Origin of the sequence: Microcoleus harperi Pol14_C6, assembly GCF_036701295.1 — a bacterium.
Classification (GTDB): domain Bacteria; phylum Cyanobacteriota; class Cyanobacteriia; order Cyanobacteriales; family Microcoleaceae; genus Microcoleus.
On record NZ_JAUBQN010000005.1, the window covers coordinates 115,344 to 173,014 of the forward strand.

A 57,671-nucleotide genomic window follows, 5' to 3' on the forward strand; every position below is an offset into this window, starting at 1 on the left:
TCAACAACACCCGCGTGCTGCCAGCGAGGCTCTACGGCCACAAACCCAACGGCCCGGCTGTGGAGATATTGTTGATGGAAGAACGGCAGCACAACTGCTGGCTGGCTTTGGTTAAACCGGGGAAACGCTTAAAGTTGGGAGCAAAAATTGAGTTTGATCCCATCGCCCCTGGCTGTGACAACTCGACCACAGCTCCTTGCTGTTGCCTTCCCGATGCCACTAAGCCCGATCGTCGTCGATTGACTGCAACAGTTATAGAGAGGGACGACGCAACAGGGGGACGGCTGTTGGAGTTTGACATCCCCACAGATGAGAATCTGGCGAAGTTTTTGGACGAATACGGCCATGTACCTCTGCCACCCTACATCGAAAATTCCCAAGCTTCAGCGGAACAGTACCAGACTGTTTATGCCGAGAGGCTTGGGGCCGTGGCTGCCCCCACAGCAGGCCTGCACTTCACCGAAGAATTGTTCAGCCGCTTGGAACAGCGGGGAATAGAAAAAACTTTTGTCACCTTACACGTCGGAGTAGGGACGTTTCGCCCGGTGGAGGTGGCAGACGTGACGGCTCACAAAATGCACGGCGAATGGGTGGAAGTACCCCCCGCCACTGTTGAGAAAATCCGGGAAACTCAAGCCCGAGGCGGGCGGATCATTGCCGTGGGTACCACAGCAGTGCGAGCTCTAGAGGGAGCCGCCGCCGCGAGTGGCGATTTTTCCTTGCAACCTTTTTGTGGCGCGACCAATTTGTTTATCTACCCGGGCTACAAGTGGCGGGTTGTAGAGGGGATGATTACCAATTTTCACTTGCCCCGCTCTACTTTGATGATGATGATAAGTGCGATGATTGGAAGGCCTCGGCTGTTGGATTTGTACCGAGAAGCGATCGAGCAACAGTACCGCTTTTATTCCTTTGGCGATGCCATGCTGATTTTACCAACAGCAAAAAAGGATTGATCGATCGGGCATCGGGTTCGCCCCATGCCCGGTATTCCGTTTCTATTCTTCCTCCTCTTCTTCATTGCCGGGATACACGAAGCTGTTGGAACGCCCAGTCAGAACAGATTTGCCCAGAGAAAGAGCTTTCTGAGCTGCCACTACAGCTTTGCGCTTCCATGTGGCCTTACGCATATTCTTCTTGGATTTGGAGGTTTTCTTCTTAGGGACTGCCATGACGCTAAATACTTTCTGCTTGCTTATATAGACAAACAAACATTCTAGCCGATTTTGCCGGCAATGCTTACTCGAAAAACCGCAACAACTGCTCGGTCAGTAATATCAACTAGTAGGGTGCGTCAGCGATTAGCTTCTGGAAAAATAGACAAAATCCCCTAGGTAACGCACCCGCAGCAGCTAAAGTTCGTGAAAGTGGTAGATCACGACGCCAGTTACGGCATCGTTCTCGATACTCACATAACCTGTTTTGAGCATTGCCGTGAAAGCCTCTTCCACTTCGGCAAAAGTAGCGCCGGTTGCCATCACCCCTTGGGTGACAGATAATCTTCCGTTCTTGGTATAAGCTGCCTTCAGGAGTTTAACCCCTAACTGGTCTGGAGTTTGCTTGGGATATGTCGCGGCGATCGCCCCGCTGCTGGGATATAGCGGTATACCTTCGCGAGATACGCCGAGTTTGCCCCTGAGACTGGCATTGTGTTCGTCCACCATGTTCGGCAGCAGCAGCAAGTCAAACAATTGCCCAAACCCAAACAAACCAAAGGTAAACAGCCACAGCAAACCCGTACCAATCTTGCCGTTGTAGAGGCGGTGGAGTCCGAATGGGCCGAAAAAACAAGCTGCCCATAAAAGGTAACTAACACCTAAATTGCTCATTTTCTGACCGTCCTGCCTGATTATTCTAAGAATTGGAGTCCCTTTATACATTTTGTACTGTCTATCTGGTGTTTGAACAGTTTGACACCACCAGATACTTGTGCATTGTCCGAAGTTATTCGTTATTTACTACCAATTCCCCAATTTCCCATGCCCCACGCCCAATTCTCCATGCCCCATGCCCCATGCCCCATACCCACTGAGTAATTCTGCGTAGCAATTCTTAACGCCAGCAACATATTTCCGGGGGCGAGAGCTTGGTAAACTGGAGGGCGTGGAAATTACAGCAGCTTAGACCTAGATTCCACACGGAGCGCCAAAGCAAGCGCGCCGCCAGCGCTGGCCGGACATACACGAGCGCGATCGCCCGCAGTACCCGACAATTGAAACAAGCGAGTAGTTATAAGCAGAAATCCAATAAACATATGGTAGATTCCCTCAAAAAACCCACTTTTGAAGAACTGCGGCCGGGAGTGAAAACCCCAGCCAAAGAAACTATTCTCACGCCGAGATTTTACACAACAGATTTTGACGAGATGGCCAAAATGGACATCTCGGTAAATGAAGCCGAACTAGAAGCAATTATCCAAGAGTTCCGCGTTGACTACAACAAAAACCACTTCGTGCGGGATGAGGAGTTCGCTCAATCTTGGGATCACATTGACGGCGAAAAACGCCAGTTGTTCATTGAGTTTCTGGAACGCTCTTGCACCGCTGAGTTTTCTGGGTTCTTGCTTTACAAAGAATTGGGACGCAGGCTCAAAGACAAAAATCCAGTGCTGGCGGAGGGTTTCAACCTGATGTCGCGGGACGAAGCGCGGCACGCCGGATTCCTCAACAAAGCGCTGTCCGACTTTAATTTGTCCCTGGATTTGGGTTTCTTGACAAAGAGCCGCAGTTACACATTCTTTAAGCCGAAGTTTATTTTCTACGCTACTTACTTGTCCGAAAAGATCGGTTATTGGCGCTACATCACGATTTACCAGCACTTAAAAGCGCATCCTGAAGACCAGATTTATCCGATTTTCCGATTCTTTGAAAATTGGTGCCAGGATGAAAACCGCCACGGAGATTTCTTTGATGCGGTAATGAGAGCTCAGCCTCAGATGTTGAACGATTGGCGCGCTAAGCTGTGGTGCCGTTTCTTCTTGCTGTCAGTGTTTGCGACAATGTATCTCAATGATATCCAGCGCGCCGGTTTTTATCGATCGCTCGGACTCGATGCTCGCGAATACGACATCGAAGTGATTAAAAAGACCAACGAAACAGCAGGCCGCGTATTCCCCGTCATGCTCGACGTGAACAATCCCGAGTTTTATGAACGGCTGGATGTTTGCCTCAAGAACAATCAGAAGTTGACCGCAATTGTTGCTTCTAATACTCCGAAATTCTTGCAATTATTCCAAAAATTGCCTTTGTATTTGTCGAACGGCTGGCAGTTGTTGAAGCTGTACTTCATGAAGACAATTGAATCACCTTCAGTACAGGGCGCTGTGCGTTAAGTTTTGATTTTTCATCCTCTGTGACGGCGGTTCTGCGACAAGCGGAGCCGCTTTTTTTTGGTATAATTAGTCCTTTCTCGCCCGAATAATTAGTTTTATTGAACCGCGAAGACGCGAAGGGCACGAAGGAAGAAGGAAGAAGGAAGACAGTTGACTGTTGGCTGTTGTTCCTGGCAAGCCCGATGCCCGATGTCCGTATAGGTTTTATCAGCAATTAATTGCACTTGATATCATAACTGTTTTCCCTAAAATTTATCGCCATTCCCCCTGAAGGTTAAAAGCCGCCCAATAATAAGGAGAACGCCACTCTTCCTGCTTCAACATTTCCAGTTGCGCCGCCCTCAATGCTGCCGCTGGTGTTAACCCTTTTTGCAGCATTCCCTGATAGAAACTTGACATTAACGTAGCTGTTCCTTCATCATCCACATTCCATAAACTCACCACCACTCGCTGAGCCCCAGCATACATAAATCCCCGTGTCAATCCTACCATCCCCTCGCCTTGAATGTTCTGCCCTAATCCGGTTTGACAGGCACTTAACACTACTAAATCTGCTGCTAACTTCAGATTGAAAATATCAGTAAGTCGCAGGAATCCGTTTAAGGGATTGCCCTTTTCATCTACCAGTGACAAGATAATTCCCGATAGTTCCGGGTTAGTGCTATTCGCTAAACCGTGAGTGGCAAAATGAATGATTTTATATTGGCTTAAATTCTGACTGGTTGCGACGGCGCGGCTGGCTTCAAAATCCAAAGATTCGGTGCGAGAATTGGCAGGAACTAACGCTTGAATGATTTGAGCTTCTTGGCGAGTGAACTTTAAACGGCTCAACTGTATGTTATTGTCGCGGCTAGAGCGGCTTAAACCGAGATTTACTGATTCTATTTCTTGGGGATTGGCGCTATTAGACTGGGTTTTGACTCGTCGATCGTCAGCGCTAAAAACTGGATCGGCGAGAATTGCTAAAGTCCGAGTTGGGGGTTGTCTGTCATTGTAGTTTTGTCTTAAGATTCCCAAGGTGGAAGCGGAAGGCAGCAGCACAATTTCATTGTCTACAATTAAAGGCTGATTCCGATTTTTACCGGGTGTTTCGGGGAGCGAGAGCGCGGCAAAGGGGAGGTAATTGAGAATGCCATCGCCAACTATCAGGAGGCGTTTTTGAGCGAGTTGTGCTGCTATAGGCTGTAAAAGAATTTGACTGAGCGCGTTGTTAGCTTCAGCAACTCGATCGGGAATGTTTCGGTAGCGCGGGTTAGTCACAGCATCCCGGAAATTGCGGGCGGCTTTTTCGATGTCAACCTGTTTGGGCAATTCATAACTGGTGATACTGGTTTTAGTCACAGCCCACAGATAGCTGCGCTCTTTCCCTAGAGAATACTGGAGTAAAATTGTATTCTCATCGAGGATTTGTTGTTGAATCTGGGTCAGGGTTAAAGGTTGCGGTTGGGTGAGGGAGGCGTACCGGGGACTGGTGGAGCGGATTTGTGTTTGAATGTCCTGATATTGTCCTAGTAAAGTTTGCCGTTTTTGGTCTAATTCTGCTTTTTCTGCGGGGGTATGATTGGGGCTGCTTATAGTTTCGATTCGCCGTGTTTCTAAGGCATCGAGTTGCTGTTGTAAATTGCGTTCTTGCTGCAATAATTCCGGGGCGACACCTTGGCGAATATCGGCGTTTGCTTCTTGAAGAAGTTCCAATAAAGTGCGGGCGCGGGAGCGTTCGCTAGCTTGAAAGGCTTTAGTATCATAACCAGATTTGGGTTGCGTTTTGTGCAGTTGCATTAACAGGTCAAGGTAGAACTGGTAATAGTCCTGCACGGTGGCAAAGTATGATATGCGGAGCTCGTGGTTGGTAATTTTGGTGCGGAGGTTTTCGATGATTTTGATGGAGGTTTCAATGTCAGTGAGGGCTGCGATTAAATTGCCTCGATCGCCTTTGATATTAGCCATATTGTAGAGGGTGAGAGCTTCCCCAGGACGATCGCCCACAGCGCGAAACAGCGGCAGGGCTTGGTTGAAATATTCTTCTGCTTCCTGCTGTTTTCCCAATTCTGAGTAAGTAGTACCTGTATTGTTGAGGGTGAGGGCTTGTCCACGCCGATCGCCCACTTTTTGTCTCAAATCGAGGGCTTGTTTGTAGTAGTCGAGGGCTGTTTGTTTTTCTCCCAAATCTGAATAGACTAAGCCAATATTGGTGAGGGTAGTTGCTTCCTTAGCCCGATCGCCCATAGCGCGGAATAAGGGAAGGGCTTGGTTGAAATACTCTTTTGCTTTCTGTTTCTCTCCCAAATCGTTGTAGGCTAAGCCGATGTTGTTGAGTGTGGTGGCTTCCGCAGTGCGATCGCCCAAAGATGTGTCGCTGTTTGCGGGTATGTTCGAGATGTTGCTGAGGTTGATACTTGCTTCAGGGCGATCGCCCATTTCCCGAATAAGGGAAAGGACTTGCTTATAGTAGTCGATGGCTTGCTGTTTCTCTCCCAAAGCATAGTAGACGGCGCCGATATTGTTGAGGATGACGGCTTGTTTAGGGCGATCGGCTACAGTCTGATTCCAAGAAAGGGCTTGCTTGTAGTAGTTCAGGGCTTGCTGTCTGTCTCCTAATCTATTAGTAATGAAGCCCATTTGATGCAGCGTGTAAGCTTCCTTCTCCCGATTTCTAAGCATTTGATAAAGGGAACGCGCTGCATCAAACTTTTGCAATGCCTCCTGATAAGATGGTGCTGTTTCGCGAGCGAATAGTCGCCTAGCTTCCTGAACCAATCGCTCGGCTTCATCTGTTTTTTGATTTAATAGTTGTTTATTTTTCTGAATTAATCGATCGGCTTCCCCATCCGGGATTTGATTTCTACTGAGATCCAGGGTTGTCAGATTTACCAATCCCGCTAAAGGTTTGGCATCTACGATTTGATTTCTACTGAGGTCTAGGGCTGTCAGATTTGTCAATCCCGCTAAAGGTTTGACATCTGCGATTTGATTTGATGCTAGAAAAAGCAGTATCAGATTGGTCAATCCCGATAATGGTTTCACATCTGCGATTTTATTGCCACTCAAATAAAGAAAATTTAACTCAGTCATTCTAGATAAAGGTGTCACATCTACAATTTGATTTGATGCGAGGGACAGCCCTGTTATATTAGTCAATCCAGCTAAAGGTTTTACATCTACGATTTGATTGGCTTCGAGGAAAAGCTCTGTCAAATTAGTCAGTCCTGATAATGGTTTCACGTCTGAGATTTGATTGAAATTGAGGACGAGAAATCTCAGATTAGTCAGTTCAGATAAGGGTTGCACATCTGTTATTTGATTTAAACTGAGGTTGAGCTTTCTCAGATTGGTGAATTTTGATAATGGTTTGATATCGACTATTTGATTGCGAATCAGGGAAAGTTCTGTGAGATTAGTCAGGGTTTTTTGAGCGCGATCGCACTCTTGTGTTTTTGCTTTTGATAGCAACACCTCCACCGTATGTCTGGCTTCAGGGGTCAAATTCTCTTTGTTGGTACAGAAATCAGCAAAACTTTCAAATGTCTGGGGATTTGGCGCGGCGGCAGATCCCATCAGGATAGTCGCACCTACAGCTAAGCTCCAACGCCCCCAAATCGAAAGTATGGGATTCATAAGCACTCGCTCAAAAAAGACATGATTAGCTGCTATCATAATCTATCGCACCTTGTGGTGCGCGCTTTTCCTTCCTGCTTGCCAATTAGATCGGGAGCATTTGGTGAAACAATAGTCGCTACTGCCTCTCGCTGCACTCTCCAAGCATTATTAGAAACCGGGTTTAAGAAACTGGGTTTTTCCAAAAAACCCGGTTTCTCCTCAAAAATTTGGTTTCTGCACAAGTCATATTTTACGTTACTCTCAACTCAGGAATTTGAAATTAGCGATCGCCCTCAAATCTAGCATTTATTATTTGCTGCTGTTTTATGAAGAAAATAAACAAAAAACTTTTTAACCAATCGAATGTTATTTTTTCACTAGGAATGATCGGCGTTTTCCTCCTATCCTTAACTCTCCGCTTTTGGCAACTAGAGCGATTTAACACTTTAGTATTTGACGAAGTTTATTACGCTAAATTTGCCAACGATTATCTCACAAAAACTCCTTTTTTTAACGCTCATCCGCCTCTGAGCCAGTACATAATTGCGATCGGCATTTGGATCGGCACTCACCTTCCCTTCGGCAAAACAGCCGTCAACAGTATGGCAGGTTCCCTGCTTTCCCCTTGGGATTACCGCTGGCTGAATGCTCTGACGGGTTCCTTTATTCCGCTAGTTGTGGGAGTTTTGGCTTATCAGTTAGTTTCGCGCCGCACCTTTGCTTTTATTGCTGCTTTATTTATCGCCTGCGACGGTCTGTTTTTAGTTGAGTCTCGCTACGCGCTGAACAACATTTATCTGGTTTTATTTGGAATTTTAGGTCAGTTATTTATTTTAAAAGCCGTAGAAACAGAAGGCAAAAAACGCTGGCTTTGGCTGGTACTCGCCGGAATAGATTTCGGCGCATCTGCTGCTATCAAATGGAACGGATTATGGTTCCTTTTCGGTACTTATCTAATTTTAATCTGTGCTTGGGCAGTACGTTTTATCCAGGGTAACAGAGGCAATGAAGAACAAAGCCGCGAGGTAGATTCACCTCTAATTCCTGCCGAAAGTCCCGTACAAAAACTGACTCAACTCAATTTTATAGAACTCTGCTTGAGTCTAGCTATTATTCCTATTCTAGTTTACAGCATCTCTTGGATTCCTCACCTGCACTTTAATCCAACTCCCAATTTCTGGCAGATGCAAACAGAAATTTTGACTTATCACCAGCGGATTAAAAGCGGCCCAGATGTACATCCTTACTGTTCCACGTGGTACAGTTGGCCTTTGATGCTGCGCCCCATAGTTTATTTCTACAAAACTGCTAGCAGCAATGCCCAACCAGATCCGGTTTTGCCGCCTTTACCTGAAGGTGCAACTCAGGCAATTTTTGACGTTCACGCAATGGGAAATCCATTGCTTTGGTGGCTGTCAACCTTAGCTTTACTGCTAGTAATAGGAGTTTTAGTTCACCGGATTTTGGTGTGGCTGCAAACGCGCAGCGAGGCTTCTGTGGACACGATAGAACAGCAGCGGCCGATTTTGTTTCCGCCGACTGCTGAAATGTGGCTGGGGTTATATTTAATAGTTAATTGGGCCGCTAATTTGCTGCCTTGGATGAAGGTGACTCGCTGCATATTTTTGTACCATTATATGGGCTGTTCTGTGTTTGCAGCTTTAGCACTTGCTTGGTGGGTTGACAGGTGGCTGCACAGCCCTCAAACTCGACTCCGAGGGATGGGGGTAACAATTATTTTTCTGGTTTTGGGTGCTTTTCTTTTCTGGATGCCTATCTATTTGGGACTGCCTTTGTCGCAGTGGGAATGGAAAATTCGGATGTGGCTGGCGTCTTGGGTGTAAGTTAGAAATAATTCCTTTATTAACGGGCAAGATGCCCGTGAAGCGAGAAAATTAAGTTTTGTGGAACAGGCATCTTGCCTGTTCCTAACAAAGGTGCAAAATGGAAGTTATAACATTTATTATCAAGGCGAGTTTGCAAAAGCGAGCATTATTTTTGATAGAGTGCTCGATAAACTGGTTCACCGCGTTTCAGAGTAGCAATTTCTCTTTCTGTAGCCACAGGCAGGGGATTTTCTGCTAGCCAGTTGTCGCCGTTTTGACGTTTAAAACTAGGGTGAGATGAAAAGCGATCGCACATTTCGCTTTCTACTTCCTCAATATCTGACTGAATAAAAACTTCGCCGCCAATTGCCAGATAAGTTGCCAATTCGTTGACTAATTCCTGCTGTACCACTCGCCGTTTGTGGTGCTTTTTCTTGAACCACGGATCTGGAAATTGAATGCTAACTCGCTGCAAAGTACCAGGGGGAAAAGTTTCTAAAATTGGCTTTAGCGAACTATTCGCATTGCAAAACAAATAGTGCAAATTTGTCAAGCCTTTTTCGTCCCGCCAAAGATTCGCTTCTTCTACCAGCGGTTCCCGAATTTCTAATCCGAGAAAATTCCAGTCAGTTTGTACTTGCGCCATGTGCCATAAAAACCTTCCTCTGCCGCAGCCGATATCTAAATGCAGCGGTAAATTTAAGTCGGCATAGATTTTAGTCCAATCCGGGGGATTTGCAGATGCTTGATATCTAATTGATAGGGGATTGACGTGTTCCCGCACTCTTACTCTTGCCAATTTTGCTGTCTCCTGAATGTAATTTTTAACCGCTGATGAAGGCAGATTAACGTGGATTAACGCAGATAAATATTGATTTTTGCGAGGTTATTCAATACTTTTTAATTAATGAGCAATCTTAAATTTCAGAGGGACAATTTTAAACTGCTCATTATTGCATTAGGCCTCTGGTTCCATGCCTGCTGCTCTTAATTGTGCAGCTAGTCGATCGGCCCGCTGCCGTTCCCTTTCTACCATCTCTGCTCCCCACAATAACATCTCTCCGCTCTCATCCCACCACCGCAACCAATATCCGGTTCTTTCAGCTTTTGTTCCCTGCCAAACCCCCAGAAATAACCCAACCCCTTCAATCCAATAACGGCCGTTTAAATCTGGTGGTTGTACTTCATACTTTCCTGATGAACCCAACTGGTAGACTTCTAACACTCCAGCCGGAGGCTCAAAAAGTGCATAGATTGGAACTCGCAGTACTTGTTCGTAAAAAAACCATTTTCCAGGCGGGTAAGTTTGTTTACTAGAATATTCATCGTTGGGATTAGCTGACAAAAATTCCATCACAATCGCCGGAACTTCCCCTTCTAAGTTGGGAGTGTAACTGCGGCGAATTTCTTGACTGGAAAGCGGCTGGACGTTGCGGGCATAAAACCAATCTGGAGCTTTGATAACTAGCTTGCCGTTTAATGTAGCGCAAATTGCCATGTTTGGGGCAACTAATATTCCTGTTACAATTAGCCCTGCGATTTCTAGGATTTCGCGGAAGGCAGCAGCGAGCAAGGGCTGGTCGATATTTTCCACAGGTTCCTCGTCTAAAATGAAGTCGTCTGGCAATTTTTCCCAGGTAATTTTTAAGTCTGCTGTAGGGGCTGTCACGGTATTTTACCTCTTACTAAGACTGCTGGAGTGCGGTTTGCAATACTTCGCGATGAAAGAGCGATCGCCCTACTATAAATTTTATCCTGTCTGGCGATAATGCGTCGCCGTTGGCATAGTGTTCGATCCAGGTTTTGCTGATTAAATAAGGATCTTCTGGCAATTCTGATAATAAGTATCCCGGCATTTCTAACTCGTCCATCAATTGACTGACTTTCGGGTCGTAGCTGAGGGCAAAACAGCGGCATTCTTCGGATGCTGCCATAATTAAACTGTGGTAGCGCATCCCGATCGCCATTTCGACTCCCCGGAACACTCCTTTCAATTTTCTGGGGTCTTCTAAACTGAGGATGCGACTCCTTTTGGGCAGCGCTTCGTGCAAATGTTGGGCAATCTCTAAGTCGTGAGACGCTTGAAAAGGCAGCAGCAAAATTAAGGTGCGAGTTGCTTTTTGAAAGTCAACTAAAGCTTGAGTTAAAATTGACAAACGCGCGGGAGTTAGTGTAGAATGAGAACGCAAACAAACAGCAACTCTGGGTGCTGGCAAATCCCATAAACCAGATACGGGAGAATTCTCCAAAGCCCACACCGGATCGGGCGCTAAAGTAAAGGGAATTTGCCAATCTGCAAGTAAAGTAGCTGAACCTTTATCCCGCACGCTGACGGCGGTGCATCCAGCAAAACACCGCTGAGATAACTTGCGAGTGATTTCGCGCTTCAAAGGCCCAATTCCCTGAGCCCAGGCAACAGTTTTTAAGCCCATCCGCTGCGCTATTCCCATCAAACCGCCATAATAGAAAGGGCTTGCTATGCTAGTAGCGTCTTGGATTAAACTACCGCCGCCCCAGATTAGCGCGTCGGAGGTGCGAAGTGCTTCGAGAACTTGGAACGCATTCATGCGATCGCGCGCAGCTACCCCGTACCGCTGATTTGTCTCGACAGGATTGCCAGACAGGACGATCGGCGTCACGCCATCTGGTAACATTTGCAGTAGCGATGCCAACAGCGCCTCGTCGCCGCCGTTGCCTTTACCGTAATAGCCGCACAAAATTGCTCGCATTTCTACTCTTTTGTTTGTTTGTGATGGGGAATCTAACTATTTTAGATTTTAGATTTTTTTGATATTTGAGATTTGATCCTACTACCAAAAAAATGCTACTGTCAGCAAGCTTCAAGGCTTTACGTCATCAGTCAGCTAAAAGCGCAAATCTAATAAAATCTCAAATCGCTAATCTAAAATTGTATGACCAGCCCAAAACAGGTACAAGCCCCGACTTAAGTCGTGGATGCTCCTAAAATTTTAGACCAAAGCTCAAGCTCCAAGATTCATCTGTGGAGTAAATCTAAAATCTAAAATCTAAAATCTAAAATCGACTGACTCATCATACTTTATATGACAGTTGCGTAAGTCCCGATCGATAAATCTTTCATCTTCGTTCACGATACAAAAAATGCACGCTTTGTCAATTCCCACCTGGATTATTCACGTCTCTAGCGTCGTCGAGTGGATTGCCGCCATCTGGTTAATTTGGACTTATGGCGAAGTCACTCAAAACCGAGCTTGGTGGGCCCTTTCCGCCGGAATGCTGCCCGCTCTCGTCAGCGCTATGTGTGCCTGTACATGGCACTATTTTGACAACTCTCCCGCCCTAGAATGGATCGTTACCCTGCAAGCGGCGATGACTCTCATCGGCAATTTTACTCTGTGGGCGGCGGCTTGGTGGATTTGGCGATCGGCTCAACCAGAAAAAATTAAAGATTGAAAAAGAGGTAAATATTTTGAAAAAAATCACTACTTGGGTCAAATTAGCCGCGAGTTCGCTGTTGTTAACAGCCGGATTTTTGCTTCCCAGCAAAGCCAGCAACACTTCCTTGCAACTCGCCCAACAGCCTAACTGCAAAAGTCCTCAAACTACACAGGAGCAGAATGCGTGTTCCAGTCAAGAGTTTCAGGCAGCAGACAGAAAACTCAATCAACTATATCAGCAACTTCAGCCGAAACTCAACAGCCAACAAAAGCAAAGATTGATAGTATCACAGCGTAGTTGGCTCAAGTTTAGAGATGAATCTTGCAATTATGAAATGGGGCAGTTTGAAGGTGGAACTTTGGCTGCTTCTACCTACGGTTATTGCAGAGCGAGGGTGACACAAGAACGGGTTAAAGACTTGGAGCGTTATTTGCAACAAGCAAGTTTGTAAAAGTTCGATCGCTATTTAGGGAGGTGCACACTGCTAACCCTAGGATATGGAACTAGGTTTTTTTTGCACTTACCTACTTAGCGATCGAATTAGTAGCAATTAAACCTGCCTCAATCAACAAGCGATCGAGACTGTCAACCAGTCGATCAAGACAATGTAAAATTTGTCGCTCGCCCGCAGGTAACGAAATAGAATTAGTTAGACTGTGAATTTGGCTGTCCAAATTTTCAGGCAATTTTGAGCACAAAGCTGTTGCCCTTTCTACCAGGCGCTTTTCGCCCGGATGAGGGATAAAATTCACAGCAAAAACAATATCAAAATAACTGCCTAAAAACGCGGCTGTTCGATGGATAATGCTTACTAAATCGCGGCGCAAAACAGCGGATTCTAGCTGGTGGCGAAATGAAAAAATCTGGTGGCGCAAAATCGGATAATTTTTGGCAATTATAGTTGACGGAGTTGTTCGGGATAAGGTCGATCGACATTGGCTTGAAATTGCGGAAACCAACCGTCTCTGTCATACAATGATACTGAGGTGAGAACGTTCCACCAAAAACAGGTTGAATCACCTACTGATGCTTGATGTTTGACCAGGACGCGATCGAGTTCTTCTTCGATCCATTCGGGCCTGCGGTACATAATATCTATACCGCATCCAGTGTTAATATCTATCCACTCGTCCCCGGGTTCCCAAAATTGATTGTTGATTGCGATGGGAGCGGAAAATTGTCTCGCTATCGCCTCCCGTATGTCAACAGGAATATCCTCTTTAACATACACGTAAAAATCAAAATCCGACGACTCATCCGTAACTATAGTTGTTCGAGAACCTGCTAAAACTACGGCTACAACTTGAGGCAAACTGCTAAAATGCTCGCCAATAGTTTGACCCACTGGGGGAATTTCTTCGAGAGCTAGTTGATAATTGTGCAGCATTTAATTACCTTGTTTGGCACTTAAAAAATAACAGCAAATGCTTAACTATAGCACTCAATATTTTAATCCCTAAGCTTGAAATCGTAACTCAACAATTGATAGTTGTTAACAAATATGGCGGAGGCGAACTGATGCGCTGCTACAACATCAGACCCCCAACCCAAACCAGCTCAAAAGTGATATAAAATTTTGTTTTTTATTTTACCCTTTGACACGCCGATCGTGTAGAATCTAAAATCTAAAATCTAAAATCTAAAATCCCTATGTCCTTCGTTGGTTTGCACATTCACAGCGATTATAGCTTACTAGATGGGGCGTCTCAGCTACAGCAGCTCGCAGAACGGGCGGTGGAATTGGGGATGCCGGCGATCGCCCTTACAGACCACGGGGTGATGTACGGCGCGATCGAACTAATCAAAGTTTGCCGAAATAAAAATATTAAGCCTATTATTGGCAACGAAATGTATGTCGTCAACGGCGACATTGAAGTAAAAGTTCGAGGTAGAAGAAAATACCATCAAGTTGTTTTAGCTAAAAATACCCAAGGTTATAAAAACCTCGTCAAACTAACCACAATTTCCCACTTAAAGGGAATGCCTGAAAGAGGTATTTTTGCCAGACCTTGCATCAACAAGGAACTGCTCAAACAATACTCCGAAGGTTTAATTGTCACCAGTGCTTGTTTGGGCGGCGAAGTTCCCCAAATGATTCTGCAAAACAAGCTGGATACTGCCCGCGAAGTGGCCACATGGTATAAAGAAGTATTTGGGGAAGATTACTATATAGAAATTCAAGACCACGGTTCCCCGGAAGACCGGATTGTTAATGTTGAAATAGTCAAAATTGCCCGCGAACTCAAGATTAAAATAATTGCCACCAATGATTCTCACTATATTTCCTGCAACGATGTAGAAGCACACGATGCTTTACTGTGCATTAACACCAATAAACTGATTGAAGAAGACAAGCGGATGCGCTACAGCGGCACTGAGTATTTGAAGTCTGCAGACGAGATGGCGCAACTGTTTCGAGACCATTTGGATGATGAAACAATCAAAGAGGCGATCGAAAATACCCTAGAGGTCGCAAATAAAGTATCGAGATACGAGCTCACAGGAGAAGCTCGAATTCCCACAATTCCAATTCCCCCAGAACATACAGCAGATACTTATGTAGAAGAAATATCCTGGCTGGGACTCTTAGAACGCCTCAAAGCCCGCACCAGAAATGAAATCCCCCCCGTCTACAAACAAAGGCTAGAATACGAACTGAAAATGCTTCAGCAAATGGGCTTTTCGGAATACTTTTTAGTAGTTTGGGACTACATAAAATATGCTAGAGACAATGATATTCCAGTAGGGCCAGGACGCGGTTCTGCCGCAGGTTCTCTAGTTGCCTACGTCCTCAAAATCACCAATATAGACCCCGTACACCACGGACTACTATTCGAGCGATTTCTCAATCCCGAACGCAAATCCATGCCAGATATTGATAGCGATTTCTGCATAGAAAGGCGGGACGACATGATTAAATACGTTACGGAAAAATATGGTAGCGAGCGCGTAGCGCAAATTATTACTTTCAACAGAATGACATCAAAAGCTGTCTTGAAAGATGTTGCCAGAGTGTTAGGTATTCCCTACAAAAAAGCCGACGAAATGGCAAAATTAATTCCCGTGTCCAGGGGAAAACCGGAAAAACTTAAAGTGATGATTTCCGATGACACACCTGCACAGGAATTTAAAGACAACTATGAAAATACAATTTGCATCAATGAAGAAACAGGGACAAAAGTCCCAGTTCGTCAGTGGATTGACATGGCAATTCGCATTGAAGGAACCAACAAAACCTATGGCGTTCACGCGGCCGGTGTGGTAATCTCTTCAGAGCCGTTGGATGAAATTGTACCGCTGCAAAAAAATAATGAAGGTGCTGTAATTACCCAATATTTCATGGAAGATTTGGAATTTTTGGGGCTGCTGAAAATGGACTTTTTGGGATTGAAAAATTTAACAACGCTCCAGAAAACCGTTGATTATATTAAGCACACCCAAAATCTAATTGTAGATCCAGAAATGCTACCTTCTGATATAGAGCGCAGAGCTCAAGAGACTTTTGCCAGAATCAAAAAGTTACCAAATGATGTAGATAAAACTTATAGACTTTTAGAAAGAGGAGATTTAGAAGGTATTTTTCAGTTAGAATCCTCTGGAATGCTGGATGTAGTGAAAAAACTCAAACCTTCCTGTCTGGATGATATTTCTTCTATTTTGGCACTTTACCGACCTGGGCCGCTGGATGCAGGTTTGATTCCTCAGTTTATTGACTGCAAGCACGGTAAAACAGTTGAGTACGATCATCCGCTATTAGAACCGATTTTAAAAGAGACTTACGGAACGCTTTGCTTTCAAGAGCAAATTATGCGCATGGCTCAAGATTTGGCCGGCTATTCTTTGGGGCAAGCTGACTTGCTGCGCCGTGCAATGGGAAAGAAGAAAGCTGATGAAATGCAGAAGCAAAAAGAAACGTTTATCGACGGCGCAACTAAGAATGGAGTCAGTCAAAGAATTGCTGATAAACTATTCGCGCAGATGCTGCAATTCGCTGAATACTGTTTTAATAAATCCCATTCAATGGCTTATGCGTATATCACGTATCAGACTGCCTATTTAAAGGCGAATTATCCTCTAGAATACATGGCTGCACTGCTGACGGCTAACAGGGGCGATCAGGATAAAGTACAGAAATATATTGCCAATTGTCTCAAGCTGGGTATTGAGGTGGAGCCGCCCGATGTTAATAGCTCGGAACTTACTTTTACACCGCTTCCCAAACAGATGACTGGCTCGGCAAAAGATAAAATCTTGTTTGGAATTTCTGCTGTTAAAAATGTGGGAGAAGCGGCGATTGAAAATATTTTGGCAGCGAGGCACGAAGGGGGTAAGTTTAAATCGCTGGCTGATTTGTGCGATCGCGTAAATCTCCATTCTGTCAACCGCCGCGCTTTAGAAGCATTAATTCAATGCGGTGCTTTTGATAAAATTGAAAACAACCGCAAGCAATTAGTAAACGACCTCGAAGGAGTGATGAAATGGGCGCAAGAGCGCAAAAGAGATAGAGAAAGCGGGCAAGGTAATCTCTTTGATTTGTTAGGTACGAATAGCTTTGGTAAGTCGGTAAATACCTATGAGTCTGCACCTAAATCTAAATTGGTACAAGATTATGACAAACAGGAGAAATTGCGTTTAGAGAAAGAATTGCTGGGCTTTTATGTATCAGAACATCCCCTAAAATTTCTCATGCAAGTAAACCCAGACCCCGATGTTGTGACTCTCGAACAGTTAGCAGATAAAAAGGGGAAAGTATCAGTTATTGTCATGCTCAGCGCTATCAAAATGGTAGTGACAAAAAAAGGCGATGCGATGGCAATTTTGCAATTAGAAGATTTGACACATCAAATAAAAGCTGTTGTTTTCCCCAAGGCTTACGAACAAGTGAAGCCTTACATTGTAGAGAATGCTATCTTACAGATTAGTGGAAAAATTGAGAAAGATGGGGAGGAAATTCAGATAATTGTAGACACTGCAAAGCCGGTGGAAACAGTACAGGTTACAGAGGAAATCGAGAGGGCGGAATCGGAAATAAGCAACTCTTGGCCGGGGGAAACAGTCAACATTGTACGATCGACAAAACCTGTCGAAGTTTTAGAAATGGTGATTGTCAAGCTGACACCGCAGCAAGTACAAGACGGGAAAAAACTCAATTCCCTCAAAGCTATTTTGCAAGAACTATCCAATCGTGGAGAAGGTGCTAGCGTTTCTGTGGGCGGAATTGTTGTCGGTGAATATTCCTGTCAACCCGTTCGCATTAACCCTCAATTGTGGGTGCAAGATGGCGAGGGAACTGTTAGCCGTCTTAAGTCGGCTGGATTTGATGCTTGGGTTTTTCCTCTAGACAATCGCGGGGATGCTGTGGTGTTTCGAGAAATGCGATCGCAACTTAATGTACATTCTTGGGCCAGTCGTTTACTTGACACTGACACCGATCGCCTTCACAAGTATGTCACTTATCTAGCCCAACTAAACAGACGCGCGCCAAATTAACACTTCGCCGCCATCGCTACCGGTGACTAAAGTTTGACCGTCAGGACTAAAAGCCACCGGATTGCATCCAGCCAGACTGCACAAACATTCTCCTGTTTCCAGGTTCCAGAGTTTAACCGTACCGTCTCGACTGCCGCTAGCCATAGTTTCGCGATCTGGACTAATCGCCACCGAAATTACCGCATCAGAATGCCCCCTCAAAGTATTAATCAATTCCCCTGTATCGGCATTCCACAATTTAACAGTAGCGTCGGCACTTCCACTGACAATCGTTTTTCCGTCTTGACTAAATGCGATCGCATAAACCCAATCTGAATGACCGACAAAAGTCCGTACACTCTCCCCAATACCTACAAGCCACATCTTGATAGTTGTGTCAGCACTGCCGCTGGCAAGCATCATACTTTGAGGGCGAAAACTAACAGATAAAACCTTATCAGAATGTCCCGAAAGTTTTTGAACCAATTCTCCATTGCGCTGGTTCCACAATTTAATACTCTGGTCGCCGCTAGCACTCGCAATCGCTCCCGAGTCGCAACTAAAAGCCACCGAGTACACGGAGCCGTAGCGGTGACTGTACGGCGAACCAAAATCGCTATAAAATTCGCGAATCATCGCCTTTTTATCCAGCTTCCACTCAATGACTTTTCTGTCAAAACTGCCGCTAACCAGCATTCTCCCGTCTGAGCTGATTGCCACAGCATCAACCGTTGCGGAATGGCCGAAAAAAGTATGGATGAATTCACCTGTTTGCAGGTTCCACAGCTTAATTGTTTTATCGTCGCTGGCGCTAGCGAGAATATTGCCTTGAGGATTAATAACCACAGCATTAACCGGGGCCGAATGGCCCTGGAGAATGCGCTCGCACCGCCAGTTATTAGAGGACAATAATCTCGGAGCAGCGGATGGCACAACATGAATCTTCTGGGGCGGCGCGGCCGAGACGGCGGTTGCTGTCTTTGGCTGCGAGTTAGTTACTGGCGAATTAATAGCGATTTTGGCGGGCGAATTATAACTGATTTGAGAGCGGGGATATTGCCCAAAATTTACCAAGTCTTGCAACACTTCAGCAGCGGATTGATATCGCTCTCGTACCGAATCTTTGAGCAATTTATTCAAAATAGTTGCTAATTTTTGGCTGACTTTTATGCCTTTTTGCGCCAAGTGCGATCGCCAAATCCATTTGCATTCCAAAGCATCGAACAAATCCTTCAATACCGCCCCAGTTAGCAGGTGAATGCAGGTAACGCCCAAACTGTAAAGGTCACTCGCCGGATAGGCCTTGCCGCTGCGAATTTGTTCGATCGGCGCATAGCCAGCAGTTCCAGTTATCGTCCCAGTTTGCGCCTCAGAAAGGCCGGTAATGTGCTTAGCAACTCCAAAATCTACTAGCACAAACTGACCCCCCCTGGCCTTCCCTTGTACGGCAGGAGATTCAGCGACAATTAGCCCTTTCATACCAGCAGAAGATTGAGGTAAATTTGCCCCTCCTTTTCGTTTACCAGGAGTCGAGCTGGGATATCCCGCCGCCCACAAGGTTTGGGGAGTTCTCCGCACAATATTTTCCGGCTTAATATCCCGATGAATCACCTGCTGCTCATGAACAAATTGCAAAACAGGCAACAAATTGATCAACAATTCCCAAATCTGTTCCTCGCTAAAAGCTCCCTGCTGCTGCAACTCCTGAAACAAATTATTTCCCTCGATTAACTCTTCCACAAGATACAGACGTTTTGCTTGTTCAAAAGAAGCCAGCAAACTTGGAATCTGCGGGTGTTCTCCGAGTTCGTGCAACCGATGAGCTTCTTGTTTGAACAGTGCAGTTGCCTTTTCTAATTCAGCTTTTTCTTGAACTTGGGGGAAAAATTGTTTGATGGCGCAGGGAGTTTTCAACCTATCTTCATCGACAGCTAAAAACGTTCTGCCAAATGTTCCTTCACCGATAGGCTGAATGGCGCGGTAACGCTCCTTCAGTAGCAATTTAGAGCCGCACGCCAGACAAAAATTGGTTGAGTCAGCATTCTGCGGCTTTTGGCAATGGGGATTGAGGCAATAGCTCATCTTTTTTCCTGCCTGGAGATTCCCACCACAGCTAAACTTAGCAACATGGTAGTCTGTTTCCACTCACGCCCAGAGCACCATTCTCGATAATACCTGAGAAACTCGCTGTCTTAACCCAAAATCTCGGCTCTCAGGTTGAGCCCGTGGCAAGAAACCAAGGTGAGGACACTAGAAGTGCTTGATGTGAGTTTCCATATATTCTAATGCTTTCCTAAAATTTTGCAGGTTGGCGGCTCACAAACTGGTATGTCAACAGTTAACTGTTAACTACGGCTATTCTGGAGCATTTATGCGGAGAGTAAATACAACACTGAGACGATCCCGGCTATTCTCCCCCATCTAAAAGACACTTTTGCTCCTCGCCGCCCTTCTGTGACGATGCTTTGGCTTTAATCACCGCTTCTCTAAAGCCTAAAACTAATAAAATATTGGCAAGTGTTAAGAATAATTCCGCAGAACCGTGCAGCCAATCGACATTTGCTAAGGATTCGTTGTAGGCAACTTTTGCGTAAATTGCGGCGGGAATCGTCACAGCCACAAAAACGAGAGTGCCGTAAAATCCCATCAGAGCTAAACGGGGTGTTTTTCCCGAGCGAGTCAAAAACCAGAGAAATCCCAAGTAGGGAAATAGAGACAGAACAAATAAAGTTTCTTTGGAAATCATTAGTAATTGGCGAGCGACCAGATACTATGATAAATTAAAAGATCAAAAATTAGTGTGAATAATTTTTAACTTTTGATATTTAGTTTTAAATATTTAATTAGACAGATGCACCCGTTTCTATCGAACCGCTATAGAATCACCCAAGACCATAGCTGTTAACCCAAGCCGCAGCAGGTTGGCGTTATTCAAAAACCCTCACCCACGCGGAGACAAAACCCGTAACTTTTCCCCTAACACCGTTTTTACCATAACACATTTTTCACCGTGCCAGTCTGTTAATTGTCCCTCACTCCAAAGTTACCCAGCAATTAGAAATAGAGACTGTTCCAAAGTTTTCTGTCTGCTAGGCATCAAGCAAGCATCGTTCAAAACCTCTAAATTCAAGCCGTTATTTCTATCTGCTGCCAGAATTTCCTTCAGCTTAGCATCAAAATCAAAACACGGCCCGCAATCCCAAACTTTGAGTTCCAACCGTCCGTTAAACACCCTAATTTCCAGTTGAACAGGAGTTTCTACGGGTAGATTTTTGTGAGCGTGGCGAACTGCATTAGTGAAACCTTCAGCCAACCCCAATTGAAACTTCCACCAAACCTCATTGGGGAGCGATAAATCTTTCAACTGCTCAAACCACAACAAAACTTGAGTTAAAGCATTCACATCAGTGTTGACTTGCAGGCTAATATGTTGAATACAAATTTCATGCAACTCTTCTTCCTGCTCTGTTTCAGTCTGCCAATCCCAGGTGTTTAATAAATTCATTAACCCATCTAAAACGCTAGCTTTTTTTATATTTTGTGAACGATTGCGACCTTCTACTTCGTAAGTTTTGCTCAACGACAAACAATTTCGATTGTCGAGAGTCCGGGTGTAACTGAGCTCGTCTGCAATCTGCCACATGAGTTTGATCCCCCTGCCGCCTTCTGCAAGTTGATCTATGCTGTTCGACATCTATTTTCCTCGTCTGAAAGTATTAGCTGTACCCTATTTTCCCACCCGCCGAGACATTTGTTACTTTTTTTATACTTGCTGGCTCGGTATTATTTCGGGGATAATACAAAAATGCTATCTTTTTTAGAGAAGGCAGCGCATCAGCAATATGTCTTAAGAGTCTAAGCCAATTGGCTTATTTACCTATCGCCTGTACGGAGAACGATCGCCCTCGGCAGCTAAATCCAACTACATCGATTACAAATACTGATCCGCTGTCGGAGTCAGCCACTTGTTCCAGCCGTCGCAAGCTCCCCAATCCCAGGTATTCAGGGCATCCGGCCGTTGGCCGCTCGCTGCAAAGAAGCCTTGAGGTGCGCGCTTTCATCCCCAAGGCCTCAGTAATATCCGCGAGCGCGATCGAACCTTACACCGTCGAGCCGCGTCAATCCACTAGACTAGGACTTACGCAAACAACCCGGTTTCTTTTAAGAATATTGGGTTTGACAGGGAGGAATTAACGAGGAAACCGGGTTTTTGGTCCCCCGCACGTAAGTCCAGCAGACAAATCGGTGATGAAAGGCAGTTACAGGACTTACCCCGACTATGACCAAAATTAAACTGAAAATTCTGACTGCAGCGATAATGCTACTCCCATTTTGCGCCGCACTTCCCTTACCTGCTCAAAATCTGTCTCTAGTCAAGCGGCTGCTAGAAACCAGAGGATGTCCCGGATGCGACTTATTTGGCGCTTCCTTGAGCCGTGCAGATTTGTTTGGCGCTTCCTTGAGCCGCGCCACTCTCAACAGGGCCGACTTAGTTGATGCCGACTTAACTGCGGCGGATTTAATGGAAGCTAATTTAAACAACGCCAACATGAGAAACGCCTTTTTGGCCGACGCCGACCTCAGCAAAGCCGACATGAGTAGGGCCGACATCAGGGGAGCTAACTTAGAAAATGCTAACCTCAGCGAGAGTTTTCTGCGAGACGCATCGCTCCAGTTGGCTAACTTAAAATGCAGTAATTTGAGCGCCGCCAAACTCAGTAGAACAGACCTGAGAAATGCCGATTTAAGCGGTGCAAATCTCAGCGGTGCCGACCTCCAAGAAGCCGATTTAAGCGGTGCAAATCTCAGCGGTGCCGACCTTAGATCTGCCGACTTGAGGGATGCGAGATTGAACAAAGCTAATCTCACAGATGCCAATCTTTGCGGCGCCCGGATGCCGAACAGAAAAATATCTCGGCGAGGCTGCGAAGGTAAGAAAGAACAAGCGATAAGCACGAACAATTACTGCAATTACTGCTATGCTTTGAATGACTGGTGGCTGAATGTATTAAGGTTTTACTAAACGGTATCCTCACCCTAATTGCTCCGCTTCAGATATGTACTGTTAGAAGTGCGAGCAGGCGGTACAGATGTTAAACTTAACCTGTTACCGCCAATAGCTTTTATCTACTTTGAAGAACCTAAAAATTGGCTCAGTATTTGCAGATATTCTGCGCCCCCGATCTGTGCCACATTAGTGTGACCTCCATCAGGAACTATGTACAACTGTTTGGGCTCAGGTGCTGCCTCAAACATTTTTTTGCTCATTTCGACTGGAACTACATTGTCAGCAGTCCCGTGAATAAAAAGCACGGGCATTTGCAGGCGATCGACTTTTGAAAGAGAATCAAACCGCTGTGTCAGCAACAAATCTATGGGAAACATCCAAAACAGCCCTTTTTGGAAATTAACCATCGCCCGCGTCGAAGTAAAAGAGCCTTCTACGACTAACCCCGCCGCCTCCGGGTGACGCACGGCTAGATCGATCGCGATCGCGCCTCCCAAAGAATGACCGTAGAGATAAATTTGATTCGGGTTAATCCCCCGCTGTTTCACCAAATAATCCCAAGCAAGTTGAGCATCCTCATAAACCTGAGATTCACTCGGAAAATCGCCCTGGCTTTTTCCATAACCACGATAATCCATCACAAATACCGACAAACCTAATCGATGAAATCGATAAGCGTGTTCGACATTTGCTCCTACATTTGAAGCATTGCCGTGCAGGTACAAAACTACCCCCCCTAATCCCTTGTTAAGGGCGGGAACCGTAGCGATGGCCCGTTTGTCACTTTGGGGGGTAGCCAGAAATGACTCCCCCTTTCTTGCTCCACCCCTTGATAAGGGGGGGCTGGGGGGATTTCCCGAGGCAGGAATCCACCACCCGTGCACGCTGTCCACCGCGCCTGTTTTAGTTGGAATTGGCAACCAGACATCTTGATATTTCAACTGAAAATCATCTGGCGTAGTTTCGATCGCCCGCGCGGGAAAAAAGATAAACTTACCTTGTGCTACAAATAGGAATACACAAGCAGCAGAATAAGCAACGGCCAAAACTATCCCAAAAGCTATTAGCGATTTAGACAAAAGGAATACTAGCAAGTTGTTCATAGATAGAGCACGCAGGAAATTAGAGATCGCTCAAAAGCTAATGGCAAATGATTAATTCAGACAATTAGCCAAGATCGATTACTAACTTCCGCCGCAGCATTCCGCCGATTTTCAAAAATTAATCCAATTCCGGGTGGTGTAAGTGCCAATTCGTAGACTGTTCGTAAGCGTGAGCCACTTGAAACAACCGAGATTCTTGCAAAACATTACCAATCAGTTGTATACCCACGGGCAGTCCTTTATCATCAAATCCGCAGGGCAAACTCAAAGCTGGCAAACCAGCAAGATTCACGGGAATAGTCATCAAATCTGACAAATACATACTCAGGGGGTCATTGAATTTTTCGCCTGCTTTAAATGCGGTAGTAGGAGCAGTGGGACAGACTAAAACATCAACTTGAGAAAAAGCTTTTTCAAAGTCTTCTTTAATCAAAGTCCGAACTTTTTGAGCTTTTAGATAATAGGCATCGTAATATCCAGCCGAGAGTACGTAAGTGCCAATCGCAATCCGGCGTTTAACTTCTGCACCGAACCCTTGAGATCGAGTTTTGGCATACATATCCAAAAGATTATCGGGGTCTGGAGACCGGAAACCGTACTTGACTCCATCATATCGCGCCAAATTCGCCGAAGCTTCCGAGGGAGCAATGATATAGTAAGTGGGCAAACCGTAGCGGAACCGGGGACAAGAAATTACTTGAATTTCTGCTCCCAATTGTTGAAATTGTTCGATCGCCTTAGTAACGGCTTCTTTAACCCCCGAGTCCAGCCCTACACCAAAAGTTTCTTTAATTACACCAATTCTAATCTGACCCTTCGGTCGCAAACTGGGTCTCAAAGCTTGGGCATAGTCAGGAATTGGAACATTCAGACTCGTGGAATCTCTCGGATCGTAACCCGCGATCCCCCCCAACAAAATCGCCGCATCCTCAACAGTCCGGCCAAAGGGCCCGATTTGATCGAGAGAAGAAGCATAGGCGACCAAACCGTAGCGAGAAACCAACCCATAAGTCGGTTTCAGCCCCACCAAACCGCAAAAAGCAGCAGGTTGGCGGATTGAGCCGCCTGTATCCGAACCCAAACTCACGACACATTCTTCGGCGGCTACCGCTGCGGCAGAACCGCCAGAAGACCCTCCGGGCACGCGCTCCAAGTCCCAAGGATTCGCGGTAACTTGATAGGCTGAAGTTTCTGTCGAGCTCCCCATTGCAAACTCGTCCATATTCGCCTTACCCACAATCACCGCACCGGCTGCTTGGAGTTTGGAGACGACAGTGGCATCGTAGGGAGGAACAAAATTCTCCAAAATTCGAGAGGCGCAGGTTGTGGGAACGCCCTCGGTACACATATTATCTTTAACGGCGATCGGGATGCCGGCCAACAGGCCAATTTGCTCTCCGGCTGCGATTTGGGCATCCACTTTATGGGCCTGCGCCAATGCGCTGTCTGCCGTCACGCACAGAAAGCTTTTCAACTTCGGCTCTACCTGGGTAATTCGGTCTAATGCTTCTTGAGTAATTTCCACAGCAGAGCGTTCTTTATTGACCAGTTGTCGGTGCAACTCGCGGATGGATGCCATGCTCGTACCTTTATCATTTCTACTTTGAGACAATACAGTTAATATAACTGGCAATTGTACCTGCTTACAGCCCGAAGGCAAAGTCGGCTATTTTTGTGGCGAAAGTTCGAGCCTCGAAGATGCTTCCGCTAACGCGCGATCGGTCATTTTGTCTACAATAGATTAAATTGCCCAAATCCCACCGAACACAAAATAGCGATCGAGTTTTTCACCTAATCTTTTAACAAATCAAGAATGCAACTGTATCACGACTGATGCAAAAAGTGGTTTGACGCGAGATTGATATGAGTAAGGGGTAAGGTGTGCAATGCTGCCACTACATAATGAGGTTCTGCCTCCAAGAAGTGTATGCAAGATCGCCATCATTAAGAAATCAGTTATTCCCTATTCAGTCATCTAAATTCTAAAATATTATAACCCCGTTTCTCTTAGACGCCACCCCAAATTTATGGTATAAAAAAATCTTTAAAAAATCAACTCATTCCAGATTGTGACTGCTTTATTCCGCTAAATAGACTCAGCTAATATTAAGATTTTTTTTGATAAAAAATTACTATTTTTGTTGGACAATTTATTTTTTAATTAAAATAAAAACATTAAAATCTGATTTTTGACTAGCTTATTCGCCTCACAAATTTTTATAAAAAATAAAAAAACGATAGAAAATTAGGAGTAAAAAAATATTAGACAGTGGTTGATATTTCCTGATAATTAGGATGAGATTATCAAGAGAGCTTTTTTAGTCAAAAATTACTGAAAGTTATCAATCATCCGAGTAAATTAATGGCGGCTGCGCGATCGAAGAAAATAGTAATCGACCTTTTCCGATACACGCCCCTTGTGCCAGAGGTCAATCGATTTTAGATTTTAGATTTTAGATTGAAGCATTCACCCCACAGATAAATTCGGGGGGCAAGTTTCATCGGATACAGATTTTTTATTTCTCCACGGATGAACCCGGGGCTTGTATCCTGGATGCTTTCGGTCAAAAAGCCTGTCAGAAATCTGGGGTTGACAAAAAAGCTCGAAACGCTCACCGCCACGCCGAGGTCTTTTGTTGCGCGCACCTGCAAAAAAACAGCAGTCCTTCCTCAACAGTGTCTAGCTGCGTGCATCTGGGGTAAAAAAAGCTACTTATTTGTCCGAACGATCCCCAGGAAAATAATTTCATCCGGAATTATCCCCAAAACCAAAGATATATGGTAAGAAGTTCCCGATGCCCCGTTGGAGGAATGCCACCTAAAGCTCACTTAGAATCCCACCTGACGGCAGAGGAACTCAAAATTCGCTACCGGCAGGCACAAAACACCACAGAGTCGCGCCGCTGGCACTTGCTGCTCTTAGTTTCCAGAAATTGGACTATCAAACAAGCAGCCCAAGTCGTAGGTCTCAACTACGACTATGCCAAAGAAATTGTCCAGCGCTACAACCGAGAAGGGCCTAACTCTGTCAGGAACCGCAGCGGAGACCGCCAGCCCCCTCCTGCGAAATCCTTGCTGAATCCTGAACAGCAAGAAGAACTGCGACAAGCGCTGCAAGGCCCTGCCCCCGACGGCGGAGACTGGACAGGCCCCAAAGTCGCTCGCTGGATTGCCGAAAAAATCGGTAGCGATCATGTCTGGCCCCAACGCGGCTGGGATTACCTCAAGCGGTTGGGTGCTGACTGGCGACGGCGGCGCAAAAAGTAGATAGTTCGCCATATTTAAAGGGGGTTGATTGCTTTGGTGCGATCGAGCCCTTTATTTTGGTTATTTTGCCACATTGGGGCGCTCAAAACCATTTTAGATTTTAGATTTTAGATTTTAGATTTTAGATTTGTTCTCTTATCTAAAATCTAAAACTGTTTGACTGATGTAACAATAGCTGCTTATATTGAATGTGGTGGTGTTGAGGATGTTAAATATGGGAGATATCAGGTGTTTTTTGTCGATCGCCAACAAGATGGCGGCAGTAGTAGCCGGTATCGGACTGGTTCAGATGTTAACCATCGCAACTTCATTCTCTCAATCATCTAACCCGCGTTCCCTAGACGAACTCTACAAAGTTCGCGATCGGCTGATCACCGAATTAGAACAACCCTCCTCTCCCTCACCAGAACCAACCCTCCTCTCCGGCTTAGTTCCCTTCGCAGCCAATCCTCAAGAACAACTGCTACAGCAGTTGCAAGCGGTGGAAGCTCAAATATTAGTAGAACAGAGGGCTAAGGACGACTTACAGCAAGCAGTCCGTTTAGCCAACCGAGCCGTAGAAACTCAACGGCAGCAAAATAAGTCGATCGAATCTTCGCAGCAAACTCAATTTTTCTGGAACCAGGCACTCAACAACTTGCAGGAAGTTCCTCAAAATTCATTTTTAGCTTCCCTCACTGCCTCAAAAACTCAAGAATACCGGGAAAATTTAACAGCAGCAACCTTTCAAGTGCAGCAAGCAAAATCTGATTTTTTGGGTGCGCTTGCCCGGGAAAGCGGTTTGTCGGCTCAAGCTTCGATCGGTGTTTGCAACCTTTCTAGAGAGTGCGTAAACCTCCGGGGCGATGTGCCTCCAGTCAGTCCGGCCAGCTTAATTAAATTGCCGATTGCTGTCGCCCTGATGCAAAAAGTCGAAAAAGAAAAAATTAGTTTGAACCAGGAAGTATTCGTCAATCGGGGTAATTTCACCGAAGACGCATCGGCAAAGATTACCTCCAATCGCAATTACCCGCTACAGCTACTGTTAGAAGAAATGATCTATCGCAGCAGCAATATCGCCACCAATCAACTAATCGATTATTTGGGTTCGGATTATATCAATCAATATTTAGATAATAGTGGCTACGAAGTCACCCGCGTCAACTTCAAATTAATGGGGGAAAGAATTATGCCCTCCAACCCCGGTTCTGGTCGCAACCGCCTGACTGCTAACGAACTCACCGAAATGATGGTGAAAATTTACAACGGCGAAACACCCGGTGCTAAACTGTTAATAGAAACCCTCAACCGCCAGTACGATCACGCTCTGGGATTTGCCGCCTTGCAAGGAACTAAAGCTCACTGGTTGGGCGAAAAAACTGGTCAAAATTCGCTCGTGCTCGGCACAACTTTAGCGATGAGCATTGACGACGAGGCCTATGTGATTACTGTGATTGACAGCCGCAGCGGCGACCTACAAATGCGCCAGTCTATTTCTAAAATTGCCGATTACATTGTCCGAAACCCCAGCTTTTAACGGCTGGAATATACAATTTATAGCGGGGGACAATGCACCGCCCAAATAGTTAAAAAATGTCGCATAAAAAACTCAGTGTTTCCGTCAAAAGCAAAGGGTTTCCCATTCTCTGCTTACACGGCCATCCAGGTTCTGGCGATTGTATGTCGGTATTCACAGAACACCTATCAAAACGCTTCCAAACGATCGCCCCAGACTTGCGCGGATACGGCAACAGCCGCACCTCAACTTTCTTTGAAATGACCGACCACCTGCTCGATTTAGAAGCACTATTAGACAGATTAGGACTCGATCGATGTTTGGTGATTGGATGGTCTTTGGGAGGGATTTTAGCCCTGGAATTAGCAATGAAATATCCCCAACGAGTCACTGGTTTGATTCTACTTGCATCCGCAGCCAAACCGCGAGGAAGTCACCCTCCCATCTCTTGGCAAGATAACCTTTACACCGGTTTAGCCGGAATTATCAATTGGGCCCTACCCGGTTGGCAGTGGAATATTGATACTTTTGCTAGGCGATCGCTCTTTCGCTACTTGATACAGCAGCATAACGCCACCCCTTACCGCTACTTAGCACAGGCAGGTACCCCCGCCTACCTCAAGACTTCCAACACGGCCACCAAGGCGTTAAATACCGCTCTGAGGGCTGGATACGATCGACTGATGCACCTGGGCGACATTCATTGTCCGTGCTTGGTGTTGGCCGGAGAGGGCGATCGGCACATCACCTCGGCATCCAGTTTAGAAACAGCCCGCCACCTCCACAATTGTCAGTGGCAGTGCTATCCCAATACAGCCCATTTGTTCCCTTGGGAAATTCCCGATCGGGTACTCGCAGACATCGATCGCTGGATTGAGACTCACCCCGAAGCAGTTGGCAATTGCCAGTGTTGAGTTTTGAGTTGGTCACAAGCAATTTATTACCCAACACTCAAGATTTTTGAAGTTACAACACCTCACTACTCAAAACCGCACAGCGTTGCGAGGGAAGCGTAGCCATCTCAAAACTCAAAATTCCCCCTGCTTCTACTGACCGCTCAAAACCGGCCAGAGCCCTCCATCACCAAGCTTTCCCAAATCTTCTGCAACAGTTAAAGTAATTGGCTTGCAGCGGTGAATCGAAACACTAACACCTTCTGCCCCTTCATTTTCTATGTCTTCTACATATCCTGCTTTTGCAGCTTCCGCCTCTCCATCGGTTAAGAACGGGCCAAAATAGTAAATGCACCGCGGCGCTGAAGTTTTAACTTCAACCCACCAAGCCAATCCGAAAAAGTTGAGCAAGCTAATCAAGAATTCTTTCATCTGCTTTTCTAATGTATTTGACGGTGTTTTCAGGGTGCTGCGAACACGCCTAGGCTTTTGTTATTTACACGTGGCTAACTGCTGCCAAGAACCGATCCAAAACTATTTAAAGGTGATATTTAAATAGATGGGTGTCGAATTCCTGTTTGAACCTAGGGGCAAGGCCCCTTCTACTTTCGCCTAAACAAGTAACGACAGTCGATCGGCTATCCTTACTTGTTCAATGTGTGATGCCACTCCATTCTGGGCGGCATTCACAATAAGCTACTCTGTTGTGCTCTTTTTTTCAACCACCTTTACGATCCGTGTACGTGAAACTTTTTGGGCCCGCGCTGGCGGTAAATTTCGTATAAAGCCATCCCCGTTGCTACCGAGACATTCAGGCTAGGAGTATGGCCCCTTAAAGGAATTGAAACTAATCCGTCACATCCGCGCTGTATCAAAAGGCTCAAACCGTCCGCTTCACCACCCACCACTAAAACAGTGGGCCCGGAGAACTTGACTGTCTCTATAGATTGACCGACGCCTGCAGCAGTGCCATAAATCCAGAATCCAGCCTCTTTGAGTTCTTCCAGCGCCCGATTAAGATTGACAACCCTCGCCACGGGCAGGCTTTCCAATGCCCCTGCTGCTACTTTTCTCACTGCCGAGGTAATCCCAACAGCCCGCCGCTGTGGAATCACCATGCCCTGAGATCCCAATGCTTCTGCGGTGCGAATGATCGCCCCTAGATTGTGCGGGTCGTTGAGTCCTTCTGCTACCACAATTACTGGATCCTCGCAAGCCGACTTAGCCTTTGCGATCAGTTCGCTCAAATCCAGGTATTCGTAGGCTGATACTTGAGCGGCTACGCCTTGGTGGTTTGCTTTGCGCGTGATGTAGTCGAGACGCAAATCGTCAACTTCGTCAATGATGCTGCCGTTGGCCTTGGCTTCAGTTAGCAAGCTATGAAAGCGGGGATCGTAGCGCAGGTGGGGAACAACCCAGATCCGGTTGAGGACTTGGTTTGTTTCTAAAGCTGCTTGCACCGCATGGCGGCCGTAAATCATGTCGTCTGTGTCTGCGTCTGGTTGCACGACTGTATTTGAGGCACTGTCAACAGGGCGAGTGTCTCTGTCTTTGTCTCTGTCTCTGAAATGGTTGCCCCGGAATTCCTGCGGGCTATTGTCTTTGTCTCTGTCTCTGTCTTTGTAATAATTGCCCCTGGATTCCTGCGGTCTGCTGTCTCTGTCTCTGTCTCGGAAATTGTTGCGTGCCGGCTGCGGGCTGCTGTCTCTGTCTCTGTCTCGGAAATTGTTGCGTGCCGGCTGCGGGCTGCTGTCTCTGTCTCTGTCTCGGAAATTGTTGCGTGCCGGCTGCGGGCTGCTGTCTCTGTCTCTGTCTTGGTAATAATTTCCCCTAGATTCCTGCGGGCTGCTGTCTCTGTCTTGGAAAGTATTATTTCTGCGAAGGGATGGTTGGCTGTCGGAATCTGCTCTCCGTTTGAAAATTGCTCTCACGGGCATTTCTCGCGATTGCGGGGCAAAGGTCGATCGCTTTTGAGGCGCGTCTACTCCGCGAGTGTCGGGACGGGGCTTGCGTTCAAAGCGGGGAGAGGATGGTTGTGAGTCCTGACGGCGACCTTCGCTTTTGAATGGCTTGCTGTCGGAATTCGATCGCGAAAAGTTGGGTTTGGTAAATTTTCTCATTGGTTTCTTGTGGTCAAAACGTTTTGGCTCAAGGCTAATCGGTTGTAGATGTGAGATTATTGATTGAGGGAGCAATCTTGGGGCTTTGAGATTTTAGATAGTCTAGCGAGGGAGCAAGGATTTTGCTGTGTTCAAATTGCTAGTTAATAACTGATAAATCCTCTTTTGCAGATCGAGATTTTTGCGGTTTTATGTTAGCCGTGCCAGGATGGTTAATTAATTCCTCCCCATGCCCAACTCTTAACTGCTACATCCTTTAAGTCTCAAGATCTAAAAGTGCCAGAAGTTCCGTCAATCTTTCGGGATCGGTGAGATACAAATATCCGACCAAGGTTTCTAAGCTGCTGGCTTGTTGGTATATCTCTGGATCTGCTCGTTTAGAACGGCCCGCTGCAGCATTGCGGCCGCGCTTGACAATTGCTAATTCTGTACTGTTCAAGTAAGGAGAGAGCGATCGCAAATGACGCGCTTGAGTTTCGGCTCTTACTTGCCCCACCACTAATTCGTGATAAGCTTGCAATCTTTTGGGTGGGACTAAGTACGAACTCCGAACGTAGAGTTCGTACACTGCATCTCCCAAATATGCCCAGGCTGCGGGCGAAATTCTTTCTATTTCTGCTGGTGTAGCCCTCGCAGGATGCACTCGATTTAAACTGATATCCGTCAGACTCAGTTTGAGTCTGTCATCTGCGATCGGCGACATACTTTTTTAAATAAAACTTCCGCACAGCTTGGTTTTTCTAGTCACTTACTTATTGCGTCTTTCGCTACTTCAGCAATTATAGCTTTCCCAGGAGTGTTCGCTGTCAGATCACGAAGCGAGATAGATAGGCAAAGCTTGGCGCGACTATCGCACTCCTAAAAAAGGCTTTTTACCAAATCGGGATGCTCTAATTTTTATACCATTTTTCCGCGTGTTTGCCACACATATTTTACTGCCCATCCACCGAAACTCTAAGCATCGAGGAAATAGCGGCTGGCGCGTGTCGCAGCTTCTGGGAAAATCGGTATTGTTTTACCAGCACAAAAATAAAAATTTGCTATCCAGCGTTGAGAACCGGATAGCTAATTTAATTCACTTTGGCGTCAAGCATCCTTGACGTTTTTTACCGCCTCATCAACCGAAGGCTGCAAAGACAAAAATTTCTCTAAGCGAACCAGTTTAACAGTCTGAGTTACGCGGGGATTTGAGACAATTTGCAATGTCCCTTCCAAGGTTTGGGCTTTTTTGACAAGTTGCACAAGTGCGCCCAAGCCTGAACTATCCACAAAGTCTATCTGAGACAAGTCCAAAATTACGTGTTTTGGGCCCTCGTCAATACATTTGCTTATTACCTTCCGAAAAGTTGCCTCAGAAAAAGCGTCCAGCAGGCCCGTCAGGCGAAATAACTGACAGTTATTCCTGACTTCGCGAGTGCCTCTGAGGCTAACGGTCAGGGTCAATGACTCAGGAATGACACCCTCCTAGCTAGATATGGCTTAAAGTCGAGGCTTCATTATAGGAGTTTTTTGGTCTTTTGTCTACAGTTTTTTTTGTCAGCGGTTTTTAGTTTTTTTGAGGCAGCAGTCATTAGCGGTTGACTGCTGACTGCGGACTATTTACTGCTGGCTACTTTCTGATTGTCTCGCATTGACTGCACGAATCGATCGAATAAATAATCGGCGTCGTGCGGGCCCGGACTGGCTTCTGGGTGGTACTGCACTGAGAACAGTGGCAGAGTTTTATGCTTCAATCCGGCTACGGTGCGATCGTTCAAATTGAGATGAGTAATTTCTACTTCGGGGGCTAGGGAATCGGGGTTGATGGCAAAACCGTGATTTTGGCTAGTAATTTCTACTTGCTCAGTTAAACCCGCTGGATGATTCAATCCCCGATGGCCGAACTTAAGTTTAAAAGTTTCTGCGCCCAAGGAAAGTCCCAAAATTTGGTGTCCCATGCAGATGCCGAATACGGGTTTGTCGGACTTTAACAAAGCTTTTGCAGTCGCGATCCCTTCCGTTACCGCCGCCGGATCTCCGGGGCCGTTGGACAGAAAAATCCCGTCCGGGTTGTATTTGAGGATTTCCTCCGGCGACGTGTCAGCGGGGACAACGATGACCCGACATCCGTAACTCGCCAGACGCCGCAGGATGTTGCGCTTGATCCCAAAGTCTAGCGCTACCACCGTCCACATTTTGCCGTTAGCAGGTTTGACTGTAGGACTGAACTCCCAAACCGAGTCCGTGGCTTCAGACCACTCATAAACCTCGCGAGTGGTCACTTCCTGGACTAGATTTAGCCCGTCCATGCTGGGGGCATCTTGCACTTGCTCCAAAAGTTCCGCCTGGTCGAGAATCGTGGTCGAAATGCCACCGTTGATCGCTCCCACCGTGCGAATTTTGCGAGTGAGGGCGCGGGTGTCTATCCCGTAAATGCCGGGGATATCGTACTGTTTCAGGTAGTCTTGCAGAGATTGCGAGCAGCGCCAGTTGCTGGGGCGGCTGCATACGTTGCGGGCGATCGCACCTCGAATTTGTGGGCGCGAGGATTCTTCGTCTTCGAGATTTACCCCGGTATTGCCCAATTCTGGATAAGTAAAAGTTACAATTTGACCGCAATAGCTGGGATCGGTCAATACTTCTTGGTAGCCCGTCATTCCCGTATTAAATACTACCTCGCCAACGACGGTGGCGTCAGCGCCAAACGACCAGCCGCGGTAAGCAGTACCGTCAGCCAAGACTAGGAGAGCGGGTTGTGCAGTTGAAAGTGACATGGCATCCTTAATTACTTTCGTTTGGTTTCATTCTTACCACTGCCAGGGATTTGATGCTAGTCGGCAATATACAGATATTATTTGAATTTGTGCAAGGGTTCGGGAAAGGAAGGCACTTATGCCGGAGGCAGAAGCAACAGGTAATCAAAAAGCTGCAACAAGTGCAAATTTTCCATCTCCCCCAGCGCCAGCAATTTATCTGCCAGCAGCTTAGGTGGCGGGCGGAAATTCTCTATCTATACCAAATCTATACCAAAAGGCAGTTGTCGCTGTTACGATCGAGCTACAGCGTTTAACGAAACTATGGCTAGTAAATCTCCCTTGCCTTTACTCTCAAACTTATACAAGCATCTACTGAACTCTCAAAAACTGTGCAAACCGTTACTGGTTGTAACAACAGTTATTTCTCTGAGCAGTTCAATTTTAATAGGGACTGTTGCCAACTCCTCGCGAGCAGTGGCTCAAGAAAGTGAGGGATGCTTCATGCGGAGCTCGTCAGGCCGAACCGTCAACCTCAGCCAATCAGTCTGCGGTTTTCTCCCCAAAGAATTGACTCCCACCACTTCGGCGGCGGCAAAGTCGGGAGTGTTTCAGGCAAAAATCAAACGCCGAGAGGCTAATATCCCCGTCATAGAAGTCACGTTTAACGGCAAACAAAAGTTCGAGATGATGGTAGATTCAGGAGCTAGTGGCACAGTAATTACACCAGCAATGGCTAAAGCCTTGGGCGTTGTTCTCCAGGGAACAGTGCAAGCACAAACTCCCAACGGAGTGGCTACTTTTCCCCTCGGTCGCTTGACTTCTATTGAAGCAGGTGGTTTGGCGGTTAACAATGTAGTTGTGGCCGTCTCGCCGTCGCTAGATATCGGACTGTTGGGTCACGACTTTTTTGGTAATAAAGATGTGACTATTAAACAAGATGTCATTGAATTTCGATCGCGCTCTTAAACAGAAGAAAGAAGGAAGAAGGAAGAAGGAAGAAGGAAGAAGGATTTTTTTTACTAACCAACAAGAAGAGAAGAGAGAAAAAAGTTTCCCAACTTGAAAAAGTATGAATGCAGAAGGCTGAGTTTTAGACGGTTTGAGCGGGAAGATTGGGGTATTCTAAATTTTTCTTTACTTCTTCCCTCTTCCCTCTTCCTTCTTCCCTCTTCCTTCTTCCCTCTTCCCTCTTCCTTCTTCCCTCTTCCTTCATTTCAAAAACTCAATCAACTGCTGCAACTTCAACCAAGATTCGCCGCTCAATAAAATGTCCTTAGCCATAGAAACTCCTGCTGCGTGGGAACCCATAGGAATTGCACCTCCCACCTGAAAAGCCAAAGACGCATTCAAAGCTACAACATCCATTTGTGCGGGCGTACCTTTGCCTTGCAAAACGTTCCGCAAAATCTCGGCGTTTTCCTCAACATTTCCGCCTTTTAACGAGCCGATCGCACTTGGTGTCAATCCTACCTTTTGGGGGTCTAAAGTAGTCAGTTCGACTTTGCCATCTGACAAAACCGCCAAATCAGTCACATCACCCAACCCCGCCTCGTCCAATTTTTCTCTGCCGTGAACGACTACAGCTAACTCAGTCCCCAACTCGCCCAAAGCTTGGGCAATAGTTGATACCAGACTAGGATCGAACACCCCGATTACCTGCCCTGTAGGGCGCATAGGATTGACAAGGGGCCCTAATAGGTTAAAAATAGTCCGCACCTTCAAAGTGCGCCGGAGCGACGCTACAGCCTTAAGTGCGGGATGCCACCCAGGCGCAAATAAAAAGGTGATGCCTACTTCGTCTACCGCAGCTTTTACCTTCGCGGCATCGGCGTTGAGGTTGACTCCGAGTGCTTCCAACACGTCCGCAGAACCCACTTTGCTTGATGCGGAGCGATTTCCGTGTTTCGCGACTCGAACTTTGCCGGCGGCGGCCACAAAAGCTACAGCCGTGGAAATGTTAAACGTAGAAGCGCCGTCGCCGCCGGTGCCACAAGTATCAATTAATTTGAGATTGGAGAGTGAGGATTTGGGATTAAAAACGCTCTCCGACTCGCCAGCAAGCGACTGAGAATGTATTACCTGAGCCATTCCTGCCAATTCTTGGGCCGAGATGCCTTTGGCTTGGATAGCCGCTAAAATTGCTCCTGAGAGAACGGGGGGAATAGCTTCTGCTAGCCATCCCTGCATCAAGTCGGCTGCTTGGGCGCGTGAGAGAGATTGTCTGTCTAATAGTTGTTGCAGGAGGACTGGCCACACAGGAGAATCCGCCGCCTGGGTTGAAGCTGGGGATAACTCTGGCGTTGCTAGGAGAGGAGAATCTGTCATTTATTAGTTCTAGTCAAATTTAGCTCGATCGAGCTTTGCGGCCAAACCGAGAATCGATCGGGATTTTACCAGACTTGCCGACCACATTTTGCGCGATCGGACCCAGATTTTTGCCCAAATGCCAACACCGCTACAGAATTTTTCACCCCACAGCAGCAGAATATGAATTTTTTGATACAACAATTACCCTATTGTTGTGCCAACTTTACATAGAAACTCCATATCGTACAACTGCCAGCAGTCTGCTGTATTATCTATCAGCAATAATACTTAAGAGTAATTCAGAGCAGCCAAAGACCGATAAAAGTTTCCGACAGGAGTTGTGGAGAGCAAAAATTTTAGACATTAGGAGAACCCCAGATTCATCTGTGGAGTCAATTCTTTAATCTAAAATCTAAGATCTAAAATCGATTGACAGCAAGGACAGCGAGCGTTTAGCTCTTGTATGCGGGTTAGTTGCCTCGGAGAAGAGTCGATCGTACTCTCACCCAAATCCTAAAAATAGGCTCTTGCGGTTGTAGAAGTCGCTGCCTTTAATTGTAAAAACATCCTTGCTACTAACTTATTTCAGGGTATTCAACTGCTAATATATTCAGGGAGATTTCCAGGAGCGGGTTTTGCTCGAACACCTGCACCGCAAGCCGATCGATATGCCAAGGCGAGCGTGACAGCCACTCAACCCTCAAATAAATACCGGAGCAGCTAAACTTTCCGCAGCAACTACTAACAACTAACACCCCAGTAGGACAGATGAATAAACACACTCGTCTCCGGCTGCGACACACCATCTTTTAGCCTAACTAATGGCTCAAATTTAACAGGCGGTAGGCCAAAATATTCAACTCACACACAAGAGCAGGGTATTGACAAGTGGGAAATCAAAAATTAGGAAATAAAGCGATAGAATGCCTGAATGTCGCGGAGGCACTGCACCAAATGGAAGCAAAATATTATAGTATGTTTGAAAATGCTGTGTCGGGTATTTTTCAAACAACCCAGTCCGGTCGCTACATCAGCGCTAATCCAGCTTTGGCTCGCATCTACGGATACAATTCCGCTGCAGAATTGATGACCTGTCTGACTGATATTAGCGATCAGCTTTACGTCAATCCCGATCGCCGCGATCAGTTTGTTTCTGCTTTACAAGAACAGGGGATCGTATCCGATTTTGAGTCGCAGATTTATCGGCGGGACGGAACAATAATTTGGATTGCTGAGAATGCGCGGGCTGTCTGCGATGAAGCAGGGAAATTGCTCTACTATGAAGGTTTTGTAGAAGATATCACCCAGCGCAAGCAAGCAGAATCTGCACTTCGAGAAAGCGAAGAACGCCTGCGCTTAATAATTGAAGGCGTTAAGGATTATGCTATCTTTATGTTAGATCCTGATGGGTATGTAGCTAGCTGGAATTCTGGTGCAGAACGCATTTTGGGATACAAATCTCATGAAATAGTCGGCAATAATTCAGAGTGTTTTTTCACTAAAGAAGATATTGAAATTGGTAAGCCTCAAGAAAAATTAATCCGGGGGGTAGCAGAAGGTCGATACGAAAATGAAGGCTGGCGGCTTCGCAAAGACGGATCGCAATTTTGGGCGAATATTATTGTTACTCCTTTGCGCGACGAAAGGGGAAAGTTGCAAGGCTTTTCGCAAGTAATGCAGGATATTACTGAACAAAAGCGGGCGGCTGAAGAAAAGATGCAGTTGATTGCTTCTTTGCAGGCATCGGAAAAAAAGTTTCGCACTTTGTACGAATCGACGACTGATGCGGTAATGCTGCTAGACGAAGAGGGTTTTTTGGATTGCAATCCGGCTACTTTAAAGTTATTTGGATGCAGCACTGAATCGGAGTTTTGCGGCAAGCATCCTTCGGAGTTCAGCCCGCCGTTGCAACCGGACGGACAAGATTCTATGAGTCTTTCTCAAGAGCGAATTAATACGGCTCTGCGATCGGGAAATTGCCGTTTTGACTGGAGGCACTGCCGTTTGGATGGTTCAGAGTTTCCTGCGGAAGTCCTGCTAACTTCTATGGATATCGGTGGCAAAATAGGGCTGCAAGGCGTGGTCCGCGATATCACTTATCGGGTGCAGGCTGAGGAAGCCCTGAAGCAGGCTAATGAGGTATTAGAATGCCGAGTTAAAGAGCGGACAAGTCAGTTGGAAGAGGCTATTAAAAAGTTGATTTTATCGGAAGAAAAGTTTTCTAAAGCTTTTAGATCTAGTCCAGATCCGATGATTATTACTACTTTTGCTGAGGGTCGTTTTATTGAAGTTAATGATAGTTTTCTGTCGATGACTGGTTACGATTTAGAAGAAACGCTCTGGAATACAGTACCGGGGTTAAATATTTGGGTAAGGGCTGAAGACCGACTTAATTTTAGGCGAAGTTTGCACGAACAAGGTGTTGTTCGCAATCACGAGTGCGAGTTTCGGATGAAGTCTGGATCGGTGGTGGTGTGTTTGCTGTCAGCAGAGTTGATTAATTTGGACGGCGAACTCTGTATGCTGGCGGTGATGACGGATATTACCGATCGCAAACACGCCGAAGAAGCCCTACGGGAAAGCCAGCGGGCCCTGGCGACGCTGATGAGCAATTTGCCGGGGATGGCCTACCGTTTTCGCAACGATGCCGATCGCAGTATGGAGTTTGTCAGCGAAGGTTGCTATCAGTTAGCCGGCTATTCTCCTGAAGAATTTATCGGCACTCGGCAAATTTCTCTCTCGGAACTGACTCACCCGGACGATCGCGAGAATTTGTGGAATGCCGTACAAGTTGCGTTGCAAGAAAATCGACCCTATCAGCTAAATTACCGAATTACTTCTAAAAATGGTGAATTAAAATGGGTTTGGGAGCAAGGTTTGGGAGTGTTTTCCGACTCTGGAGAATTGATAGCTTTGGAAGGCTTAATTACTGATATTTCCGAGCAGAAACGCAGTGAAGAAGCTTTGCGGCGATCGCAAACCGAGTTAACCCAACAAAAACTTCAACTCGAAAATACTTTGCACGAATTGCAGCAAACTCAAGCTCAATTGATTCACACTGAGAAAATGTCTACTCTGGGTCAAATGGTAGCCGGTGTCGCTCACGAAATTAATAATCCTGTTAGCAGCGTCTGTGGCAATCTCGTCCACGTTGGTCACTACACAGAAGATTTGCTGAATTTGCTCGATATGTACCAGCAGCACTGCCCGCAGCCACCTGCAGCAATTCAAAATAAAATTAAGGATATCGAATTAGAGTTTCTATTAGAAGATTTGCCGAAAGCGATGTCTTCGATGCAGGTTGGGGCCGATCGCATTCGGGAAATCGTGCGATCGCTTAGAAATTTCTCCCGCAAGGATGATTCTCAAATGAGCAAAGTTAACCTGCACGAAGGGATTGAAGGAACGTTGCTGATTCTGCAAACCCGCCTGAAAGCCAGAGGCAACTATCCCGAAATTGCGGTAATTAAGGACTATGGAAATTTGCCTTTGGTTGAGTGTTATGCCGGCAAAATCAATCAGGTATTTATGAATTTGATCGGCAATGCGATCGACGCGATCGAGGAATACAACGAAGGGCGTTCAGTTGCTGAAGTCAAAGCTAATCGCAGCAAGATTAAAATTAGGACAGAAGTCCACAACTCCAATGCTGTAATTAGGATTTCTGACAACGGTCCCGGTATGCCAGAAGAAGTTTCCCAGCAGTTATTCGAGGCTTTTTTTACCACCAAGCCCGCCGGCAAAGGCACCGGTTTAGGTTTGTCAATTTCCTACAAAGTTGTCCAAGAACACGGTGGTAAACTTAGCTGCGTGTCTGCACTCGGCCACGGAGCAGAGTTTATCATAGAATTGCCGATCGAACAACCGATTAAACAATCCTAAAGTGCGATCTGGGCGATCGCATTTCCGATAAGAGTCGCGGTTTGTCGTGAGGACTAAAGTCCTCATAAAACTCGATCTGACTAAAGCGATAAGGTGCCGTGGGTATGGAACCCTACATAGAGAAGTTTTGCGTATGTTCTGTATTGCTGAAACCTTGGCTTTTATCACAACTCGAATTACTGTCCCCACTTACCATTGGTAATGATTGAGAAAGCGACTAATAATAGTGGTACTTACTGTTTAAGAATGGTTAACATTGACCTACCCGATTGTTTCTGTGCCCTTTCTTTCACATTTTGGGAGAAAATGCAAGGGCTAGTTAAGAATGGTGCAAGATGTGAGATAAAACTAACTATTTTTGACAAGGACTAAAAGATTGTCGGTGAAAGACAGATACACCGCAGCGTTCCAAAGCCAATTTATGTTTAGCAGTACCGTATCCCTTGTTATTTGTCAAGTCATATTCAGGATACTTAACAGCCAAACGTACTATTAATTCATCGCGCCAAACTTTCGCCACAATACTAGCAGCAGCAATCTGAATCGATCGCGCATCACCCTTGATCATCGTCTCTTGCTCGATCGCCAAATTGGGAATCCTTTGATTCCCATCAACCAAACACAAATCCGGCGTCACCTTCAACTTCAAAATCGCCCGTTTCATCGCCAACAAAGAAGCCTGCAAAATATTGAGGCGATCGATCTCCCGCACCGAAGCGGCACCAATTTGACAGTCAACCGCCACAGCCCGGATTTTTACGGCTAACCGACTCCGGGCTGCGGCACTCAACTGCTTGCTGTCGCGCACCCCGCAACTTGCTAATTCACCGAGAACTTCGTCGGGCAAAATGCAGGCTGCAGCCACCACCGGCCCGAACAAAGCGCCTCGTCCGACTTCATCCACACCTGCAATTACTAGAGTGTTCGAGGGAGAGGGGGAAAGGGGAAGATGGAAAGATGGGAAGAGAGTAAAAATTTCTACTTCTTCCTTCTTCTCTCTTCCCTCTGACTTCTTCCCTCTTCCCTCTGACTTCATATCACTCATCCACAACGGCTGACGAGCGGCGGCGGCGGCGACGGTTGATAGCAGGCTCCTCGGGTTCGCTGGGTTGGCTGAGTTGGCTGGGTTCGATCGGCTCATGGGATTGGATCGGCTCATGGGATTGGATCGGCTCATAGGATTCGATCGGCTCATGGGATTGGATCGGCTCATGGGATTCGATCGGCTCATAGGATTCGATCGGCTCATAGGATTCGATCGGCTCATGGGATTCGCCTATCACATCGTTGGGTTCCTCCATCCGATCAAAATCATCAGTTTCGTCGATCGAACTCTCGCCATAAATTTGGGCCTCATCATCATCCTCCTCAGAAAAAACAGGCTCAACTACCGATCTTTCTGGATAATAATCCCGTTCCTCAACATTCTCTGCAGGCGCCGCCGCTTCAAATTCAAATTCGAGCTGCTCGAAAGGCGGCTTGTTCGGGGCCGCTCCCGGGAGAGTCACCGAAACGATCGCATTCTTAGGATTTTTCACACTGCGATCAGTAAGCACCAAAGGAGAAACCCCCATCAGAGCATAAACATCCTGCTCCTCCGCCGTCATTTCCACCGAAATCACCTCTGGAGGCTCCACCATAGGCTTCATCAACTCAGACTTAGCCGGACGCACACGCTCGAAATCCTCGCGCCTGCCAACAGTCGCCATATTCACCAGCCCGAAGCCCTCCGAAGCCGCCCGGATTCCGGGGGGTGCAAGATACTCAGAGCGCGTATCCGCGACAGGCGCGCTCGAAGTATTCGGCAGTCGCAACTTGCTGCGTACCGGTTCCTCCTCCGCCGGGAGAGCAAAAGGCTCTTCGCCAATCCGGCGACGACGGCGGCGTCTAGTTCCGTTCCCCAAATCCTGATAGCTGGGATGGTTGAGCAAGTCCAAAGATGAGGCGTTGCTGCCAGTCTCAAAATCCAAACTTTCGCTTTGAGGTTCCCAAGCAGCCCGAGCAGGTTCGGGGGGGCGTTCTTCCCGCACTGGGGCAGGAGTTGCAGCCGCCACAGGCGTCAAGCTGCGGCGTTCCAATCCTTCGGGCAAATTCAACAAAACGCGGTTCGACGTAGCGACGGTACGATCGCCCGATTCCCGCACCGCTGCGGCGAAGTCTTCTTCTCCGGGGAGTTGCACCAGATGACCCAACCCGCTGCAAGTCGGACAACTGTGACCAAACAACTCGTAAATATTTTGACCTTGGCGCTTGCGAGTCAGTTCTACCAGTCCCAATTCCGACAGTTGAGCGATTTGCGGCCGAGCTTTGTCAGCTTTGAGAGCTTTATTGAAATGTTCCAGCACTTGCAACTGATCGCGGCGGGATTCCATGTCAATAAAGTCAACAATAATCACCCCGGCAATATTGCGTAACCGCAGTTGTCTAGCAATTTCCGTTGCTGCTTCGCAATTTGTCCAGAGTACCGTTTCCCGAGCCGTGGCCGATCGAGTAAACGAGCCAGAGTTGACATCGATCACCGTCAGCGCCTCAGTCGGCTCGATAATCACATAACCACCCGAAGGCAAATCAACCCTTGGTCTGAGGGCTTCTCGAATCGCAGCATTAACGCGGAAAAATTCTAAAATCGAGGCGCGCTCTCGGTGGTGGTCGATCAAAACTCCCGCAGGAAGTTTACCGCCGTTCCAGCTCATCAACTGCTGCTTCACCCGCTTAATGCCATTTTGCGAGTCCACCACAATCCGATTCACGTCACCGCTGAACATATCTCGCAGCACCCGCTGAATAAAATCGTCATCCCGGTTGAGCAGTGCCGGCGCCCGCGAAGTACCGCCTTCTAGTTGAACGGCTTCCCATTGTTTTTGGAGGACTTCCAAATCTTCCATGATCGCTTCTTCGGTCATCCCTTCAGCTTCAGTGCGTACCAGCAACCCCATCCCGGCCGGTTTCACCAAAATAGCCAGGGCTCTGAGGCGGTTGCGCTCGGCTTCCGACTTGATCCGCCGCGAGAGATTGACTCCCCTGCCGTAGGGCATCAGTACCAAATAGCGGCCCGGCAGGGTAATGTTGCCTGTCAGCCGGGGGCCTTTGCTGCCCGTCGGTTCTTTCATTACCTGCACCACCACTTTCTGCTGGGGGGTCAGGAGTTCTGTAATTGCTCCTGCCGAGCGTTTAAGGCGCAGCGGGCCGAGGTCTGTGACGTGCATAAACCCGTTACGTTCTGGGTCGCCGATATTGACGAACGCCGCATCTATCCCAGGCAGTACATTTTCAACAATTCCCAAGTAAATGTCACTGACTTGGTGGCTGCCTGTGGCTACCACAAGTTCTTGGATTTGATCTTCTGAAAAGACGGCAGCAATGCGATGCTGCTCTGCTATAACTATCTGCTTTGTCATTCAATTTCCTCAAAAAACTGGCAGCAAGTTAGAGACACTTACGCACTCATAGTGCCTCTGAACTTAGACTGTAATTAGTAGTAGCTTGAAGAGTTATTAGCTGTGAGTTGGTGCAGGGTGGAAGGAAAGTTAACTGTTGACCGTTCACTGTTAACTGTTCAGTGTTAACTGTTACAGATAAAGTAGTTAAACCCGCCCGTACAGAGTTATGAGTTATGCTCAGCAGATAAATCTGAGAGAGAGAAATAAGGAGGTTTTTATCGAGTTAGCTCTATTGAGATTTGAGCTGAGAATTGCGAAATCAATACTCAAAACTCAACACTTACAACTCTTCCTTTGAACTCAGCGAATAAATTCATTGACACCGTACTAATTTCTTAACACACAACTTAACACTCCGAACTGATAACTCCGCTTGCGTGGTGGTTGAGGGCTGGTTTTGAGCGAAAGTAGGTAGGAGTGAAAGCGCCTAGACTTTTGTTGAATTCTTGCGCGATCGCACTCAACACACCCCAGCTTGGCATTCGACTGCAACCTCCGCCCCTGCCAACCCTAAAACCTCGTCAGTCGATTTTAGATTTTAGATTTTAGATTTTAGATTTACTCCACAGATGAATTTGGGAGATTGAACTAGAGTCTAAAATCTAAAATTTTGGTTTTCCACGAATTAAGTCGGGGGCTTATCTCCGTTTTTTGACGGTTCAGTCAATTTTAAATTTTAAATTTTAGATTTACTCCACAGATAAATCTGGGAGATTGAACTAGAGTCTAAAATCTAAAATTTTTGGTTCTCCACGAATTAAGTCGGGGGCTTATTTCCGTTTTTTGACGGGTCAGTCGATTTTAGATTTTAAATTTTAGATTTTAGATTTTAGATTTACTCCACAGATGAACCTGGGAGATTGAACTAAAGTGTCAAATCTAAAATTTTTGGCTCTTCACGACTTAAGTCGGGGGCTTATCTCCATTTTTCGACGGGTAAGTCGATTTTAGATTTTAGATTTTAGATGTTAGATTGACTCCACGGATAAATCTGGGAGCTGGAACTTTAATCTAAAATCTAAAATTTTTGGTTCTCCACGACTTAAGTCGGGGGCTTATCTCCGTTTTTTGACCCGTCAAAAACATCTATTGTTGAATACCCGCTCTGCGGTTTGAACCGTGAGATTTGTGAATAAGCCGACCACCGACAACCAGTCGATCGATCGAAATTAATCGCTAAATTTGGTTCAGACCCCGCTCCTGCAGGTTTGGCGCTAGATTTAGCCCGTGAATGTACAACAAAAAGGCTTGAAGTCTTGAACAGAAGCAATTTGCACCCAGCCCGCGTTGCTGGTTGACGAGGGCGGCGAGCGACTAAAGCGCTCGAGCCGCCGCGGCTTCCATAACAAGCGATTATAGCGTGAAACGACACATCCCGATCGAGAGCCGAAGGTGAAATATTCCACCACAGCTCCCCTATTTTAACCATAACCCAGGATTAGCTGACTACGCTCAACCTGCAGAAGCTGAATTTCCTGCTGGCTGACTTGTTCGAGCATGAAAATAATATGTTCTGGCTTTAGCAAGTTGCCGTCGCTGCGACAACTCCCGATACAGCGCAAGACGGCTCTACCTTCGGATGTAGTACCAGAGGCAGAGGTGCTGGTGTCTGGTTTCGGCTCTACAAGTTCTAGTTTGTGCAGCCTTTCACGTAAATTGACATCCTGCGTCTTTCCCGACTTAGTAGTATGCACCCGCCAAAAAGCCTCGGTTTCGACGATCGTCTTAACCCAAGCTTCCCAAGTGGCATCAGGAGCCACGGAGACAGGAGCAGCATTGTCTCCGTCTAATTCGCCATTTTCTGTCAGCGAACCCCCTACAGCGACAGTAATCACGTACTCCGCTGCTTCTAACAACTGGTTAGCAGAAGGAGCCTTGAGATCGATCAAATCAACCTTGTAAATCGGAATATTTTCCGGCAGCTTAGCCACCAACTTTTCCCGAAAACTCTCAATATCGATCGACTCAGTGAGCTCAAAGTCGGCAATTTCCCCTGTGCTGGTAACGCCCAGAGGCAGAGCATTTGCCAGAGAAATCCGAGGGTTCGGGTGAAAGCCGCCGGTAAACGAAATCGGCAAATCTGCTCTGCGGACTACTCGGTCGAACAATCGGATCAAATCCAAATGACCAACCAAAGCCATATCGCCCACCTTCCCGAACCAAACCCGCAAACGCTGTTTCCGCTCCGTATTCGGGACAAACTCCCCAGCAAACTCTGGAATTGGCAGCGCCTCCACAACCACATTGTGTCCGAAATCGGTGCCACACACCCCGCAGCGCGAACACCCTTCAAAGGAACAGTCTGGAACCGTCGCTGCTTCTAAAGCCTTTTGCAAGTCAATTTTCAGCCAGTTTTTATCGATCCCCGTATCTAAGTGATCCCAAGGCAGGGATTGATCGAGAGAAAGAGAGGGGGAGGGGGAGAGGGGGAGATGCGGAGAATCGGAAAAATCTTCCTTGATTTCTCTTCCTTCTTCCTTCTTATCTCTTCCTTCTTCCTTCTCAAAAAGATTCCACTCCCCGCTTTCAACTTGGCGGTATTTCCAGGTAAGACCGGATTCATCGATCGCCTGAGTCCAAGCTTTGTAAGCCTGATCCAAGCTTTCCCACCACGCATCCATACCCGCGCCCAGTTCCCAAGCGCGGCGGACTACAGCAGCCAAACGCCGATCGCCCCGTCCGACAAAATCCTCCATTGCCGAAATCCGCACATCAGTGTAATTCACCTTGACGCCCCGCATCCCCCGAAATTCTGCCTTCAGGAGTTTTTGCTTGCGGGAAAACTCAGCAGTAGAAACCGAGTGCCACTGAAAAGGAGTGTGAGGCTTAGGCGTAAAATTAGAAATTGTCAAGTTAAAATTCAGTCCCCGCCGACCATCCACCCTGCATTCCCGGTGCAGCCAGCGGACTGTTTCGGCGATACCCAGAACATCAAAATCGGTTTCCCCAGGCAAACCGATCATAAAATACAGCTTGATTTTATCCCAGCCGCGATCGACCGCAGTTTTGACACCCCGAAGCAATTCTTCATTGGTCAAACCTTTGTTAACGATGTCGCGCATGCGCTGAGTACCAGCTTCCGGGGCAAAAGTCAAACCGCCTTGTCGGGTACCGCCGAGAATGTCGGCAATATTATCGTCAAATCTGTCAACCCGCTGGCTGGGTAGAGACAGAGAAATGTTTTTATCTTTGAGGCGATTTTTGATTTCCATCCCGACTGCTGGGAGTGCCAGATAGTCGGAACAACTCAGGGAAAGCAGGGAAAACTCGCTGTGCCCGGTGGCTTGCATACCCTGTTCGATCGCCTCTACGACTTGCTGCGGTTCGACATCGCGTGCGGGGCGAGTCAGCATTCCCGGTTGACAGAAGCGACACCCGCGGGTGCATCCCCGGCGGATTTCTACTGTCAGTCTGTCGTGTACTGTCTGGACGTAGGGAACCAGCCCGATCGAATAAGCTGGTATCGGAGTTGCCACGCGGCGCAGAATTCGTTCTGGAACTTGCGGGCGGTTGGGATGAACAGAACCGTCGGCCGCCATATCGTAGAATTGCGGGACGTAGACGCCTGGAATTTGCGCTAAATCCAGCAGCAATGCTTCTCGGCTCAAATTATTAGTTTTGCCTTCTGCCAAAATCAAGCCAATTTCTGGCAGCAACTCTTCTCCATCTCCCAAAGCGATGAAGTCAAAAAAGTCCGCGTAGGGTTCGGGGTTAGAAGTTGCTGTTTGCCCGCCAGCAAAAATCAGCGGAATTTGAGCACCGTTTTGGGCATTTGTCGCTCTTTCTTGCCAAGTTAGGGGAATGCCGGCTAAATCCAGCATTTCCAGAATGTTTGTGGCTCCGAGTTCGTAGCTGAGGCTGAAGCCCAGAATATCAAATTCTGTGAGCGATCGCCTCGATTCTACGGCAAACAGCGGAGTTTTAGTCGATCGCAGTTTTGCTGCCAAGTCTGGTGCGGGCAAATAAGCTCGATCGCACAACTGTCTCGGCCCTGCGTTCAAAATATTGTAAAGGATGATGTGCCCCAGATTGGAAGCACCCACTTCATAAACTTCTGGGTAAGTGAGAACCCAGCGCACCAAAGCCTCGTCCCAAGGCTTGTGCGTAGATCCCAATTCGTTTCCCAGATAACGAGCAGGCTGATTAATGTCTGCTGTAAGTAATTCTTCGACTTTTACTGCCACGGCTCGACTCGCTAAATATTTGCGACTCTTAAGCAGCCTACCTTAAAATCTGCCAACACGCCAACGACAGTAGCCTGTCTTTTCGGGCATTTAACCGAATTTGCTGTGTTTTGTTGCTGGTTTTCGCCTAGGAGGCACGTCTACCAGTGCTGGTTTACGCAGGAGTTTTCGGCTTCAAAGCTATCGACATTTTCAAATATTTCAAACACTCGATCGAGTTGGCTGAGTTCCAGAATCATCTTAATCCCTGGAGAAACTGAGCAAAGACTAAACCTGCGCCCCATTTTTTTCGCCTGCTTGAGGCCCGAAACCAATGCCATCAAACCGGCACTGTCAATAAATTTTACTGCGCCCAAATCTACGAGTACCGCTACCACCCCAGGGGCTGCAATTGCTGTCATTAGTTGCCGTCCGAATTCTGCGCAGGTGGCTGCATTCAGGTGGTCTAGGGGTCGAATCACCGTAATTGGTTTATGGGCAAGAAGTGTCTGCATATGTCAAACCTATGGTTGCTACGTATTTTCAACTACTGTGCTGGACAGGTGTAAGCCTAAACCTACTTGATTACTCTGAGGCTAACTTGCTCTGAGGGAAATCGACCAGTTTTTTCAGTAGTTTTACTGAATCTTTATTTATTGCCTCTTTTTTATGAAATTTTGCGTAAGATTTGGGCAGGAAACGTAAGCTACTATACTATTTTTTATTAATGCCAGCAGCTTGAGTCTTGGTAACTCTAAAAATTGCGATCGACTTTGCCCTAGCTGTTAGATAAAACTGAACAATGTAATTTCAATCACTTATTAGTTCTGATCTAGATCACCTGTTTGCTCGACACTTCAGAGGAAAATTAAACTGTACGGAGTTCTCCGACTTACTATGCAAGCAACTCATGCTATTCGTCAACTTGTAGAAAAAGCCCTCTACATTAAGCAGTTGACGCCTGACATTGAAAACGAAATCAACTACGAGCTCACCCGTTTGGGGTACATCTCGGATATTGATTATGAGGCTTTAGAGTTATTAATGGATGAAATGGATGCCGGCCGGGTGCAATTGGTATCTAACCGTCGATAGTGGAAAGTTGGCGACCAGTCCATATCCCAAAACCAAAAAATCCTTGCACGGCGGGCAGTAGAGGAGTTTTAGAAGCATTTACGCCGACCGAATATTTTTCTAATGAAGCATCTCGTTGCTGAACTTGATATTTGAGGAAATAGTATTAGGGGCGATCGTCACTGCACCTGTGCTCAAAAGCTAAAAAATTTGACTTAAATTAAATTTATAACTTTTGGGGGATGACAAATTAGGTTAATTGTAAATTTAACTAAGAGTCATGCTTAATGAAGCAGCTAATTGCTGAACTTGATATTTTAGGAGAGACTGTTAAGGGCGATCGTCCTTGCACCTCCTACAATTTGAGATTTTAGATTTGAGATTTTAGATTTGAGATTTTAGAAGTCGGACTACAGATGATTATCAGGGTTTGGAACTTGTCTACAGTTGCATTCCTTTTAGAAACTGGTATCAGTATCAAAAACTACACACTATGACCTAAATTAAATTTATAACTTTTGGGCCTTGACAAATTAGCTCTAAGTCTAATTCATACCGAAATTTTTTTCGGCAGGATTAGGACTCAGGCAAACTGTCACAAATAAAGCTTAAATTTTAAGTATGTAGTTGCGCTTGTGCGCTCTTAGCTTAGGAAATAGCCTACAAGCGCAACTACATATTTTTGTTTAATCTACCAGTTAGCCTTAGTCCTAAGAATTATTATCCGATCGCTCCAATGCAAGAAAATTGGTTTGTAGTCACGACCTCGGTCCTCAAAGTTTGCAAAGCCACTCAATCTAAAATCTAACCTCTAAAATCTTCGATCGCGCCGCCAAACTTGCCACCACCGCCACCAACTCAGCAGGCTCGATCGGCTTGGGCACGTAAATTTGAAAACCTTGCTGCAGTGCCCGTATCCGTTCTTCTACCTTACCAACCGCCGTGAACGCCAACGCCGGAATTTCCCTGTCCACCATCCGCGATCGCACTTGCCGCAGCAGAGCCTCTCCATCAGGGGCTTGCATCTCGATATCGATCGCCAACACATCCGGATTCAGCCTTTCCATCGCCTCCAGCGCCGCCATTCCAGAGCTAGCAATCTCCACCTGGGCCCCGCAATCTTCGAGCACTGTACAGGCAAAATCCAGGGAATCTGCGTCGATATCGACCACCAAGACTCGCACTCCAGAAAGATTGCTGCTGACAAAAGAGTCCTTTACAGGGGCTCGCGCCTTGCTTTTATGAATCGCCAACTCCCCAAGTCCAGCAACCGACAATCCAGCGTCGCAATGAAGCTGTTGAATTGGCAATTTCACTAAAAACCTCGAGCCTTTTCCCTTCCCGGCTGATTCGGCTTGCACCGTCCCCCCGTGCATTTCCACAAAATGCCGCACTAGGGCCAAACCCAAACCCAATCCGTTGTACGATCGCCTTGTAGAGCTGTCAGCTTGGCTGAACCGCTCGAAAACGTGCGGCAAAAACTCTTCTGAAATCCCTTGTCCCGTATCGCTGACTTCAATTTCGACACTAGCGGGCGACAATTGTTTACAGCAAGCGGATTCCTCACGGGCAAAAGTCCTCTCCATCTTTCGCACCTCCACCTTCACCTGTCCGCCATCGGGAGTAAACTTAATCGCATTCGACAGCAAATTCCAGGCTACCTGCTGCAAACGACCGGAATCGGCAAAAACCCGCCCGGTAGTGGGGTCGAAATCCGTCACAATTTCAATATTTTTGGCGGCAATCGCGGGCGCCAGAGTATCGATCGCAGCCTCAACAGTCGAAATCACATCCACCCACCGCAAATTCAGCGACAGTTTCCCGGTAATAATCTGCGACACGTCCAACAAATCCTCGATCAGAGTTGCCAGCGATCGCGTATTGCGGTCGATCGTTTCCAGAGCCCGAACAGTCGTTTTTTCGTCAAACTTGCGGTTTCGCAACAGTTGTGCCCATCCCAGCATCGCATTCAGCGGCGTCCGCAATTCGTGGGACAAAGTTCCTAGAAACTCGTCTTTAATCCGGTTCGCGCGCGCCAATTCCTGGGCTCGATCGTGCAGTTCTCTTTCCAACTGCTTGCCAACCGTCAAGTCGAGAATAAAAGCCACAGATTCTTGCCGCTTTTGGGCCAGCAAAACATATCCGATCAACACCGGAATCCGGCTGCCGTCTCTCCTCCAGAATTCCTTTTCGTAGGGAGTGCAAGCCCCCGTTGCTTGTGCCTCTGCCATGCCCTTCTTGTCGAGAGACTGGTACTCCGGCGGTGTGATGTCAATCGAATTTAATTCCCCGCGCTGCAACTGTTCCCGCGTGTAACCAATTATCCGCAAAAATTCATCGTTGGCCTCGATGATAGCGCCGTTCACATCCCCGAAGATAATTCCTATCAAGTTAGCTTCGGCTAACATTCTCAGCTTTTCTTCGCTAGCTTGGAGTGCAGCTTCTGTTTGTTTGCGAGCGGTAACATCTTGGATGTAACCCGACAAACCCGAATCGGAAGGATAAAAACGCATCTTCAACCACTTATTCCATAACGGTACGAATTCTTCATACTCGATTGTTACCTTTTCTGCTAATGCTTTGGTAGCCATTTTGTAAAACTGTAACTCAACTGCCCCTGGAAATATATCCCAAATTTTTTGACCTATCAGTTCTGCTTTTGGTCGGCCTAACAGCTCAATAGCTTGGTGGTTAACATAGGTATAATTCCAATTTAAATCAACAGCGATAAAAGCATCGGTAATGCTTTCGAGAATGTTAGTAATTTTATCGTTTGCCAATTGCAGCGCTTTAGCAGTTTCTTCTGCTTGCAACCTCGCTGCTTGTTCGCGGGACAAAGCGACAGCGCGTTCTTGTTCGGCCAGTTTTCGATCGCTAATATCGATGTAAGAACCGATGTAACCTGCAAAAGTGCGATCGGGCCTGTACCGGGGTACGCCTGTACCCAAAACCCAGCGGTATTCCCCGTCATAACGCCTCAAACGGCATTCTATCCGGTACTCGCTGCCAGCGTCGAAGGCTCTTTGGTAAATATCCAGCCATTCTGGCAAGTCATCTGGGTGCAAGTTTTCCATCCAACCCGTGCCCATTTCTTGTTCCAAAGTTCTACCGGTAAACTCCAGCCAAACTTTGTTAAAGTAATCGCCAAGTTGGTCAGTGCCCGACATCCAAATCATCACCGGCGCGGTATCTGCCATAATCCGAAATCGAGCTTCGCTTTCCTGCTGCTGTGCTTCGGCTTGCTTGCGATCGTTCCGTTCTTGAACTTCCCGCAGGGCCCGCTCAATCGACGGCACCAGCCGTATCAAACGGCGTTTGAGAACATAATCAGTAGCGCCGCTTTTCAAAGTTTCGATCGCCACTTCCTCGCCCAAAGTAGCCGAAACAAAAATAAACGGCACTCCCGGACAAGTAGTGTGGGCGATTTCCAGCGCAGCTATCCCGTTAAAACAAGGCAGCATATAATCTGCCAAAATAATGTCAAAACGTTGTTTTTCCAGCGCCGTGGCAAAGTCTTCTCGAGTTTCCACACACACCAGAGAAAATTGGAGCCCGCCATCCATTAGATATGCCTCAATCAGTTCGGCATCTAGGGGACTGTCTTCTACTAAGAGGATACTGAGCGTTTTCACAAAAATTCCTTTTACTTAAATATTAATTAGCGGACACAAAATTTTATCGGGCTGCGGCTGGTTAAGTGAAGCCCAAAAAAGTCTTGCGTTTTTAATGGCATAAAAAAATGTAAAAATCAATTGGTTTCATGAGTTGAGCATTCATATCTCAATCCTAGCTTCTAATCAAGTCTATTGCTGCTTGCAGCGAGGTAAATCCCCGCTTTGACTTGAGCGGCTAGTACGGTTGTTTTTCCTTAACTTTCGTCGGCTTCCAAGAAATCGGCATTGCTGGAGTCTTGCTTCTATGCAGCAGTTTAGCTATACCCTGTTAAATAAATAGTTTCGCGCTTCTGGCTAGAAACAACTAGCTATGTAGTAATTTATCTCGCTTGCTACTAACTACTGCTACCTCGTTTGGCAGATTATTTTTTTGTAGTGATGCCCAAGTTAATTCTATATTGCTTTGCCGCTCCTCTCAAGCTCGAATTCGGTTGAATTCTGCCCTTATTTCCTGAATATCGATCGATCCTGTCAAAAAAGTCAAAGTTGCTGGTCTGTCTGCTTTACTTTTTGCCGGATTTACCTACCATGCAACTGTTGCATGGTAGGTAACTGTTGCTTTGTTTGTCCCTGTCGCCCATCAAAAATCACCCTCTTTAGTAAGAGATAGTCGTACTGCATCTATCCAAAGATAGATTTGGGCAGAGACACTGCACTCAACCTGCAGAGGTTCCCCTGAATTCGGTACAACGAAGTGCCACCCAGCCGAAAATCTGAGAAAGCTCGATCGACCAATTAAATTCCTATACAGATCGCAGAAAATTTTCTCTGGACTCCCTACACTTGCACTCCCTGGCTGCCTCTGACCGATCGGCTTATTGATTGAACCAACCCAAAGTGTCTTAAAATATACAATACGGTGAGCTGCTGCACAGCCCGCATATATTAAAACCAAGCGCCAACTTGCAATAATTCTTTAAAATAGAGGTACAGCACCGGCGATCCCTAACTCTTCCCCCTCAGAAAGGGTAGGGTTTAGCAGAATTGAAAACCATCGTCTATGGTGACTTCCAGTAAAGCCCGTGCAGTTGCTTTAGTCTCAGCTTTATTCAGGTTATTGGCAACCAGTTACGAGGAGATTTGACCCGCCGTGCTCCAACGCATCAAACAAGACTTAAAAAACGACCTGATCGCAGGACTATTGGTAGTGATCCCCTTAGCTACCACCATCTGGCTGACAATTACCGTCGCCAGTTGGGTCATCAATTTTCTCACCAAAATTCCCAAGCAGATCAACCCTTTTGACGGGCTCCACCCGATTTTGGTGAATCTGCTAAATCTTTTAGTAGGGCTGGCTGTACCCCTGCTGAGCATCTTAGTCATCGGTTTAATGGCCCGCAACATTTTCGGCAAGTGGCTGCTAGACTTTGGCGAACGGGTGTTGCAGGCAATTCCCCTAGCGGGTTCGGTTTACAAAACCCTCAAACAACTGCTGGGAACCCTCCTCAACTCAAACGACAAATTTCGCCGCGTGGTGTTAGTGGAATATCCCCGGCGGGGAATCTGGACTTTAGCATTTGTGACCGGTACGATCGAGAGTAACGACATCCCACCTCACCTTTCCGGTGAAACCCCGATCGGCATTTTCATCCCCACCACTCCGAACCCCACTACCGGATGGTACGCTATAGTCCCCGAAGCAGATTTAGTCAATTTGTCAATGTCGATCGAAGATGCCTTTAAAGTCATCATCTCTGGGGGCATCGTCAACCCCAGCAACTCAGTTCCAGTAACCTCCGAAAAAATCAAGGGCAAAACACTCGAACCCTTGGTATCCGAATCAAGATACCAGGCTGTTCCAGTCGAAGAAGAGTGAACCAAGACATTTTTAGTGGCCAGTAAGACCGTGTAAACTTTCCCCATAGCAGATAATATTTCGACAAAACCAGCCCAAACCGAGAAAGCCTATACTCAGACACCCGGTTTCGAGCATAAATCTTAGGTTTGACAGTGAAGTATCTGTAAACTACCCGCCGCTGGCGAGTCAGACGGCTGGTCTTGTAACGCTTTTAGTCGAGTTTTCTGCTAAAGTTCAAGTCCGCGCGCAATCGAAAAACTTCCTAAATTCTCAATTCCTATCTAAAAACTATGAAAAAAGCCCGCGAAACAGCACGCGAACTCGCACTCCTCGGCATAAGCCAACTGCCGACGAATCCAGAACTCTTAGAAGCCAAGAAACTGCAAGATGTTCTCCTCGCTGCTATCCGTACCCTGACAACAGAAGTTCAAGAATCCCTAGAAGCAGCAGCATCCGAAGTGCAGCGGAGTAGCGACAAACTCCTTGCTAGCGAAATCCGCGCCGCCGATATACAAAGTGCTAGAACAATGGTGCGGGAAGCAGTCGAACTCACCCAAACCGCAATCAACCGTCTCGGTTCAGCAATGGAGTTTCCAGAACTGATCCAGCTAGCCAACCAGCAAGATGTCCGCACCTATGCTTTGCAAATCCTGACGAAAGTCAGCGCCAACCGTGTTCAAATTGATGAATTGCTTTCGGAAGCCCTTGTAGACTGGCAAATAGAACGGTTGCCCCGGATCGATCGAGATATCATGAGAATCGCGATCGCCGAAATGCTATATCTGGGCTTACCCGAACAAGTCAGCGTCAACGAAGCCGTCCAACTCGCAAAACGCTACAGCGGCGACGAAGGACATCGCTTCATCAACGGAGTCCTCCGCCGAGTAGTCGATAAAATCAATGCAGAAGTTGTTAGTCCTTAGTCGTTAGTCCTCAGTCCTCCGGGTGCTTGGTGAGTACCTTACCCGGAGGGTGCACGCCGAGGCGCGAACCTTACCCAGAGTCATTAGCAATCCACAATCCGCAATTCGCAATCCGCTCTAAACTAAGGACTAATAACTATATTCCCAATTTCCTATGGTATTTAATTGGTTTCGTCGCCAGTACAGCGAAAGCAAATCTTCAGAAACAGAGGCAACCCCCGAACAGCCACAAGATGAGTCGGCAAAATCCCCATCGGTTGAGCCTCAAACAGATGCAACAGAGCAAGACTCTCCTGCTGTAGCCGAAGATTATCTCAATTGGGCAAAAGCTGCCTACAAAAATATTCAAAAACAGCAAAAACCCGAAACAGAAGTTTCTGAGACACCAGCGCCTGATGTTCCAGCAGCCGAAGCAGAAAGCGCGGCAGTTGCAGAAGTTGCAGAACCGACGACTATTAAAGCAACCGAGCCGATCGAACTTGAACCAGCACCCACAGCAGCAACTGTTGCAGAAGTTCCAGAAGTTGCAGCACCAGCAACAGTTGAAGCAACCGAAGTTTCCGAACTCGATGCAGCCAAGCCAGCAGAAATTGCCGAAACTCTGCAACCCACAGCAGCGGCGATCGACATTGCACCTATTGCTCAACAATTAGAAGTTACAGCAGAAAATATAGAAATTGCCGAACCTGCAACAGAGGTTGTAGAAACCGAATCACTCGCATCCGATGGCGAAGCAGCCGAAGCCCTGCCGTTTTGGGCCAGAGCTCAGGCCGATCGCATGGAGCGCATCGAACGCCTCAAAGAAACAGCCCTTGAAGAACCAGAAGTAATTGCAGCCGCTGCCGAGAGAGCGGCAATTATCGAAGAAATTCCCGGTTTCGCCTTTGACGAAGGCTTCCTGTGGTCATCAGAAATCTTAGCCAGTCAAGGCCGCCGCCCAGACCAAGTATCCGTCGAAGAAATCACTTGGCTGCAAAAACTGCGGAAAGGCTTAGAAAGAACTCGTCGCAGCTTAATTAATCGACTAAAGGCGATCGTCGGTCAAGGCCCGCTCAATCAAGACGCGGTAGCCGAAATTGAGACTTTGCTCCTGCAAGCTGATGTCGGAGTCGCAGCCACCGACATCATTATCAGTCGTCTCCAAGAAAGACTCACACAAGAAGTGCTGCCACCAGAACAGGCTCTAGCCTACCTGAAAACGATTCTGCGCGATATTCTGGACGCTCCCTGTGCCGAAACAGCCGCCGGTAATCCCGCCTACAGCCTGACATTTGCCCCGGAAAAAGACACTTTTAACATCTGGTTGATCGTAGGAGTCAACGGTGCGGGCAAAACTACGACGATCGGCAAACTTGCCCATATTGCCCAAAAATCCGGCTACAAAACCCTAATAGCCGCCGCCGACACTTTCCGCGCCGCCGCCGTCGAACAGGTGAAAGTTTGGGGTTCCCGCAGTGGCGTTGAAATTATTGCCAACCCAGGGAAAAATACCGATCCGGCTGCTGTCGTGTTTGATGCGATCGCCGCTGCCAGCGCCCGAGGCACAGAACTGCTGATCGTAGACACCGCAGGCCGCCTGCAAAACAAAAAAAATCTGATGGACGAATTAAGTAAAATCCGTCGCATTGTAGATAAAAAAGCCCCAGGCGCTACCGTAGAATCTCTACTGGTCTTGGATGCCACACTGGGTCAAAATGGTTTGCGACAGGCAGAAGTGTTCGCAGAATCGGCAAAACTAAGCGGAGTAGTATTGACAAAACTCGATGGTTCTGCTAAAGGTGGTGTTGCCCTAGCAGTAGTGCAGCAGCTTGGTCTGCCAATCCGCTTTATTGGAGTCGGGGAAAGCATCGAAGACTTGCGTCCGTTTTCTAGTTACGAATTTGTGGAAGCCCTACTCGATTTTAGATTTTAGATTGATGAGGCATTTGCCAGCCGCCCCCATCTTTGGGAGGCGGACACAGATCTTCAAAATCTCAAATTATTAACCTCAAACTACCATCGCAGGACTTGCGCCGATCGCCACGAGCGATCGAGTGAAAAATAAATATCTAGAAACAATACCTTCGTTCTGTTATTACTTGGTTTGGATCAAACCGCGAGGCAAAGCAAGCGTATCAAATTAAGCTCCAATTTAGTATGAGTCGGCTGT

Annotated in this window: 43 protein-coding genes (1 of these 43 only partly in view); 16 read left to right on the forward strand and 27 right to left on the reverse strand. The window is 46.8% G+C overall.

Translation table 11 applies throughout. From position 1 onward, the window contains the following. Positions 1-956 carry the 3' portion of a tRNA preQ1(34) S-adenosylmethionine ribosyltransferase-isomerase QueA gene (gene queA, locus QUA27_RS06090; RefSeq protein WP_333066995.1) on the forward strand. 184 nt of this gene lie to the left of the window's left edge, so 956 of the gene's 1,140 nt are visible here — the last part of the coding sequence; the start codon falls outside the window, past its left edge; its stop codon occupies positions 954-956. Positions 957-998: 42 nt separating this feature from the next. Here the strand turns inward: queA and rpmF are convergent, their stop codons facing one another. Together rpmF and QUA27_RS06100 are read right to left on the reverse strand one after the other, a co-directional pair. Beyond that, positions 999-1,172, reverse strand: a complete 174-nt coding sequence (rpmF, locus tag QUA27_RS06095; protein WP_006632406.1) for a 50S ribosomal protein L32 — start codon at positions 1,170-1,172, stop codon at positions 999-1,001. Between the two features lie 180 nt (positions 1,173-1,352). Next, a complete protein-coding gene (locus QUA27_RS06100) occupies positions 1,353-1,829 on the reverse strand; it encodes a TM2 domain-containing protein (RefSeq protein WP_015176602.1) in 477 nt (158 codons plus the stop codon). Positions 1,830-2,254: 425 nt separating this feature from the next. On the opposite strand from QUA27_RS06100, the gene acsF reads away from it, so the two are divergent. After that, positions 2,255-3,331 carry a magnesium-protoporphyrin IX monomethyl ester (oxidative) cyclase gene (gene acsF, locus QUA27_RS06105; protein ID WP_333067090.1) on the forward strand — a complete coding sequence of 359 codons (1,077 nt, stop codon included), beginning with the start codon at positions 2,255-2,257 and terminating at the stop codon, positions 3,329-3,331. 252 nt (positions 3,332-3,583) lie between these two features. On the opposite strand, the gene QUA27_RS06110 is transcribed toward acsF, so the two are convergent. Beyond that, complete coding sequence (locus QUA27_RS06110) at positions 3,584-6,946, reverse strand: CHAT domain-containing protein (protein WP_333066996.1); 3,363 nt, start codon at positions 6,944-6,946, stop codon at positions 3,584-3,586. A gap of 365 nt (positions 6,947-7,311) precedes the next feature. On the opposite strand from QUA27_RS06110, the gene QUA27_RS06115 reads away from it, so the two are divergent. Beyond that, positions 7,312-8,772 (forward strand): dolichyl-phosphate-mannose--protein mannosyltransferase, encoded by a 1,461-nt coding sequence (locus QUA27_RS06115; protein WP_333066997.1) that lies wholly within the window; start codon positions 7,312-7,314, stop codon positions 8,770-8,772. 148 nt (positions 8,773-8,920) lie between these two features. On the opposite strand, the gene trmB is transcribed toward QUA27_RS06115, so the two are convergent. The 3 genes from trmB to csaB form a co-directional block, all read right to left on the reverse strand. Beyond that, positions 8,921-9,553: a tRNA (guanosine(46)-N7)-methyltransferase TrmB gene (gene trmB, locus QUA27_RS06120; RefSeq protein ID WP_333066998.1), complete on the reverse strand. Its 633-nt coding sequence runs from the start codon at positions 9,551-9,553 to the stop codon at positions 8,921-8,923. A 159-nt stretch (positions 9,554-9,712) separates the two neighbouring features. Continuing rightward, positions 9,713-10,423, reverse strand: coding sequence for a Uma2 family endonuclease (locus tag QUA27_RS06125; protein ID WP_333066999.1), 711 nt, complete (start codon positions 10,421-10,423; stop codon positions 9,713-9,715). Between the two features lie 16 nt (positions 10,424-10,439). After that, on the reverse strand, positions 10,440-11,483 hold the full coding sequence (gene csaB / locus QUA27_RS06130) for a polysaccharide pyruvyl transferase CsaB (protein WP_333067000.1): 1,044 nt from the start codon (positions 11,481-11,483) through the stop codon (positions 10,440-10,442). Between the two features lie 391 nt (positions 11,484-11,874). On the opposite strand from csaB, the gene QUA27_RS06135 reads away from it, so the two are divergent. Together QUA27_RS06135 and QUA27_RS06140 are read left to right on the forward strand one after the other, a co-directional pair. Continuing rightward, positions 11,875-12,186, forward strand: coding sequence for a DUF2499 domain-containing protein (locus tag QUA27_RS06135; protein ID WP_333067001.1), 312 nt, complete (start codon positions 11,875-11,877; stop codon positions 12,184-12,186). A gap of 16 nt (positions 12,187-12,202) precedes the next feature. Continuing rightward, positions 12,203-12,622 carry a lysozyme inhibitor LprI family protein gene (locus tag QUA27_RS06140; RefSeq protein WP_333067002.1) on the forward strand — a complete coding sequence of 140 codons (420 nt, stop codon included), beginning with the start codon at positions 12,203-12,205 and terminating at the stop codon, positions 12,620-12,622. Positions 12,623-12,695: 73 nt separating this feature from the next. Here QUA27_RS06140 and QUA27_RS06145 read toward each other — a convergent pair whose 3' ends face one another. Together QUA27_RS06145 and QUA27_RS06150 are read right to left on the reverse strand one after the other, a co-directional pair. Continuing rightward, complete coding sequence (locus tag QUA27_RS06145) at positions 12,696-13,046, reverse strand: hypothetical protein (RefSeq protein ID WP_333067003.1); 351 nt, start codon at positions 13,044-13,046, stop codon at positions 12,696-12,698. A 20-nt stretch (positions 13,047-13,066) separates the two neighbouring features. Continuing rightward, a complete protein-coding gene (locus QUA27_RS06150) occupies positions 13,067-13,558 on the reverse strand; it encodes a hypothetical protein (protein WP_333067004.1) in 492 nt (163 codons plus the stop codon). 263 nt (positions 13,559-13,821) lie between these two features. Between QUA27_RS06150 and QUA27_RS06155 the strand changes: the two genes are divergently transcribed. Further along, positions 13,822-17,661: a DNA polymerase III subunit alpha gene (locus QUA27_RS06155; protein WP_333067005.1), complete on the forward strand. Its 3,840-nt coding sequence runs from the start codon at positions 13,822-13,824 to the stop codon at positions 17,659-17,661. Here QUA27_RS06155 and QUA27_RS06160 read toward each other — a convergent pair. The 3 genes from QUA27_RS06160 to QUA27_RS06170 all read right to left on the reverse strand — a co-directional run bounded on the left by QUA27_RS06160 (position 17,638) and on the right by QUA27_RS06170 (position 21,334). Continuing rightward, the gene (locus QUA27_RS06160; protein WP_333067006.1) at positions 17,638-19,722 is read right to left on the reverse strand and encodes a protein kinase domain-containing protein; all 2,085 of its coding nucleotides are present in this window, start codon (positions 19,720-19,722) and stop codon (positions 17,638-17,640) included. The genes QUA27_RS06155 and QUA27_RS06160 overlap by 24 nt on opposite strands. A 325-nt stretch (positions 19,723-20,047) precedes the next feature. Continuing rightward, on the reverse strand, positions 20,048-20,386 hold the full coding sequence (locus QUA27_RS06165; RefSeq protein ID WP_333067007.1) for a DUF3593 domain-containing protein: 339 nt from the start codon (positions 20,384-20,386) through the stop codon (positions 20,048-20,050). 297 nt (positions 20,387-20,683) lie between these two features. Further along, positions 20,684-21,334, reverse strand: coding sequence for an ATP-binding protein (locus tag QUA27_RS06170; RefSeq protein WP_333067008.1), 651 nt, complete (start codon positions 21,332-21,334; stop codon positions 20,684-20,686). 585 nt (positions 21,335-21,919) lie between these two features. Between QUA27_RS06170 and QUA27_RS06175 the strand changes: the two genes are divergently transcribed. After that, positions 21,920-22,663, forward strand: coding sequence for a pentapeptide repeat-containing protein (locus QUA27_RS06175; protein ID WP_333067009.1), 744 nt, complete (start codon positions 21,920-21,922; stop codon positions 22,661-22,663). 104 nt (positions 22,664-22,767) lie between these two features. Here the strand turns inward: QUA27_RS06175 and QUA27_RS06180 are convergent, their stop codons facing one another. Then, positions 22,768-23,751 carry an alpha/beta hydrolase gene (locus QUA27_RS06180; RefSeq protein ID WP_333157700.1) on the reverse strand — a complete coding sequence of 328 codons (984 nt, stop codon included), beginning with the start codon at positions 23,749-23,751 and terminating at the stop codon, positions 22,768-22,770. Positions 23,752-23,869: 118 nt separating this feature from the next. Further along, on the reverse strand, positions 23,870-25,330 hold the full coding sequence (gatA, locus tag QUA27_RS06185; protein ID WP_333067011.1) for an Asp-tRNA(Asn)/Glu-tRNA(Gln) amidotransferase subunit GatA: 1,461 nt from the start codon (positions 25,328-25,330) through the stop codon (positions 23,870-23,872). Between the two features lie 1,232 nt (positions 25,331-26,562). Here gatA and QUA27_RS06190 point away from each other — a divergent pair. The 3 genes from QUA27_RS06190 to QUA27_RS06200 all read left to right on the forward strand — a co-directional run bounded on the left by QUA27_RS06190 (position 26,563) and on the right by QUA27_RS06200 (position 29,427). Then, positions 26,563-27,018: a helix-turn-helix domain-containing protein gene (locus QUA27_RS06190; protein WP_039886916.1), complete on the forward strand. Its 456-nt coding sequence runs from the start codon at positions 26,563-26,565 to the stop codon at positions 27,016-27,018. A 214-nt stretch (positions 27,019-27,232) separates the two neighbouring features. Then, positions 27,233-28,534: a serine hydrolase gene (locus QUA27_RS06195; RefSeq protein ID WP_333067012.1), complete on the forward strand. Its 1,302-nt coding sequence runs from the start codon at positions 27,233-27,235 to the stop codon at positions 28,532-28,534. A 56-nt stretch (positions 28,535-28,590) separates the two neighbouring features. Beyond that, positions 28,591-29,427, forward strand: a complete 837-nt coding sequence (locus QUA27_RS06200) for an alpha/beta fold hydrolase (protein ID WP_333067013.1) — start codon at positions 28,591-28,593, stop codon at positions 29,425-29,427. A gap of 132 nt (positions 29,428-29,559) precedes the next feature. Here QUA27_RS06200 and QUA27_RS06205 read toward each other — a convergent pair whose 3' ends face one another. The 5 genes from QUA27_RS06205 to carA all read right to left on the reverse strand — a co-directional run bounded on the left by QUA27_RS06205 (position 29,560) and on the right by carA (position 34,279). After that, positions 29,560-29,838: a DUF1816 domain-containing protein gene (locus QUA27_RS06205; protein ID WP_333037226.1), complete on the reverse strand. Its 279-nt coding sequence runs from the start codon at positions 29,836-29,838 to the stop codon at positions 29,560-29,562. A 296-nt stretch (positions 29,839-30,134) separates the two neighbouring features. Next, positions 30,135-31,526, reverse strand: coding sequence for a 23S rRNA (guanosine(2251)-2'-O)-methyltransferase RlmB (rlmB, locus tag QUA27_RS06210; RefSeq protein ID WP_333067014.1), 1,392 nt, complete (start codon positions 31,524-31,526; stop codon positions 30,135-30,137). A 256-nt stretch (positions 31,527-31,782) separates the two neighbouring features. Next, positions 31,783-32,229, reverse strand: coding sequence for a Mini-ribonuclease 3 (locus tag QUA27_RS06215; protein ID WP_333067015.1), 447 nt, complete (start codon positions 32,227-32,229; stop codon positions 31,783-31,785). 383 nt (positions 32,230-32,612) lie between these two features. After that, a complete protein-coding gene (locus tag QUA27_RS06220; RefSeq protein ID WP_015176627.1) occupies positions 32,613-32,969 on the reverse strand; it encodes an STAS domain-containing protein in 357 nt (118 codons plus the stop codon). A 152-nt stretch (positions 32,970-33,121) separates the two neighbouring features. Continuing rightward, the gene (carA, locus tag QUA27_RS06225) at positions 33,122-34,279 is read right to left on the reverse strand and encodes a glutamine-hydrolyzing carbamoyl-phosphate synthase small subunit (protein WP_333067016.1); all 1,158 of its coding nucleotides are present in this window, start codon (positions 34,277-34,279) and stop codon (positions 33,122-33,124) included. 483 nt (positions 34,280-34,762) lie between these two features. Here carA and QUA27_RS06230 point away from each other — a divergent pair, with 483 nt between their 5' ends. Next, positions 34,763-35,227, forward strand: coding sequence for a retropepsin-like aspartic protease family protein (locus QUA27_RS06230; protein WP_333067017.1), 465 nt, complete (start codon positions 34,763-34,765; stop codon positions 35,225-35,227). Between the two features lie 124 nt (positions 35,228-35,351). Here QUA27_RS06230 and QUA27_RS06235 read toward each other — a convergent pair whose 3' ends face one another. Genes QUA27_RS06235 through QUA27_RS06245 form a run of 3 tightly spaced genes read right to left on the reverse strand, consistent with a single transcriptional unit; the run spans position 35,352 to position 36,766 of the window. Beyond that, a complete protein-coding gene (locus QUA27_RS06235) occupies positions 35,352-35,474 on the reverse strand; it encodes a hypothetical protein (RefSeq protein WP_333067018.1) in 123 nt (40 codons plus the stop codon). After that, on the reverse strand, positions 35,471-36,586 hold the full coding sequence (gene trpD / locus QUA27_RS06240) for an anthranilate phosphoribosyltransferase (RefSeq protein ID WP_333067019.1): 1,116 nt from the start codon (positions 36,584-36,586) through the stop codon (positions 35,471-35,473). Before trpD ends, QUA27_RS06235 begins: the two co-directional genes overlap by 4 nt. A gap of 9 nt (positions 36,587-36,595) precedes the next feature. Next, positions 36,596-36,766, reverse strand: coding sequence for a hypothetical protein (locus QUA27_RS06245; protein ID WP_333067020.1), 171 nt, complete (start codon positions 36,764-36,766; stop codon positions 36,596-36,598). Between the two features lie 690 nt (positions 36,767-37,456). On the opposite strand from QUA27_RS06245, the gene QUA27_RS06250 reads away from it, so the two are divergent. Continuing rightward, positions 37,457-40,450: a PAS domain-containing sensor histidine kinase gene (locus QUA27_RS06250; protein WP_333067021.1), complete on the forward strand. Its 2,994-nt coding sequence runs from the start codon at positions 37,457-37,459 to the stop codon at positions 40,448-40,450. Between the two features lie 352 nt (positions 40,451-40,802). On the opposite strand, the gene QUA27_RS06255 is transcribed toward QUA27_RS06250, so the two are convergent. From QUA27_RS06255 to QUA27_RS06275, 5 genes are all read right to left on the reverse strand, one after another. Next, positions 40,803-41,486: a ribonuclease HII gene (locus QUA27_RS06255; RefSeq protein WP_333067022.1), complete on the reverse strand. Its 684-nt coding sequence runs from the start codon at positions 41,484-41,486 to the stop codon at positions 40,803-40,805. Between the two features lies 1 nt (position 41,487). Next, positions 41,488-43,848 carry a ribonuclease E gene (rne, locus tag QUA27_RS06260; RefSeq protein WP_333067023.1) on the reverse strand — a complete coding sequence of 787 codons (2,361 nt, stop codon included), beginning with the start codon at positions 43,846-43,848 and terminating at the stop codon, positions 41,488-41,490. A gap of 389 nt (positions 43,849-44,237) precedes the next feature. Continuing rightward, complete coding sequence (locus QUA27_RS06265) at positions 44,238-44,372, reverse strand: hypothetical protein (RefSeq protein ID WP_333067024.1); 135 nt, start codon at positions 44,370-44,372, stop codon at positions 44,238-44,240. A 939-nt stretch (positions 44,373-45,311) separates the two neighbouring features. Beyond that, positions 45,312-48,074, reverse strand: coding sequence for a TIGR03960 family B12-binding radical SAM protein (locus tag QUA27_RS06270; protein ID WP_333067025.1), 2,763 nt, complete (start codon positions 48,072-48,074; stop codon positions 45,312-45,314). Positions 48,075-48,214: 140 nt separating this feature from the next. Further along, positions 48,215-48,568 carry an STAS domain-containing protein gene (locus tag QUA27_RS06275; protein ID WP_333067026.1) on the reverse strand — a complete coding sequence of 118 codons (354 nt, stop codon included), beginning with the start codon at positions 48,566-48,568 and terminating at the stop codon, positions 48,215-48,217. Positions 48,569-48,950: 382 nt separating this feature from the next. On the opposite strand from QUA27_RS06275, the gene QUA27_RS06280 reads away from it, so the two are divergent. Beyond that, positions 48,951-49,148, forward strand: a complete 198-nt coding sequence (locus QUA27_RS06280) for a hypothetical protein (RefSeq protein WP_333067027.1) — start codon at positions 48,951-48,953, stop codon at positions 49,146-49,148. A 776-nt stretch (positions 49,149-49,924) separates the two neighbouring features. On the opposite strand, the gene QUA27_RS06285 is transcribed toward QUA27_RS06280, so the two are convergent. Then, positions 49,925-52,759 (reverse strand): PAS domain S-box protein, encoded by a 2,835-nt coding sequence (locus QUA27_RS06285; protein ID WP_333067028.1) that lies wholly within the window; start codon positions 52,757-52,759, stop codon positions 49,925-49,927. Between the two features lie 1,132 nt (positions 52,760-53,891). On the opposite strand from QUA27_RS06285, the gene QUA27_RS06290 reads away from it, so the two are divergent. The 3 genes from QUA27_RS06290 to ftsY all read left to right on the forward strand — a co-directional run bounded on the left by QUA27_RS06290 (position 53,892) and on the right by ftsY (position 57,434). Then, complete coding sequence (locus QUA27_RS06290; RefSeq protein ID WP_333067029.1) at positions 53,892-54,617, forward strand: DUF502 domain-containing protein; 726 nt, start codon at positions 53,892-53,894, stop codon at positions 54,615-54,617. Between the two features lie 272 nt (positions 54,618-54,889). Further along, a complete protein-coding gene (nusB, locus tag QUA27_RS06295) occupies positions 54,890-55,522 on the forward strand; it encodes a transcription antitermination factor NusB (protein ID WP_333037246.1) in 633 nt (210 codons plus the stop codon). A 154-nt stretch (positions 55,523-55,676) separates the two neighbouring features. Further along, positions 55,677-57,434, forward strand: a complete 1,758-nt coding sequence (ftsY, locus tag QUA27_RS06300; RefSeq protein ID WP_333067030.1) for a signal recognition particle-docking protein FtsY — start codon at positions 55,677-55,679, stop codon at positions 57,432-57,434. Positions 57,435-57,671: the final 237 nt, after the last annotated feature.

What these genes read in the sequence shown, in the direction of transcription:
- QUA27_RS06280 (WP_333067027.1), top strand. Translation starts at nt 48,951, where the DNA reads ATGCAAGCAACTCATGCTATTCGTCAACTTGTAGAAAAAGCCCTCTAC.
- nusB (WP_333037246.1), top strand. Translation starts at nt 54,890, where the DNA reads ATGAAAAAAGCCCGCGAAACAGCACGCGAACTCGCACTCCTCGGCATA.
- rpmF (WP_006632406.1), bottom strand. Translation starts at nt 1,172, where the DNA reads ATGGCAGTCCCTAAGAAGAAAACCTCCAAATCCAAGAAGAATATGCGT.
- rlmB (WP_333067014.1), bottom strand. Translation starts at nt 31,526, where the DNA reads ATGAGAAAATTTACCAAACCCAACTTTTCGCGATCGAATTCCGACAGC.
- QUA27_RS06180 (WP_333157700.1), bottom strand. Translation starts at nt 23,751, where the DNA reads ATGAACAACTTGCTAGTATTCCTTTTGTCTAAATCGCTAATAGCTTTT.
- ftsY (WP_333067030.1), top strand. Translation starts at nt 55,677, where the DNA reads ATGGTATTTAATTGGTTTCGTCGCCAGTACAGCGAAAGCAAATCTTCA.
- QUA27_RS06150 (WP_333067004.1), bottom strand. Translation starts at nt 13,558, where the DNA reads ATGCTGCACAATTATCAACTAGCTCTCGAAGAAATTCCCCCAGTGGGT.
- QUA27_RS06275 (WP_333067026.1), bottom strand. Translation starts at nt 48,568, where the DNA reads ATGCAGACACTTCTTGCCCATAAACCAATTACGGTGATTCGACCCCTA.
- gatA (WP_333067011.1), bottom strand. Translation starts at nt 25,330, where the DNA reads ATGGCATCCATCCGCGAGTTGCACCGACAACTGGTCAATAAAGAACGC.
- rne (WP_333067023.1), bottom strand. Translation starts at nt 43,848, where the DNA reads ATGACAAAGCAGATAGTTATAGCAGAGCAGCATCGCATTGCTGCCGTC.
- QUA27_RS06100 (WP_015176602.1), bottom strand. Translation starts at nt 1,829, where the DNA reads ATGAGCAATTTAGGTGTTAGTTACCTTTTATGGGCAGCTTGTTTTTTC.
- QUA27_RS06135 (WP_333067001.1), top strand. Translation starts at nt 11,875, where the DNA reads ATGCACGCTTTGTCAATTCCCACCTGGATTATTCACGTCTCTAGCGTC.
- QUA27_RS06155 (WP_333067005.1), top strand. Translation starts at nt 13,822, where the DNA reads ATGTCCTTCGTTGGTTTGCACATTCACAGCGATTATAGCTTACTAGAT.
- QUA27_RS06255 (WP_333067022.1), bottom strand. Translation starts at nt 41,486, where the DNA reads ATGAAGTCAGAGGGAAGAGGGAAGAAGTCAGAGGGAAGAGAGAAGAAG.
- csaB (WP_333067000.1), bottom strand. Translation starts at nt 11,483, where the DNA reads ATGCGAGCAATTTTGTGCGGCTATTACGGTAAAGGCAACGGCGGCGAC.
- QUA27_RS06215 (WP_333067015.1), bottom strand. Translation starts at nt 32,229, where the DNA reads ATGTCGCCGATCGCAGATGACAGACTCAAACTGAGTCTGACGGATATC.
- acsF (WP_333067090.1), top strand. Translation starts at nt 2,255, where the DNA reads ATGGTAGATTCCCTCAAAAAACCCACTTTTGAAGAACTGCGGCCGGGA.
- trpD (WP_333067019.1), bottom strand. Translation starts at nt 36,586, where the DNA reads ATGACAGATTCTCCTCTCCTAGCAACGCCAGAGTTATCCCCAGCTTCA.
- QUA27_RS06265 (WP_333067024.1), bottom strand. Translation starts at nt 44,372, where the DNA reads ATGCCAAGCTGGGGTGTGTTGAGTGCGATCGCGCAAGAATTCAACAAA.
- QUA27_RS06200 (WP_333067013.1), top strand. Translation starts at nt 28,591, where the DNA reads ATGTCGCATAAAAAACTCAGTGTTTCCGTCAAAAGCAAAGGGTTTCCC.
- QUA27_RS06195 (WP_333067012.1), top strand. Translation starts at nt 27,233, where the DNA reads ATGGGAGATATCAGGTGTTTTTTGTCGATCGCCAACAAGATGGCGGCA.
- carA (WP_333067016.1), bottom strand. Translation starts at nt 34,279, where the DNA reads ATGTCACTTTCAACTGCACAACCCGCTCTCCTAGTCTTGGCTGACGGT.
- QUA27_RS06110 (WP_333066996.1), bottom strand. Translation starts at nt 6,946, where the DNA reads ATGAATCCCATACTTTCGATTTGGGGGCGTTGGAGCTTAGCTGTAGGT.
- QUA27_RS06175 (WP_333067009.1), top strand. Translation starts at nt 21,920, where the DNA reads ATGACCAAAATTAAACTGAAAATTCTGACTGCAGCGATAATGCTACTC.
- QUA27_RS06115 (WP_333066997.1), top strand. Translation starts at nt 7,312, where the DNA reads ATGATCGGCGTTTTCCTCCTATCCTTAACTCTCCGCTTTTGGCAACTA.
- QUA27_RS06205 (WP_333037226.1), bottom strand. Translation starts at nt 29,838, where the DNA reads ATGAAAGAATTCTTGATTAGCTTGCTCAACTTTTTCGGATTGGCTTGG.
- QUA27_RS06230 (WP_333067017.1), top strand. Translation starts at nt 34,763, where the DNA reads ATGCGGAGCTCGTCAGGCCGAACCGTCAACCTCAGCCAATCAGTCTGC.
- QUA27_RS06235 (WP_333067018.1), bottom strand. Translation starts at nt 35,474, where the DNA reads ATGAAGGAAGAGGGAAGAAGGAAGAGGGAAGAGGGAAGAAGGAAGAGG.
- QUA27_RS06190 (WP_039886916.1), top strand. Translation starts at nt 26,563, where the DNA reads ATGCCACCTAAAGCTCACTTAGAATCCCACCTGACGGCAGAGGAACTC.
- QUA27_RS06160 (WP_333067006.1), bottom strand. Translation starts at nt 19,722, where the DNA reads ATGAGCTATTGCCTCAATCCCCATTGCCAAAAGCCGCAGAATGCTGAC.
- QUA27_RS06170 (WP_333067008.1), bottom strand. Translation starts at nt 21,334, where the DNA reads ATGTCGAACAGCATAGATCAACTTGCAGAAGGCGGCAGGGGGATCAAA.
- QUA27_RS06165 (WP_333067007.1), bottom strand. Translation starts at nt 20,386, where the DNA reads ATGATTTCCAAAGAAACTTTATTTGTTCTGTCTCTATTTCCCTACTTG.